The sequence below is a fragment of the Kurthia sp. Dielmo genome (assembly GCF_000307285.2).
Taxonomy (GTDB): Bacteria; Bacillota; Bacilli; order Bacillales_A; family Planococcaceae; genus Kurthia; species Kurthia populi.
In genome coordinates this window covers 201,561-259,231 of sequence record NZ_HE578956.1, presented here as the reverse complement: position 1 = coordinate 259,231, position 57,671 = coordinate 201,561, and the positions used below count along the sequence as shown (strand labels likewise).

The 57,671-nt window shown below is 39.5% G+C and carries 46 protein-coding genes (2 of these 46 cut by a window edge); 12 read left to right on the top strand and 34 right to left on the bottom strand.

Features of this window, described 5'->3' with window-relative positions:
- Window positions 1–354 carry the 5' portion of a response regulator gene (locus KTHG_RS01650; RefSeq protein WP_020189178.1) on the bottom strand. 321 nt of this gene lie to the left of the window's left edge, so 354 of the gene's 675 nt are visible here — the first part of the coding sequence; its start codon is at window positions 352–354; its stop codon lies off the left edge, out of view.
- Window positions 355–388: 34 nt separating this feature from the next.
- Window positions 389–1,540 carry a sensor histidine kinase gene (locus KTHG_RS01645; RefSeq protein ID WP_020189177.1) on the bottom strand — a complete coding sequence of 384 codons (1,152 nt, stop codon included), beginning with the start codon at window positions 1,538–1,540 and terminating at the stop codon, window positions 389–391.
- Between the two features lie 179 nt (window positions 1,541–1,719).
- On the opposite strand from KTHG_RS01645, the gene KTHG_RS01640 reads away from it, so the two are divergent.
- Both KTHG_RS01640 and KTHG_RS01635 read left to right on the top strand, forming a co-directional pair.
- Window positions 1,720–2,355, top strand: coding sequence for a YigZ family protein (locus KTHG_RS01640; RefSeq protein ID WP_020189176.1), 636 nt, complete (start codon window positions 1,720–1,722; stop codon window positions 2,353–2,355).
- 106 nt (window positions 2,356–2,461) lie between these two features.
- The gene (locus KTHG_RS01635; RefSeq protein ID WP_020189175.1) at window positions 2,462–3,631 is read left to right on the top strand and encodes an LCP family protein; all 1,170 of its coding nucleotides are present in this window, start codon (window positions 2,462–2,464) and stop codon (window positions 3,629–3,631) included.
- 1,065 nt (window positions 3,632–4,696) lie between these two features.
- Here the strand turns inward: KTHG_RS01635 and KTHG_RS01630 are convergent.
- The gene (locus tag KTHG_RS01630) at window positions 4,697–5,734 is read right to left on the bottom strand and encodes a glycosyltransferase family 4 protein (protein WP_020189174.1); all 1,038 of its coding nucleotides are present in this window, start codon (window positions 5,732–5,734) and stop codon (window positions 4,697–4,699) included.
- A 601-nt stretch (window positions 5,735–6,335) separates the two neighbouring features.
- Between KTHG_RS01630 and brnQ the strand changes: the two genes are divergently transcribed.
- The gene (gene brnQ / locus KTHG_RS01625; RefSeq protein WP_020189173.1) at window positions 6,336–7,661 is read left to right on the top strand and encodes a branched-chain amino acid transport system II carrier protein; all 1,326 of its coding nucleotides are present in this window, start codon (window positions 6,336–6,338) and stop codon (window positions 7,659–7,661) included.
- A 232-nt stretch (window positions 7,662–7,893) separates the two neighbouring features.
- Window positions 7,894–9,468 (top strand): FMN-binding glutamate synthase family protein, encoded by a 1,575-nt coding sequence (locus KTHG_RS01620; protein WP_020189172.1) that lies wholly within the window; start codon window positions 7,894–7,896, stop codon window positions 9,466–9,468.
- A gap of 151 nt (window positions 9,469–9,619) precedes the next feature.
- Here KTHG_RS01620 and KTHG_RS01615 read toward each other — a convergent pair whose 3' ends face one another.
- Window positions 9,620–10,948 (bottom strand): NAD-dependent malic enzyme, encoded by a 1,329-nt coding sequence (locus KTHG_RS01615; RefSeq protein WP_020189170.1) that lies wholly within the window; start codon window positions 10,946–10,948, stop codon window positions 9,620–9,622.
- 661 nt (window positions 10,949–11,609) lie between these two features.
- Here KTHG_RS01615 and KTHG_RS01610 point away from each other — a divergent pair.
- Together KTHG_RS01610 and KTHG_RS01605 are read left to right on the top strand one after the other, a co-directional pair.
- Window positions 11,610–12,692, top strand: a complete 1,083-nt coding sequence (locus KTHG_RS01610; protein ID WP_020189169.1) for a C40 family peptidase — start codon at window positions 11,610–11,612, stop codon at window positions 12,690–12,692.
- A 293-nt stretch (window positions 12,693–12,985) separates the two neighbouring features.
- Window positions 12,986–13,693, top strand: a complete 708-nt coding sequence (locus tag KTHG_RS01605) for a C40 family peptidase (RefSeq protein WP_020189168.1) — start codon at window positions 12,986–12,988, stop codon at window positions 13,691–13,693.
- Window positions 13,694–13,820: 127 nt separating this feature from the next.
- On the opposite strand, the gene KTHG_RS01600 is transcribed toward KTHG_RS01605, so the two are convergent.
- Window positions 13,821–15,497: a S1C family serine protease gene (locus tag KTHG_RS01600; protein ID WP_044527192.1), complete on the bottom strand. Its 1,677-nt coding sequence runs from the start codon at window positions 15,495–15,497 to the stop codon at window positions 13,821–13,823.
- A 198-nt stretch (window positions 15,498–15,695) separates the two neighbouring features.
- Here KTHG_RS01600 and KTHG_RS01595 point away from each other — a divergent pair, with 198 nt between their 5' ends.
- Together KTHG_RS01595 and KTHG_RS01590 are read left to right on the top strand one after the other, a co-directional pair.
- Complete coding sequence (locus tag KTHG_RS01595; protein WP_020189167.1) at window positions 15,696–16,805, top strand: CapA family protein; 1,110 nt, start codon at window positions 15,696–15,698, stop codon at window positions 16,803–16,805.
- A 54-nt stretch (window positions 16,806–16,859) separates the two neighbouring features.
- Window positions 16,860–17,591, top strand: coding sequence for a WecB/TagA/CpsF family glycosyltransferase (locus tag KTHG_RS01590; protein ID WP_020189166.1), 732 nt, complete (start codon window positions 16,860–16,862; stop codon window positions 17,589–17,591).
- A 140-nt stretch (window positions 17,592–17,731) separates the two neighbouring features.
- Here KTHG_RS01590 and KTHG_RS01585 read toward each other — a convergent pair whose 3' ends face one another.
- Together KTHG_RS01585 and KTHG_RS01580 are read right to left on the bottom strand one after the other, a co-directional pair.
- Window positions 17,732–17,971 carry a JAB domain-containing protein gene (locus KTHG_RS01585; protein WP_083851434.1) on the bottom strand — a complete coding sequence of 80 codons (240 nt, stop codon included), beginning with the start codon at window positions 17,969–17,971 and terminating at the stop codon, window positions 17,732–17,734.
- A gap of 89 nt (window positions 17,972–18,060) precedes the next feature.
- Window positions 18,061–18,273 carry a hypothetical protein gene (locus tag KTHG_RS01580; protein WP_020189165.1) on the bottom strand — a complete coding sequence of 71 codons (213 nt, stop codon included), beginning with the start codon at window positions 18,271–18,273 and terminating at the stop codon, window positions 18,061–18,063.
- Between the two features lie 172 nt (window positions 18,274–18,445).
- Here KTHG_RS01580 and KTHG_RS01575 point away from each other — a divergent pair, with 172 nt between their 5' ends.
- A complete protein-coding gene (locus KTHG_RS01575) occupies window positions 18,446–18,694 on the top strand; it encodes a hypothetical protein (protein WP_020189164.1) in 249 nt (82 codons plus the stop codon).
- A gap of 136 nt (window positions 18,695–18,830) precedes the next feature.
- Here KTHG_RS01575 and KTHG_RS01570 read toward each other — a convergent pair whose 3' ends face one another.
- From KTHG_RS01570 to KTHG_RS01555, 4 genes are all read right to left on the bottom strand, one after another.
- Entirely contained in the window at window positions 18,831–21,686 is a 2,856-nt protein-coding gene (locus KTHG_RS01570; RefSeq protein ID WP_020189163.1) for an immunoglobulin-like domain-containing protein, read from the bottom strand.
- A gap of 626 nt (window positions 21,687–22,312) precedes the next feature.
- Window positions 22,313–22,618: a DUF2653 family protein gene (locus tag KTHG_RS01565; protein WP_020189162.1), complete on the bottom strand. Its 306-nt coding sequence runs from the start codon at window positions 22,616–22,618 to the stop codon at window positions 22,313–22,315.
- Complete coding sequence (locus KTHG_RS01560; RefSeq protein ID WP_020189161.1) at window positions 22,606–23,073, bottom strand: hypothetical protein; 468 nt, start codon at window positions 23,071–23,073, stop codon at window positions 22,606–22,608. The genes KTHG_RS01565 and KTHG_RS01560 overlap by 13 nt, the downstream gene beginning before the upstream one ends.
- A gap of 284 nt (window positions 23,074–23,357) precedes the next feature.
- Window positions 23,358–24,722: a S41 family peptidase gene (locus tag KTHG_RS01555; RefSeq protein WP_020189160.1), complete on the bottom strand. Its 1,365-nt coding sequence runs from the start codon at window positions 24,720–24,722 to the stop codon at window positions 23,358–23,360.
- A gap of 157 nt (window positions 24,723–24,879) precedes the next feature.
- On the opposite strand from KTHG_RS01555, the gene KTHG_RS01550 reads away from it, so the two are divergent.
- The gene (locus tag KTHG_RS01550) at window positions 24,880–25,704 is read left to right on the top strand and encodes an SH3 domain-containing protein (RefSeq protein WP_020189159.1); all 825 of its coding nucleotides are present in this window, start codon (window positions 24,880–24,882) and stop codon (window positions 25,702–25,704) included.
- Window positions 25,705–25,858: 154 nt separating this feature from the next.
- Here the strand turns inward: KTHG_RS01550 and KTHG_RS01545 are convergent, their stop codons facing one another.
- The 11 genes from KTHG_RS01545 to KTHG_RS01495 all read right to left on the bottom strand — a co-directional run bounded on the left by KTHG_RS01545 (window position 25,859) and on the right by KTHG_RS01495 (window position 37,183).
- Window positions 25,859–26,986, bottom strand: a complete 1,128-nt coding sequence (locus tag KTHG_RS01545; RefSeq protein WP_020189158.1) for an Ig-like domain-containing protein — start codon at window positions 26,984–26,986, stop codon at window positions 25,859–25,861.
- An 11-nt stretch (window positions 26,987–26,997) separates the two neighbouring features.
- A complete protein-coding gene (locus KTHG_RS01540; RefSeq protein WP_020189157.1) occupies window positions 26,998–27,978 on the bottom strand; it encodes a CZB domain-containing protein in 981 nt (326 codons plus the stop codon).
- Window positions 27,979–28,066: 88 nt separating this feature from the next.
- A complete protein-coding gene (locus KTHG_RS01535; protein ID WP_020189156.1) occupies window positions 28,067–29,038 on the bottom strand; it encodes a hypothetical protein in 972 nt (323 codons plus the stop codon).
- A gap of 128 nt (window positions 29,039–29,166) precedes the next feature.
- On the bottom strand, window positions 29,167–29,793 hold the full coding sequence (locus tag KTHG_RS01530; protein ID WP_020189155.1) for a hypothetical protein: 627 nt from the start codon (window positions 29,791–29,793) through the stop codon (window positions 29,167–29,169).
- 105 nt (window positions 29,794–29,898) lie between these two features.
- A complete protein-coding gene (locus KTHG_RS01525) occupies window positions 29,899–30,330 on the bottom strand; it encodes a universal stress protein (RefSeq protein ID WP_020189154.1) in 432 nt (143 codons plus the stop codon).
- A gap of 62 nt (window positions 30,331–30,392) precedes the next feature.
- Complete coding sequence (locus tag KTHG_RS01520) at window positions 30,393–31,010, bottom strand: LysE family translocator (protein ID WP_020189153.1); 618 nt, start codon at window positions 31,008–31,010, stop codon at window positions 30,393–30,395.
- Between the two features lie 169 nt (window positions 31,011–31,179).
- Window positions 31,180–32,694, bottom strand: coding sequence for a glycosyltransferase (locus KTHG_RS01515; protein ID WP_020189152.1), 1,515 nt, complete (start codon window positions 32,692–32,694; stop codon window positions 31,180–31,182).
- Between the two features lie 137 nt (window positions 32,695–32,831).
- Window positions 32,832–34,820, bottom strand: a complete 1,989-nt coding sequence (locus KTHG_RS01510) for a hypothetical protein (RefSeq protein ID WP_020189151.1) — start codon at window positions 34,818–34,820, stop codon at window positions 32,832–32,834.
- A 99-nt stretch (window positions 34,821–34,919) separates the two neighbouring features.
- A complete protein-coding gene (locus tag KTHG_RS01505; protein ID WP_020189150.1) occupies window positions 34,920–36,083 on the bottom strand; it encodes a hypothetical protein in 1,164 nt (387 codons plus the stop codon).
- A 58-nt stretch (window positions 36,084–36,141) separates the two neighbouring features.
- Entirely contained in the window at window positions 36,142–36,519 is a 378-nt protein-coding gene (locus KTHG_RS01500; RefSeq protein WP_020189149.1) for a hypothetical protein, read from the bottom strand.
- A 277-nt stretch (window positions 36,520–36,796) separates the two neighbouring features.
- Window positions 36,797–37,183 (bottom strand): hypothetical protein, encoded by a 387-nt coding sequence (locus KTHG_RS01495; protein ID WP_020189148.1) that lies wholly within the window; start codon window positions 37,181–37,183, stop codon window positions 36,797–36,799.
- A 622-nt stretch (window positions 37,184–37,805) separates the two neighbouring features.
- Here KTHG_RS01495 and KTHG_RS01490 point away from each other — a divergent pair.
- Entirely contained in the window at window positions 37,806–38,561 is a 756-nt protein-coding gene (locus KTHG_RS01490; protein ID WP_020189147.1) for a hypothetical protein, read from the top strand.
- 245 nt (window positions 38,562–38,806) lie between these two features.
- Here the strand turns inward: KTHG_RS01490 and KTHG_RS22095 are convergent, their stop codons facing one another.
- From KTHG_RS22095 to KTHG_RS01445, 10 genes are all read right to left on the bottom strand, one after another.
- Window positions 38,807–39,007 (bottom strand): flagellin, encoded by a 201-nt coding sequence (locus KTHG_RS22095; RefSeq protein ID WP_049894810.1) that lies wholly within the window; start codon window positions 39,005–39,007, stop codon window positions 38,807–38,809.
- On the bottom strand, window positions 39,008–39,457 hold the full coding sequence (locus KTHG_RS01480) for a flagellin N-terminal helical domain-containing protein (protein ID WP_049894808.1): 450 nt from the start codon (window positions 39,455–39,457) through the stop codon (window positions 39,008–39,010).
- A gap of 74 nt (window positions 39,458–39,531) precedes the next feature.
- Window positions 39,532–39,753 carry a flagellin N-terminal helical domain-containing protein gene (locus KTHG_RS01475; RefSeq protein WP_049894807.1) on the bottom strand — a complete coding sequence of 74 codons (222 nt, stop codon included), beginning with the start codon at window positions 39,751–39,753 and terminating at the stop codon, window positions 39,532–39,534.
- A gap of 168 nt (window positions 39,754–39,921) precedes the next feature.
- Window positions 39,922–41,688, bottom strand: a complete 1,767-nt coding sequence (locus KTHG_RS01470; protein ID WP_186439482.1) for an immunoglobulin-like domain-containing protein — start codon at window positions 41,686–41,688, stop codon at window positions 39,922–39,924.
- Window positions 41,689–42,135: 447 nt separating this feature from the next.
- Window positions 42,136–42,309, bottom strand: coding sequence for a hypothetical protein (locus KTHG_RS21030; RefSeq protein ID WP_020189145.1), 174 nt, complete (start codon window positions 42,307–42,309; stop codon window positions 42,136–42,138).
- Between the two features lie 337 nt (window positions 42,310–42,646).
- A complete protein-coding gene (locus KTHG_RS01465) occupies window positions 42,647–42,889 on the bottom strand; it encodes a hypothetical protein (protein ID WP_020189144.1) in 243 nt (80 codons plus the stop codon).
- Between the two features lie 173 nt (window positions 42,890–43,062).
- Window positions 43,063–46,740, bottom strand: coding sequence for a hypothetical protein (locus KTHG_RS01460; protein WP_020189143.1), 3,678 nt, complete (start codon window positions 46,738–46,740; stop codon window positions 43,063–43,065).
- Between the two features lie 625 nt (window positions 46,741–47,365).
- Window positions 47,366–48,913 carry a GW dipeptide domain-containing protein gene (locus KTHG_RS01455; protein WP_020189142.1) on the bottom strand — a complete coding sequence of 516 codons (1,548 nt, stop codon included), beginning with the start codon at window positions 48,911–48,913 and terminating at the stop codon, window positions 47,366–47,368.
- A gap of 361 nt (window positions 48,914–49,274) precedes the next feature.
- Window positions 49,275–52,313, bottom strand: coding sequence for a glucosaminidase domain-containing protein (locus tag KTHG_RS01450; protein ID WP_020189141.1), 3,039 nt, complete (start codon window positions 52,311–52,313; stop codon window positions 49,275–49,277).
- Window positions 52,314–52,656: 343 nt separating this feature from the next.
- Window positions 52,657–54,183, bottom strand: a complete 1,527-nt coding sequence (locus KTHG_RS01445; RefSeq protein WP_020189140.1) for a glucosaminidase domain-containing protein — start codon at window positions 54,181–54,183, stop codon at window positions 52,657–52,659.
- A 116-nt stretch (window positions 54,184–54,299) separates the two neighbouring features.
- Between KTHG_RS01445 and KTHG_RS01440 the strand changes: the two genes are divergently transcribed.
- Window positions 54,300–54,854, top strand: a complete 555-nt coding sequence (locus tag KTHG_RS01440; protein ID WP_020189139.1) for a thioredoxin family protein — start codon at window positions 54,300–54,302, stop codon at window positions 54,852–54,854.
- 494 nt (window positions 54,855–55,348) lie between these two features.
- Here the strand turns inward: KTHG_RS01440 and KTHG_RS01435 are convergent, their stop codons facing one another.
- Both KTHG_RS01435 and tagH read right to left on the bottom strand, forming a co-directional pair.
- A complete protein-coding gene (locus KTHG_RS01435; protein WP_020189137.1) occupies window positions 55,349–56,893 on the bottom strand; it encodes a glycosyltransferase in 1,545 nt (514 codons plus the stop codon).
- A gap of 53 nt (window positions 56,894–56,946) precedes the next feature.
- A protein-coding gene (gene tagH / locus KTHG_RS01430; protein WP_020189136.1) for a teichoic acids export ABC transporter ATP-binding subunit TagH crosses the window boundary here: on the bottom strand, window positions 56,947–57,671 show its 3' portion. Its footprint extends 73 nt past the window's final position; only the last 725 of its 798 coding nucleotides appear in the window; its start codon lies beyond the right edge, outside the window; the stop codon is at window positions 56,947–56,949.

Below are 57,671 nucleotides of genomic sequence, written 5' to 3'. Positions count from 1 at the left end.
AACAATTTTAATTGCGTCTACGATTTCATCCGCATCCATTTCTTTTAGCATATAACCTAGTGCACCAGATTTTAATGCGTGAGATACGTATGATTCATCATCATGAATTGAAAGAATGATTACTTTCGCATCAGGATATTTTTCGATTAACTCTGAAGTTGCTTCCACACCATTTTTTTGCGGCATGTTAATGTCCATTAACACAACGTCTGGTTGGAATTCTTCATATAGAGGTAATGTATCGATACCATCATCACCTTCTGCTACTACTTCAAATGTATCTTCAAAATCTAAAATACGTTTTACGCCTTCACGGAATAATTGGTGATCGTCAATAATAATAATTTTTGTCATAATAAATTTCCTCCTCAAGTACCTCTACAAAAGGTTATGTTCCCTTTTTTATGGGGATTATAAACATAATTCTCGTACCTTGTCCGATTTCGGACTGTATATCCATAGTACCATCTAATAAATCTATGCGCTCTTTCATTCCAACGATACCGAATGAATTTTGTTTCGTTAGCCCCATATCAAATCCTGTACCATTATCCTTTATAGAAATATTAACATTTTCCTTAAGCCATTCAAAGTTCACACGAATTTCTTTTGCAGAGCCATGTTTAATGGCGTTATTCACGCTTTCTTGTACAAGTCTAAAAATGGCTGTTTCATAATTCATTGGCATACGGCGATCTTCACCACGTGAGCTAAATTCAATATACGTTCCTTCATTATAATCTTGCACGGAATTTAAATATTTCTTCAGCGTCGGCACAATCCCTAAATCGTCTAGTGCCATTGGGCGTAAGTCATAAATAATGCGACGAACCTCATGTAGCGTATCGCGCACCATCCCTTTTAAATCACGTAGTTCTTGAATCGCACGTTCTACGCCTTTTTCATCATATGAACGTGTGATTAAATCTGTGCGAAGTAACACATTCGCAAGCATTTGCGCCGGTCCATCATGCACCTCACGCGAAATACGCTTGCGCTCTTCCTCTTGCGCCTCGATTACTCGAATCGCAAAATCCTCTTTCATTTTTGCATTCTTAAGAGCAGGACCAACATCTTTTAAATCCTCGCTTAAGTAGTTTAGTACTACATTGACTTGGTTTACAAGCTGGTCGGCTTTTACAATTGTATCAAGTAAGCCTCGCATATTTCTTTCTAAGTCATCTCGGCGTCCGCGTAACAATTTTTCTTCTGATTGAACAACAGACTGACGAATTTGAAATGTATTTGCTGCATTATACGCTTGGTGCACCTGTTCCTCAGAATAAATACGGAAGTTTTGAGAAACCTCCGCAAGTCTAGCTCTAGCTTGCTTTACCTGAACTTCTAGCATATCATTTTCTTGTATAATATCCTGCAATTTGGTACGTACAATACCGAGCTCTAATTTCATTTCTTCAAAAGATTGACGTGATTGCTCGCTGATCGTGAAAATATCGTTCTTTGACGAATCAATCGTTTCGACCATACTATTGAAAATCTTATCTAATACTTGAATGTCAATCTTATTTCCTTTAACCATACTAAATACTCCTCACAATGCATACTTTATAGAATAGCATGTATTTTGTAGTACTGACATCAAAAATCTAAAATTCTTTACAATAATTATACCATTATTGTGATATAAGCACATAAAAATCCTGCGTTAAAAAGATGACAATTGTATCATTTACATTAAATTTCTACTAGGAGAATCAAATGAGAGAAAATTACCTAACATTAAAATCCTCTGCAAGCGACGAAATCATCATTTCAAAATCACGTTTCATTGCCCACTGTGCTCGTGTGGAAACAGAAGAACAAGCGCAAGCATTTATTGAGCGTATTAAAAAAGAGCATCGTAGCGCCAATCACAACTGCTCTGCCTACCTAATCGGCGAGCATGACCAAATCCAAAAAGCAAGCGACGACGGTGAGCCAAGTGGTACAGCTGGTGTCCCAATGCTTGAAGTTTTAAAGAAACAGCACTTAAAAGATACTGTAGTAGTTGTTACCCGTTACTTTGGGGGTATTAAACTTGGCGCAGGTGGACTAGTGCGCGCATACGGAAAAGCAACAACTGTAGGTATTGATGCCTCCGGTGTTGTAGAACGTAAATTACACCATGAGCTAAAAGTAATTGCTGATTACACATTGCTCGGAAAGTTAGAAAATGAACTTCGCAATTCTACCTATATACTAGACCACATTGATTATGCTGAAAACGTCGAACTAACGGTACTTGTTCCTAAAGAACAGGACGAGCTATTCCAGTCTTGGATGACCGACCTTTCGAATGGACAAACGCAAATTGACTATGTAAAGTCCATATTTTTAGAGTTTGACCGTACTTAAAATTTGTTTTACGGATTTCTTATTGCATAGTATAATAATATCCGTTGTATAATACGAATATTTTTAGAATTTTCAACCATTTCCCCTTACAAAGGAGCTTGACTATATGCCAGAGAAGAAGAAAGGCACTAGACAACAAGCCCGGAGCAGCTCATCTACTTCTACACCAAAGGCAAAATCGCATGCGAAATCTCGCACATCGAAAAGCCAAGAACGTAAGAAGAAAGAGAAAGAATCAGGTGGCTGTCTTTGGAAAATCTTGCTTGTTGTCTTAATTTTACTGTTGGCATTTGGCGGCGGCTATATTTACTACCTATTTCATTCAGGTAAAAAAGCTGCTGAGAATGCGTACGTCGAGAATTCTCGTACAAAATCGGAGTTACGTGATGAAAGCGTTCAGCCACTAACAGACAATATTTCCATCATGATCGTCGGCATTGACGATAGTGAAAAACGCAGCCAAGGCGAGGGCAACTCACGCTCAGATGCTCTCCTTGTCGCAACACTGAATAATAAAGATAAATCTATCAAACTAGTAAGTATTCCGCGTGATTCTTACGTGTACATTCCAACTGTTGGTTACAAAGATAAAATCACACATGCCCATGCATACGGTGGCATTGATGCAACACGTGAAACGGTTGAAGGCCTACTGAATGTGCCGATTGACTACTATTTCCGTGTAAACTTTGAAGCCTTCATTGAAATCGTTGATGCACTTGGTGGCGTGACAGTCGATGTCCCTTATGAAATTAATGAGCTCGACGAAAACGATAAGCGCACGGTTCACTTAATGCCAGGTACACAAGAAGTGAATGGCCGCGAAGCTCTAGCACTTGCACGTACCCGTCACCAAGATAGCGATGTCGAGCGCGGCAAGCGTCAGCAAATGATTTTAGAAGCTATTGCGTCAAAAGCAACATCTGTCACATCATTTACAAAATACGATAAAGTATTAGCAGCTGTCGGCAATAATATGCAAACAGATATGACATTTGATGAAATGAAATCATTATTCGCATACCTACAAAACGGCATGCCAGACATCGATTCCCTATCACTCAAAGGCAGTGATGATATGTCGAGCGGCATTTATTACTATCTACTACAAGATGATAGCTTGCTCGAAACACGTCAAACATTACAAAAGCATTTAGGCTTAACGATAGATACGAAGCTTAATCTTTCAGAAGATGAAGAAGTAATAGAAGAGCCTACAACTAAACAAAATACTGGATTCCAAAGCAACTATAATAGCTCTGGCTCTGGTAATTAACGCCAAACAAAAAGATACTATCTTTCATCTGAATTGGACGGACGCTTTCCTAGGAATCACCGTCAAATTCTTATTAAACCACCTTTTTCCGATATTCACCTGGAAAAAGGTGGTTTAATTTTGCCAAAATCCACGTATGATCATCGTAGTTGATGTATGCTTGAACGGTTTAAACGACAACGTTATTTGTCGTTTAAACCGTTCAAGATAAAACGTTTCGCACTTTAGACTGACATCGAACGTTTCCTCTCTCAGTCTTGATACCATTTCATCCATGGATAAATTTGCGTATTATTTTTAACCCCACATGTCTTCATCATTTGATTCACTAGTACACTAGCTAACTTCATCTCAAATGACTTTCATTTTTATTTCGTATGAATACGTTTTTTTCAACACGGCTTCGCAATTTCGTGATTTCCTCAGAAAGCGTCTTTTACATACGACATATTTTTCAATAAGCGTCATCTGTAAGTGAATAGGGCTAGAAAAAGGCTAACTATTTGCGCAAAGCTTCCATTCCATCAAATAATTACGCATCGAGTGGCGATAGTTATGATAACTTTGCACAATCTTTTTGAAAATATCGGCAAAAATCACCCCGTAGCGCTCGATTTTCGCCCTGTTTCAGTTGTTTTCGGGGCCCGTTTTAGGTAATTTCAGGCTTTATTCGAAGGCTGCAGCTTGCAATAGATCTGTGAAATGGCGCATTTTCTAATGATGAAAATAAATGACAGCTTTTTCTCATTCCACTAATCATTCACTGCTAAAATTACCCCGCAGTGCGTCAAAATAGACCTGTTTTTGTCGTTTTCGGGCAAAAACAGGCCCCCTTTCTTTCTCAATCATGCTAGGAATCTGCTAAAAAATCGTAAATAAAAATTTTCGTTGACAGCTTTATGCAAGATGCGTGATAAACAATGATTTTATCCTATATAAATACGCCTGCTTTGGCACATATTTTAAAATATGTTGTAGCCAAAAGACACTCCTTGAGGTTATGGGCGATTTCAAATGAACGAAAAAAAGAAGGATGAAGAATTTATTCTTCGTCATCCTTCTTATCTACTTTTTTCTTACAAGTTTTAATAATGGCTTGTAGCGATTGCCAGCTAAGCCAATGACCTCAACAAAAATCTCCAGTGCAATGAGTAGCACGAGGATAAGTAAAATAGCGCCCCACAGCTTTGCCATCGAGAAGATGACTGCTGCTAAACCAAACATCGCCGCAATCCCATAAATAATAATAACGGTTTGACGATGCGTAAAGCCGATACTTAGTAAACGGTGATGCAAATGCGATTTGTCTGGTTGGAAGGGTGGCTGCTTATTAAGTAAGCGACGTACGATAGCGAAAAACGTATCCGAAATCGGTACTCCTAGCATCACAATGGGAATAACAAGCGACACAAATGTCACGTTTTTAAAGCCCAGTAATGCGAGCACCGAAATCATGAAGCCAAGGAACAATGCGCCTGTATCCCCCATGAAAATCTTTGCAGGATTGAAATTGTAAAATAAAAAGCCAATACAGCTTACCGCCAGTACAAGTGCCATAACGAGTACGAACGTATTGCCCATAACAAAGGCCATTGCTGCTAGTGTCACAAGTGCAATCGTTGATACCCCTGCTGCTAAACCGTCTAAGCCATCAATTAAATTAATAGCGTTTGTAATGCCGACGATCCAAATCAATGTCAGTGGCACACTCAGGTAACCAAAGTCTAAAATACCGCCGAATGGTAAGTTAATAAAATCAATCTGAATGCCGCCAAAGTAAATAACGATTGCTGCCGCTACTGTTTGTCCTAAAAATTTCGCCTTTGCAGATAGCTCCAGCATATCATCGACAACACCCGTAATAATAATGATAAACGCACCGATTAAAATGGGAATCATCGCTGGATTTGTCGGTTTTAAAATAAGTACAGCTACGAGGAAGGCTAAGAAGATAGCTAAACCACCTATACGCGGCATTATTTTCGCATGCACTTTTCGATGATTAGGCTTGTCAACTGCACCTATTCGGAAGGCCAGTTTTTTCACAAGAGGTGTGAAAATGATGGATGCGATGAAAGCCGCCGCCAATGACAGGTAAAACATGCCTTATCTCCTTTCCTTCTATATAAATTTATATTGTTATCTATGTTAAATAGTAGGTTATGCAAATTTTTTCATAAATCATCTTGTATTATAGCACGATTCACGTCCGTAGAACACTTCTCAAAATGTTGTCAACATAGGTGAGAACGTTTTTGACGTCTTTTGGTTGCTGTCTACAGGTTATTTTCCGTCTACTTATCAATAGTCCTTATTTTTTTTACAGCTTGTACGAATCACCCATTTTTTTTGGAACGAATGACTTATGGAAAGCCCCTTTTCAACAATTTAAAATTAAAAATGCAATATATAGGTGGCTTTTGAGATAGTAAAAATCACAAGACAGTAAAATCGCCTTACTCAATTATGTCTAAATATGCTATATAAAGAAATAAAACTTAGTCATTAACACCTTTTTTCGATTTATCACACAATTTAACGTTTCATTATTCATTTATTCATGTTAGTATATTGAAGTGATTTTATTTACAATTTAATCTAAATTTTCAGACAAAACAAATTTTTTAAGTTTTTCAATCTTCCTGATTTTCGGACTTATTTATCAGAACATTTCGAAGATTGCATCACAAGAGGAGTTGTACATATGACAAAACTTTCATTTGGAGAAAAAATCTCCGTAGGGTTCATGTTGTTCGCCTTGTTCCTTGGTGCCGGTAATATTATTTTCCCACCACAACTTGGCCAACAAGCAGGTGAACATTTCTGGGTAGCAATCTTTGCCTTTTTAATTACAGGTGTAGGGCTTCCATTACTAGGCGTTATTACCGTCGCAAAATCAGGCGGCGAACTTGAAGATATGGCGGGTAAAATTAGCCCGGCATTCGGTATTTTTTTCACAGCCGTTGTTTACTTAACAATCGGGCCGCTATTCGCCCTACCTCGTACAGGTACGGTATCGTACGAATTAGGTGTGAAGCCATTCCTTTCAGAGACAGCAGCAGCCGCTTCTTGGCCACTTGCTATCTTTACGGTAATTTTCTTCTTATTAACTACATTCTTTGCACTGAACCCAAGCAAGCTAATCGACCGCGTTGGTAAAATTTTAACGCCAATTCTTCTATTAGTCATTGCAGCGCTTGCAATCAAAGCAATCGTGACACCAATGGATGGTCCTGGCACAGCGACAGGTTCTTATATCGACAATGCATTCGGTGAAGGCTTCAAACAAGGTTACTTAACAATGGACTTTCTTGCCGCATTAATTTTCGGTATCGTGATTATCCAAGCATTAAAAGGTAAAAACGTAACCGAAAAAGCAACAGTCATCAAAACAACGGTATTTGCAGCGTTCGTCGCAGCAATTGGCTTAGCACTTGTGTACTTATCACTTGGCTACATCGGTTCTTCAAGTTTCCAAACAATCGGTGCATTTGAGCAAGGCTCAGACATCATTACAAACTCTGCAAATGCATTATACGGTCAATTCGGGAATATCCTATTAACAGCAGTAATCGTTCTAGCATGTTTAACAACATCAATCGGTTTATTAACAGCGGCTTCTGAGTATTTCAACAAAATCATTCCTGCACTATCTTATAAAAAATGGGTTTGGATTTTCGCGATCTTCACTACATTTATCGCAAACATCGGTTTAGCTCAATTAATTACGTTCTCATTACCAGTATTATTCTTCATCTATCCACCAGCAATCATCCTAATGCTTCTAACATTAGCATCTAAATGGTTCGGTGATAGCAAGTACGTTTACTTATTCGGTATGCTATTTACAGCAATCTGGTCATTATACGATGGCTTAGCTGCTGCAGGCATTGCTCCAGCATGGTATGAAAATATCGTTAGTGTTATGCCATTATTTGAAATGGGTCTTGGCTGGTTAATCCCAGGTATCATCGGCGCAATTATCGGCTATGTCATTTCACTATTCGTAAACGAAAAAAAACACGCTTAAAACTTTTTTAAGACGAGGAAAATTCCTCGTCTTTTTTTATTGAGCAAAAAGTCAAAATAGCTTAGAAAATTACAGCTTTAATTAGATTCTCTTGCAAACGCTTTCAAAAGAAGCTCAGTCCGAACATTCTGTCTATTCTAAAATGCTTGAATTAATCTCTTATTGTGATATATTTGATTCCGTTATGATATGAATTCACATTTTCGACAATAAATTAAAGGACGTGACATATATGAGTTGGACATCGATTTTAGCAATCGTACTGCTTGTTATTATCGCATTGGTCATCTTAGTGCCGGTCATTTTACTTGGAATCTTCTTCCTTACTGACCGCAAACAAAACCAACATGCAATCTTACGTAACTTCCCCGTTTTAGGACGCATTCGTTATTTAACTGAAAAAATTGGCCCCGAGCTTCGTCAGTACTTATTCGACGATGATAATAAAGGGAAGCCATTTTCTCGTGAAGATTTCCTTCACATCGTATTACCAGGTAAGTATTTAGGCAGCGTTATTTCATTCGGCTCAAAACGCGATTTCGAAGACAAGGGCTTCTACATTCGCAATGCGATGTTTACAAAGCAAGTCGATGAAATGCGCGTAGACAATAGTAAAGTTATTGAATCTCAAAAATACATTATGGACCAAGATACATTATTTGGTCGTAAAGAACATGCAGAAACAGTCAAAGTAAAACCATGGCTATTACCTGAAGAAGATGCAGTCGTATTAGGCCCTAATTGCCGCGAGCCATTCCGCGTACGCTCAATGGTCGGTCAATCTGCCATGAGTTATGGTGCGCTTGGTAAAAACGCGATTACAGCCCTATCTAAAGGGATTCGTATGGCAGAAGGCTCTTGGATGAACACAGGTGAAGGTGGCGTGTCTCCTCACCATTTAGCAGGTGGCACAGACTTAATCGCACAAATCGGTTCTGGCTTGTTCGGCTATCGTGATGCACAGGGCGAATTTAGCTTTGAAAAATTAAAAGAAAAAGCAGCAATCCCACAAGTAAAAGCATTTGAATTAAAACTAGCACAAGGTGCGAAAACACGTGGTGGTCACGTTGAAGGTGATAAAGTAACACCTGAAATCGCTGAAATCCGTGGTGTAGAAGTTGGTAAAACGATCAACTCACCAAACCGCTTCCACCAGTTCCATGACCTTGAATCTTTATTTAACTTCATTGAAAAAATGCGCGCTGAAGCTGGCCTACCAGTCGGCATCAAAATCGTTTTAGGGGCTCCTGAGGATGCAGACGATTTAGCACGCTATATGAAAGAAACTGGTAAGGGTCCAGACTTTATTACAATCGATGGTGGTGAAGGTGGTACAGGTGCGACCTTCCAAGACCTTGCAGACTCTGTTGGTCTACCACTTCACTCAGCAATCGTTTTATTAAATGATGCACTCAATAAATACGGTGTGCGTGACCGTGTGAAAATCATCGCCTCTGGTAAATTAATTACGGCCGATAAAGCAGCCGTTGTGCTTGCGCTTGGTGCTGACTTAATTAATATCGCACGTGGCTTTATGATTTCTGTAGGCTGTATTATGGCACAAAAATGTAGTTCAAATGAATGTCCTGCAGGTGTCGCAACGACAGATCCAAAACTTCAAAATGGTCTTGTCATCGAAGAGAAAAAATTCCGTGTTACAAACTATATTATCAACTTACGTGAAGGGTTATTCCGTGTAGCTGCGGCTGCTGGTATTGACTCGCCAACGAAATTTACAGATGACCATATCGTCTTTAAAGATGGCGAAGGTCGCGTATATTCTGTTGAAAACTTAAAAGCAAAATAATGCCTACTAAAAGAGACGAAGACAAAATATGTCCTGTTCCTTTTTTAGCGTTCGCAACAAAAAACCGGAACCGCGCCACAGCGCGATTCCGGTTTTTCTTATATTCATAAGAGCGGTTGTTTTTACACGTCTATCAAAGCCTTTTTTTATGTTATCCTTCATGTACCATTTCTTTTAATGCAATGCGCTCTACCGCCTTAGCAACGATTTTATGCACGTTATGATCAAGTGGTGGTGGTACAAGATCCCCATGACGTGTACACTCCACTAGCGCCTCCGCTGCCGCAACGAGCATCGGATACGTAATATCCTTTGCATTCGCATTTAGTGCCCCTCTAAAAATACCTGGGAACCCTAAAATATTATTCACTAAACGACCATCTGCCGCATAGGCTGCCCCTGCCGCAATCGCATCCTCTGGAGAAATTTCAGGATAAGGATTTGATAGCGCTAAAATGATTTGTCCCTCGCGTACAAGTGATGGGTCAATTAAGCCCTTCACACCTGTCGTAGCAATGACGATATCACAATGCGCCATTACTTCTTCTATAGAATTTAGCACATTTCCACCATATTGGCGAAGACGCATGACCGCACTCTCCTGTGGATCTGTACCGTATACTTCACTCACCCCATAGGCCATCAGCATTCGACAAATCGCTAGTCCCGCTGCACCTAAGCCAATTTGACCGACAACCGCATCCTTAATATCAACGCCCGCATAGCGACAAGCAGATAGCGTCGCCGCAAGTGTCACAACCGCTGTCCCATGCTGGTCATCATGCATCACTGGAATCGATAAATCTTCTTTTAAGCGCTCCTCAATTTCAAAGCAGTGTGGTGAGCCAATATCTTCTAATAAAATACCGCCGTAGCCCTGTGAAATATGCTTCACCGTTTCAACGACTTCATCTGGGTCACTCGTATCTAATAAAATCGGTACGCCGCTAATACCAGCAAGCTGATCAAATAACACAGCCTTCCCTTCCATTACAGGCATCCCGGCAACCGGCCCGATATTTCCTAAGCCTAAAATCGCCGTACCATCTGTCACGATAGCTACCGTATTCCCAATACTTGTATAATAAGATGCCTTCTCAGGTGAACGCTGGATTTCCTCACATACACTCGCTACCCCCGGTGTATAAACGCGGCGTAAATCTTCAATCGAATGTAAATCCATGCGGCTTGTCATATGAATTTTACCGCCTTCATGCGCTTTTAATACATCATCTGAAATGGCACGTACTTCGATGCCATTGCCAAGCGCATTAATGCTTTTGACAATCGTATCAAGTACCGTCGCATCCTCGACCGTACACGTAATGTCACGAATCGTCGTCAGCGTCCCTACCTTTAATGTTTTAATATCACCAATATCGCCACCATGCGCCCCAATTACCGTTGTCACTTTCCCGAGATTCCCCGGCTTTGACGGTGTATGAACGATTAGATTACGCATAATATTCTGTCCCACCATATGTTGTCCCTCCAAAAATTCAACTTCCATAAGCATTCTCAGCTTAGTTTTTCATTCTATTACTACTGCACTTAAAAGTAAACGGCTTTTGCATCATTTAGCCATTATTATTCATAATAATCTATATTTTCTGACATATTTAATTTTTAGCATGTATAAACGTTATATCAAAAAATTACTATAGAAAAATACGCATTGTTACAAATGTATGTCGTATTTACTATATAGCTAATGTTAACTTAAAATGGCAGCTTAATCATTATTAAAATAAGGTATATTAAATCATTTATTTTTTGAATCACACTTCAAGATTCTTTTATTTTTTTAGGCATTTTTTAAGGTTAAACGTTTATTTATATTAAAAAATGACAAAAATATAGTCATTTAAATTTAAAAACAGAGCTTTTATACCTAATTCAAAAAATAAACAATGTATAAATAAATATATCAGTATTTTGTTCTTTTTTACCTAGTTATAATATAGGTAAAAAGACTGTTAATGCCCTCGTTAATTATAGGACTAAAATCAAAGTACGTTCATTCCTCCTCTTTTAACTTAAACCTCTTGTCGAAAAATGTTTTTTTCACTAGAATAAATTTAATTAAGCAATACGATATATTTAAAACCATTAATTTCCATTTACTAAGGAGGACAGTCCCTATGAAAAGAGGCTTATATTCAGCTTTCGCAATTGGTGCCGCAACGATGACGTTCGGACAAACTGCCCAAGCAGCAACAACAACTTATACGGTACAGCAAGGAGATTCGCTTGGTCTTATTGCACTAAAGCATGACACATCTACCACAAAACTACAGAAGCTTAATAATTTAACGAGCGATCGCATCTATGTAAGCCAAAAATTAAAAGTACCTGCAACTAAAAAAGCCGCTAGTAAAATGACGACGACTAAAAAAACGACAACCACGTCAACTTATACCGTAAAAAGCGGCGATTCGCTTGGTCTTATTGCAGTGAAATATAATATGAGCGTTGCGAAGTTGAAAAAGCTAAACAAGCTGTCCTCTGACTTTATATACGTTAGCCAAAAATTAAAAGTAACAGGTAAAGATGTCACACAAGATAAAAAAACAACAACTTCAAAAAAACCTACAACACCTAAGAAGAAACCAGCTTCTAAAAAACCTGTTTCTTCTACTAAAACAAAAACGTATAGTGTCGCAAGCGGTGACTCACTCGGTGTCATCGCATCAAAGTATAATATGTCTGTTTCTTCATTAAAGGAGTTAAATAATTTAAAATCAGATTTAATTTTCGTTGGGCAAAAGTTAAAAGTTAAAGGCTCAACAACAACGACAACTGCTTCAAAAACACCCGGAAAAACAACGACAACAAACCAATCCGTTGAAAAAGTTTCGTATTCTACACAACGCATTTTAAATATTGCTAAAAAATATACAGGCGTGCCATATGTTTTTGGTGGTTCTACACCGAATGGATTTGACTGCTCGGGTTATATCTATTATGTCTATAAAGAAGCTGGTCTGAATTTAGGTGGACGTAAAACAGCAGCTGGTTATGCGAGTATGGCATCTTCTGTATCTTCTCCTAAAATAGGCGATCTTGTGTTCTTTCAAGGAACCTACTCCGGTATGCAAGGTCGCATTAGTCACGTCGGAATTTATTTAGGAAATGGTAAATTTATTTCTGCTTTAAGCAAGGGGATCGGTATTTCGGACCTGAAATATTGGCAGGATTCATTCGTTCGTTACGGCCGTTTATAAAAAAAATCGGGATAAATGATGTTTTCTGTCATTTATCCCTTTCTTTTTACAAAAAACGAAATGATATATTTATGCTGTTATTCATTTGTAATAAAAAATAAATACTATTTTAATGTTATTTTTTCAATAAGCTAACCTTTGTTACATAATTGTAATACAACTGTAACTAAAATGCGGTTGCGAGTGATTCTCAAATTCTATAAAGTTAGTGTCAGGAATTTTAATTACAGAACGTAAACGCAACGCATTATATACATAAAAAAACATTGTTAACTATTTGGAGGAATTATTACATGAATTTTAAAGGACTAACGACAGCATTCACTGCAAGCGCACTTGCTTTATCACTAGCATTCACATCAGTAAATCCAGTAAATGAACCAATCGAGGCACACGCTTCTGAACAACAAGAAGCCTATTCTGCTACAAAATTCGTTTATTCTTATGACGGTTCACTGAACGTACGTAAAGCAGCAAACGTAAAATCAGCAAAAGTTCAAACATTAAAAAACGGTAAAAAAGTTCGCCTTACAGCCAAAAAAGTAATCGGCAACACGACTTGGGTGTACGGTACGGCAAATGGTAAAAGTGGCTGGATGAATGCTTCTTACTTAACAGAAACGAAAAAAGTATCTGCTGATACATCTAACGTTATCTCATACGGCGAACGCTTCTTAGGCACGCCATACGTATGGGGCGGTACACGACCAGGCGGCTTTGACTGCTCAGGTTTCACTGGCTACGTTTACAAAAACACTTTAGGTAAATCTTTACCTCGTACTTCTGGTGCTCAGTATTCAGCTTCTAAAAAGATTTCTAAAGACGCTGCACAACCTGGCGATTTAGTATTCTTCTCAGGTAATGGCCGTTCAATTACACACGTAGCAATCTACGCTGGTAACAACCGTCTATTACACGCAGCTGGCAAACAAGTGAAATACTCTAACCTTTACGATGGTTACTGGAATAAACGTATCGTAGGCTTCGGTACTTTCCGTTAATTTTCATCTATAAATTTCTAAAAAAACACTAACAATGTATATAAGAGAAAAGCGCTTATCCCTCAATTTTTTGAAGGACAAGCGCTTTTCTTATACAAAAAAGAGGCTACAATGAGCCCCTTCGTTGTTATTGTGCCGTATCAGATGTTTCTGCGTCTGTTTCTGCATCATCTGTTGCTGGTTGTTGTTCTGTATCTTGCTCACCATTAGAAGCTTCAGAATCGCCTTCTTCAGTGTCTGTTGATTCATCCTCTACGCCACTTGGTGTAATCGGCTCTTCTTCTTCAGTTGGTTCATCTGTTGAAGGTGTTTGCGGTTGGTCCTCTTCTGGTTCAGCCGTATTTGGATCCTCTGTTGATTCACCGCTCGGCTCAATGACTTCATCCGCTGTATCTGTAGAGCTATTAACGATAATATCTGATACGTAGTACTGGTCATATTCAAATACCCATTCGTACGTAATATTTTGTGTTAAGGTTTGTTTTTTACCGTCTTTTGTATAGTTGAGGACAGATTCGACGGTTACATATACTTTGTCGCCATCTGATTTCGGTTTACCAATCATTTTATACGTTAATTTTTGGTTTGATTTATCCTCTGTTGAATATTCACCAAACGTATCGATGGCTTTTTGGTCGCCAGCGCTATCGATTTGCATGATGCTTAAATAGGTGCGTTGTCCTGGATAAGCAATCTCTTGATTAATGTACAAGTACAGTGAATCGACATAGCTTTCAAGTACGCTAAAGCCATTTTCTTCATCTAATGCAATCGAGCCTTCTGGTGTGACTTCATCTTCAGGATCATGTTGACCAAAGACGATTTCATCGCTATATGCTGTCCATTTATTCACTAAATCCATCACATTCGCCATCGGAATTGAATAGCCAATTTCTGGATGGTCTGTTAAAATGATAGAGTTGATGCCAATTACATTCCCTGTTGCTTTATTAATTAATGGGCCACCACTTGAACCCGCTTCTAATTTAGCTGTGATTTCATACAAATTGCGATAAGCGTAGCCATCTGTAAAGTTGGCGCCTACACTTGTAATTTTACCTGTTGTTGTTGTGTTGCTATGCATATTGGGACTACCAATTGCAACAACTTCAGTTCCTACAACCGCTTGTGCTGTATCGATAACCATTGGGTTTTTACCCGCTAAATCTGGTACACGAATTACCGAAACATCCGTTGTGTCATCAATACCGATTACACGACCATTAAATTCTTGTCCTTGTGAATTTTCTACAACGACATCCGCTGTGTTGCCGGTACCTGTTAATTCTGTAACATGCGCATTTGTGACGATATCACCTTTCGTATTAATTAAGAATCCAGAGCCTTGCTCCCCTGTCGCATAAATTGTATACGTTTTTGTGATTGCGTTTGCTACAATTGTTTCTTTATCTTCTTTCGGCATAACAACATTTGTTTCCGCTTCATTTGTTGTCTCCGGAGAAGATTCGGTTGTCGTAGGTCCGATTTCATCACTATCAGTCGTTACTGTACTGCTAGCGCCCTCTTCACTATTCCCTTTATCCGTAATGTCATCAGCAGATACTGTCCCAGATGTTGATTGCTCTGTCTGGTCCTTGTTTTCGTCTTTTGTTTTATCTTTGTCACTTGTGTTATCCTTTTCCGCTTTTTGTACATCGTGAATACTTTGATTATCATCGTTGGCTGTTTTATCGTTTGTAACTAATGCATAAATGCCGACGAATACTGCAAAAATCAAAATAAGAGAAATGACAATTCGCTTAATGGATGCTTTTTTGGGTTTATACCGTTTATTATTTGTCACGACATCCACGCTCCCTATTTACTTCTAAAATTCATACTAAGTTCTAATGACGCATTGATTAATGCGCAAGTTTCATGAATAATAGTTAATGAGTAAAATTTCCTAAATTATGCGGAAAAAATCTTTTATTTACTGGAAATTTACACGTACTATCATAGCATATTTTATTAACAATATTTGACGAAAGGTTGAGATTTTTTGAAAAAATTTTTATCGATTCTATTGGCTTCTTCCCTTCTTGCCGCATGTTCAAACGGGGCAGATGAATCTGCAAAAACTGCAACGGAAGAAAAGAAAGTAACTGCTCCTGCTGAGGACAAAAAAACAGAGCCAAAGGAAGAAAAGAAAACAACGGTCCGCTTAGCAATGATCGGAGATGTATTACTGCATACTCAAATTCTATACTACAAAGATTACAGCCCGGCACTACAACCTATGGAAAAAACATTACAAAACTATGACTATTTAATTGCAAACCAAGAATCACTCGCAATTGGCAATGATTTCGCGCTATCTGGCTATCCTAAGTTCTCAAGTCCCGAATTTATTTTACGCGATATTAAAGAAGCCGGTACAGATATGGTCAATCTTGCCAACAACCATGTCATGGATTATGGCGAACCTGGTATGCGTACACAGTTTAAAAATATCGAAAAATACGACCTTCCTTATGTCGGTGCTTACCAATCTGAAAAGGATGCCAACAAGCCACGCGTCGTTGATATCGACGGCATTAAAGTCGGTGTACTTGGCTACACATACGGCACAAATCCTGGCTACAATGTGCCACAGGACAAAGAATACTTAGTAAATTATATTGATGAGGCGAAGATCAAACGCGAAATTCGTGACATCAAAAAATTATCAGATGTCGTCGTTGTCAATATGCACTGGGGTAGTGAATATGTGACACAGGAAAATGACGAGCAACGCCGTTTAGCGAAGGTGATCAATAAAGCCGGTGGGGATATTATTTTCGGTGGACACCCACATGTTATCCAACCTTATGATGAAATTGTCGGTAAAGACGGTCATAAAACAAGCGTCTTTTATTCAATTGGTAACTTCTACGCAACGATTACAAGTGGCGTAGAGACAATGGTCGGCGGTGCTGCGAGCTTCCGTATTACGAAGCAAGGCGATGATGTAACGGTTGATAAGCCAATCTTTAAAGCATCCGCTGTACTTCAAGATGGTGGCATGTATAAAGTATTCCCTCTTGCGAAAGTAGAGGGCAAAACACCAGCACCTTATACAAATCTTCACTGGGTACAAGAGATAATGGGCGATAAAGTAATCGTAAAATAACTGACACATTTCTCATGTATAATAGAAGAAACATGAGATAAGTGAGGTTATGTAATGAACACTGTACCAATTCTCGGCATCCCCGTGGCGCAAACGACGAAAAGTGAGTTTGTGCCGCATGTGCTGAATGAACTTCTTCATACGGAGCATGCGATTACAATCGTAACCGCAAATCCAGAAATTATTATGCTAGCGAAAGAAAACCATAACTACGAACGTTTACTAAAGGCATCAAGCTATGTGGTGGCGGATGGTATTGGTGTTGTAATCGGCGCAAAAATGCTCGGCACACCAATCGCTGAACGCATTCCTGGTTATGAGCTTGTACATGAATTTATGAACACAGCTGCACCTGGCCATAATCGCTTCTTCTTTTATGGTGCAAAACCAGGCGTAGCACAGGAAGCCGCAACGAAAGCAAAAGAACTGTATCCACAAATCGACGTTGTCGGTGTATGCGACGGCTATGGCAATGATGGAGACGGTGATGAAGTTGCCGCAAAAGCTGCGGTATCAGAGCCCGATTTTATCTTTGTCGCAACCGGCGCCCCAAAACAAGAGGAATGGATTGCCCTTCATAAAAAGAAATTTCCGCATACCGTTATGATGGGTGTTGGAGGCAGCTTTGACGTGCTATCAGGCACTGTCGACCGCGCCCCAGACATCTTTATCAAGCTAAACCTTGAATGGTTCCACCGCTTAATTACACAGCCCACACGCGCAAAGCGTATGCTGAAAATCCCGCAGTTTTTACTTGCAGTGAATAAAGCGAAAAAGCATTTATAATGACGAAAAATTGAGCTTGGTCTTAGCCAAGCTCAGTTTTTTTATTCTATTAGTAAATAATGGAGTTAATTTTTCTTATAAGAAATAAAGTTAAAATCTGTATTTTATATTTATTTCTCCTATTTTAACTAATCGCTTTTTCACTCGTTCTGGGGGGTCCTGATAGATGTTTGTACGCCACAACGACACTTGCATGAAAATAATGCTACCTTAAACACACCGTTTAACGAGCCTGTGTATACTACTTGCATGGCTGTGCATTCATTCTTTACATTCAGACAAAGCACGACAAATTTCTCACGATCTGAATCCTCTATGAAATCTCTAATGATATTAGCCGCATCATTTGGAATCTTCACCTTACTTCCTTCAAACAACATTGAACCTTTGCGTTCTAGCACGACATCCACCAATGTAATTGTCTTCTTTTATTCACTCACACGACCTCCTCCAATATAAAATGAATCGTCTACACTTCACCACTTTCATTTTTTAACTGACAATGATAAGCATGTGTACAATTCGCTAATGTAGCGATAGATGATAAAAGATACTTATAGCGTGCTACATCTGGATAATGAACAGGTAATATATTTACCGTTACTTCTACAATAGGTGTGGACATGTAAAAGCTTTGATGAATACGTTTTAAAATAAATGCATAAATAATTGGTCGAACCATTTTATAATCCCCTAGAACGAGCAGATTGGTGGTTAATCCTTTATCATTTGGAAGGAAGGTATAAAGTAGAGGCTTTTTTAAATATCCTTAAATAATTGCCTAATACCGCGTTTACAGCCATTTCTTCCATAGAAAAACACCTACTCGTTTAAAAGTAGGTGTTTCGTACAATATGAGAATAAATAAACAACCAAATGGACTCATCAATTTAGATGTACAGCTTGTTCAAAAAGAAGAGCTGAAACATCAAAGAAATAATATCTATTTAAAAAAGGAAGTAGATACGGTTCTTAAATGGCAGAAAGGAAAGAAGGAACACACACAAGCAGCAGATTCCCCTAAAATGCAGGATGTAAGAAACGAAACGATGAAAGAACAGACTAATGAAAAATCACTGTTTAAATGGCAAATACAAGCGTAGAGAGCAGCTGTTCGAATTCTAAAAATCTCATTAAAGTATATGATTGAAATACAAAAAAACTCCCATCTTCCGAAGAAGATAGGAGTCTTTGAATCCGTTTGTCCAATAAGGTAAGGGTTGGATTAATGCTAATAAATTATTGTGCAGCTTTGATAGATGTAAAGTCTAATGCATTGTTGTTACCATCTTTAATAACTTTACCAGAAGCTAGTTTAACAGTGATGCCTTTTGCAAGGTCAGCTGTTGTTAAACCGTTTGTAATTGCAATTTTTGCTTCTTTAGCGGCTGTTGTTACTGCTTCTGTTGTTGTTGTCACTGGAGTTGTAGCATCCCCAACATAAACTTCGAAAGCAGCAGCTTCTACAGTTACTGCTTCTGAGAATGTCACAGTGATTTCTGATACATTACCATCAGTAGTATTAGTGAATTGTGCTTTTGTAACTGTTGGAGCAACGTTTTCAGGCATATTTACTACAGTTTTTGAAACTGTATCCATTACTTCACCATTTTTAGCTTTAACATTTGAAATTGTAAGAACACGGTCACCATCTAAAGTGTTTGTACCTTTTTTCAATGTTAGAGTTACTGTTTGAGTAGAACTAGAAACTGGATTCAATACTGCTTTATCAATTGTTAAGCCAGGAATTGAGTAGTTAGCTACATTAGTTGCACTTACACCATCAACAGCTTTATCGAATGTTACAGTAACAGTATTGCTATCTGTAGCAGTTACTCCTGTTACTACAGGTTTATCAGTAGATACAGCTGTTCCATCTTCACCACGTTTGAATTTAACTTCAAATGCTTTTGAAGTGTTAGCAACAGTGTTTGTATCATTAACTGCACCATCAGCAAAGTTTAATGTGTAAGTTGCATCTTTTGTTAATGCTTCTTCAGTACCAGAATTAGGAGTGAATTTAACAGTATCTAAATCTACTACTAATTGTTTTTTATTTTTAGGATTTACAGCTAATGTTCCAGCTGTTAATTCACCTTTTGTTGTCACAAGGTCTTTATCCAATTTTGTTGCTACTACATTAGTTAAATTAGTATCTGTTACTTCTTTATCGAAGTTTAATACTAATTGTTCTTTTTTAGTATCAGCATTTACTACTACTGATGAAGAAACGAATGCAGGTTTAACAGTATCTGCTTTAAAATCAACTAATTGAGTGAATGCAGTTAATGGTTCACCAGATAAGTCAGCTACTTCTGTACCTGCAGCAGATTTTACTTCTACTTTGTGTAAACCAGGAGTTAATGCTGTCGTTACTTTAATTGTATATTTTGTATTATCTTCAGCATCTGGAGTAACTGTTCCTGCTAATGTAACTCCATCAATAAAGATGTTATCAACAGCTAGTGATTGTACTGCTTCACTAAGTTTTACTTCAAATGTATCTAAACCTTTTGCAGTTACAGAAGATACAACTGGAGCAACACCATCTTTGTCACCTTTTACAAATTTAACAGTAGAAGGGTTTGGATTAATTACGTTGTCAGCTTTATCTTTAGCACCTAAAATTGTTGCAGTTACTTCTGAACCAGCTTTTAAGTTTGCATCAGTAATATTTACTTCAACTGATAGTCCATCTGAAGATAAAGTTTTAGTTGCTTCTACAGCTTTACCGTTTGCATCTGTAAAAGTCCATTTACCTTCAGAAGATAATGGTTCAGAGAAGTTTACTTTTACTTTAGTTGAGTTTACTTTTTCAGTACCTACTAATGCAGGAGCTGTTGTATCTTTACCGAAGTCTAAGTTTTTAGCTTCGTATTTTGGTAAATCTTTACCATCAACATCTTTAACTTTGTCGATAGTTACATCGTAACGACCTTCAAATGTTTCATTTGCTTTAGCTGTAATTGTAAGCTTTTTACCATCTTTTGATAATTCACCTGTCGCATCTGAAGAAGTGATAACTTTACTATCTAATGATTTGAATGCAACATTTTTAACTTTTTTGTCTGTAGCATTAATTACTGAATCTTTATCTACAGCTTTGCTGAATTTAACTTCAACTTGAGTAGCGTTAATCGCAGTTACAGACTCAACTTCAGCTTTAGCAGCTTCTGCTACTGTTACTTTAACTTCTTTCGCTTCAGCTTCGTTACCGTTTTTATCTTTAGCTGTGAAAGTTACAGTGTAAATACCAGGAGTTTTAGTATCGATTTTTTCTACTGCTTTGCCGTCGAATGAAATTTTAGCTTCTGCTTTGATTTCTTCGCCAGAGTTATCTTTAACAGTTGCTAAAGTTGCAACGTCTACAGCTTCTGAACCGTATTCTACAGTTTTATCTTCTGCAGTGATTTCTGGTTTTTCAGTGTCTTTAACACCATCAATGTATACTACGTCTTCAAATGTTACAGTACCTTCAGCTTTTTTACCGCCAACGTATAATACGTCTTCAAATACTTGATCTTTTTCATCAACAGTACCGTCAGTGAATAAAGTATCTTGGAATGCTTTAGTACCTTCTGCTAATTTACCGTTTTCGAAGTAGTTAAGAACGCCATCACGTGTAGCTGTTTTTGGTTCTTTGAATAATTTACCTGATTTGTAGATGTATTTTGTTTCATCTGCCGCTACAACATCCCAACCAGTTGCTAATTTACCGTTTTCATAGTAACGAGTACGATCTGCCGTTTGTTTGTTACCTTTTAATAATTTACCGTCTTTGAATAATAATGATTTGCTGTTCGCCGTTTTGTAGCCTTTTTTAAGTGTTGGGCCGAAGTAAAGTTTCATTGAAGCGCCAGTGCCCATGATTTTATATTTTTTAGCAGGAGCTGGTTTGCCGTTTTTGTAAAGTTTACCGCCAAACTCTACCCAACCCTTTACTAATGAACCTGTTGATTTTAATACTAAGTTACCTTTTGAGTTTACTTTGTATTTAGTCGCTGCTGAAGCTGCACCTGGAGCTACCGCTGTTGTTACTACTGAAGCACCTAGTGCTACTGCTGCTGCTGTTTTAACGAATTTTGCATTTGCCATGTGAAATTCAATCTCCTTTTGAGTTACATATTATAATTTTGTAATGAATCACCGAGGAACGGGGATATCATCATACTAAACAATATCTCACCTTATTACCCTCTCTGTAATCCTTATCGACTATATTACCACAAAACTAATCGTATTTTTAACATTTTTAATATTTTTTTAATAAATATTGTAATAATAATATATTGAGACTAACATTTTTCTATTATTTGGAATTAAAATCAACCATAAAATAGTCTTTTAATCACATAAAAATCTTATTTCTTCCAAAAAACAAGGATTTAAATTACTACCCTATGAAAAATATATTTTTTTGAGTATTTTTATCCCTGTCTGTTAGCCTAAATAATATACCATATTTAAACTTAAAAAGGTTAATTTTAACATTTAATAGGTATTGTCGAACTCTGTCGTAAAGTGACCTTTAGTCTATCACTTTTCAGTCATTTAAATTGATTTTTGATGTAAAATTCAAAATAAAATCATAAATTTACCATTTTTACTGTAAAGTATTATAAAAAAAGCGGCTTTAGTTGCATTCATTCCACTTAAATAACTTCAAATAATAAAAAAACAGCAACCATATTTTCATATGATTGCTGCTTTTACCTACTCTATTATTCAACGATCGCGTAAATACCTTGTTCTTCATTGAACGCTAGTTTTACGATAGCTGAAAACTGATCAATATTATATTCAAAGTTCACCCAATTACGAATTGCTTGAATCATATCACCTTTTTGGTATGTGACAACTTCATTGTCTACCTCCGCCTCAGCACCAAATTCCTCTGGTTCACGACCATCATGATCATCGTACATAAGCTCGATCATCACATCTTCTGGAATTAAGTTTTTTTGGCGTGCATGATACGTGCAAAGCGCATTGATTACTTCTTGTTCGTCTAAAATTAGTTGTTCCATTGTTTGTCGTCCTTGTCGTCACGTTTGTTGCGGTTTTTATTGTTACGAATCATGTTGATTAGGCTAACGACTAACATGATAACAACTAAAATACCGATAACGTTAATAAGTAAACCAAGAATTTCACCCATAGCGCCCATATTACCAAGCATACCACCTAGTAATAGACCTGCTAAACCACCAAGCATTAAACCTTTCATTAAGCCGCCTTTATTTGATTTTTGAGCTGCTGATGAGTTTGTTGCTTTTGAGTTATTTGTTTGGTTTTGATTTTGGTTCGTTTTGTTGTTTGTTACACCATTTTGATTGTTGGTATTTGATTTAGAATTACTAAATCCACTTTTACCTGATTTGTATGACTTTGCTGATGCTGTCGTTGGATTATCAATTACTGCTGGAGCAACTGTTGCAAACGATAACGTTGCAGCAAATGCTGCCGCTACTAATTTTTTCAATTAAAACCCTCCTGAAAATATGTGCTTGTCTTCATTCTACCATCTCTAATTGACCGTGAAAAATAATATACATCCAGAATACTTACTGAATACGTCAAATGTTGCAAAATTGTTTCAAAGAATATGGAGTTTCTTCTATTATATATGTATCTTTTCATTGACAGAAAAAAAGCCATTTTATGTCTTTTTGTTACATTAACGACATATAAGATTCCAATAAAAGGGAAATAGCAGCCATTTCATTAAAAAAAGCCCCAGCATTTTTGCTGACGCTTTCACTTTCTCTATTTCATCATGACATAACGGTACGTACCATCTGTCGAATTTTTGGCGTTTTTAACACGTAAATAATAATTTGTTCCAGCTTTCAACTTCGTTTTTGGTGTCACAACAAGTGATTTCCCTTTTAGCTTAACGGTTACATCCTTCTCTTTCCCGCCAATTTGTAATAACGAGACTTTCGCTGTTTTTAACGTTTTCCAGTCCATATCCTTCGTCGGTTTTACAGTCATTTTTGGATTTGTCGCTGTCCGTTTGATTGTTGCCTCTTTATCAAATTTCTTTAATTGCTTTTTCAAAAAGGCTTGGTGACTCGTATACAGCTCTTTATTTTTAGGTGTTACGACATTCGGTGTGACGCCTTTATTTTGAATAACTGCATTTTTCGGTCCTCTAAATTCTGCAATCGTTAGCTTCAAGTATCCTTTATTCTTCACTTGTACAATCGACTGCATAACCCCTTTACCGTACGTTTTTTGACCGTAAATCGTTGCGGCCTTTTGGTCCTTATAAGATGCTGCCGTCATTTCAGAAGCACTAGCTGAGTTACCGTTTACGAGCATCGCCACTGACTTATCAAAATGTGTCGTCATTTTTGCCGGCTGTACTTTGTAATTGCCCTCGCGTGTTTTTAATAAATAGGCGATTTTATTTTTCTTCGCTAAGCCAATAATTTTCTCAGCCGCCTCTACATCACCGCCACCATTATCACGTAAATCAAAAATATAGCCCTGTGTAGACGCTGGCATATTGCGAATAGCCTTCGCTACTGCGGCACCGCTATCCTCTGAAAATGAGTTGAGTCGAATGTATGCGATATGGCCCGCAAGCACGGATGTTTCAACATTTGGCAGATTCACAAGCGCACGCGTCATTTTTTTCGTATACGATTTTCCTGTTGATGGACGATAAAATTTCACCGTTACGGAAGTTCCCTCGTCACCTTTTAAACGATTACTACTCTCCTCAATCGACAAACCCGCAATGGATTTGCCATTCACAGCGGTAATAATGTCACTCGCTTTCATGCCTGCCTTTTTCGCTGGACTGCCATCATATACTTGTAAAATTTTGATGCCTTTTTTATGCTCAACAATGCCTACACCAATGCCTACAAGCTGATTTTCAACCGCATTGTAAAACTCATTAAACTCTGCTGGTGTCATATAGCTTGAGTAGTCATCTAGCTTTTTCATCAGCTGTTTAATCGATGTAGATTTATTGACCTCTGCCTTTGAAATGCCTGGATAATAATAGTCATTGACGTATTGCTTCACATCCGCAAGCGGCTCAGCAGCGGTTGCCTGTAGTGTTCCTGATGTCAAAAATAATCCTGCTAAACAGGCTGCAGCAATTGATTTATAGTTCATAGTTGTCCCCGTTTCTACTTGTATTTGTTCTTAATTATACCGTTAATTAGGAGAAGCGACTATGCGCTAAAGTTAAGAATTTTCTAGGAAAGTTCGGCTTTCCTACTGTAAAAAATGCAGTTTTTTACGATATGACTGATGAAAGGGGGATTTTTCGATGTATAAATTATTTTTAGCAGGCGTATTCGCTATCATTTGCTGTCTAAGTGTGTCAAATCAGGCTTCTGCTGCAGAGGATTATAATTACTCTGCAACGACAAAGGTGCCGACTTTCCTTTATAAAAAGCATCCAGGTTCAGGGCGCATTATAGCTGTACCAAAGGGAGCGCATGTAACGTTTCATTACACGGCGAGCGATAGCTGGGGGCGCGTCACATACAATGGTAAAAAGGGCTATATTCTGACAGCCTATTTAGAAATTGATGACAAGGGTGCTTCTGCTGCCACCTATGCCGTTGACCAAACGAAACTTTATAAATACAAGGTTATGGCAAACTCTATGTTTGAGCGCATTCACACGCCAACTAATTCACGTCCAGCAGATGGCACAAAGTATCCATATACGAGCTATGCTTGGTACGACATGGCTACAGGTGCTTGGCAGCTCGATCCAATTAAATATCATGAGGAGCCACTCGATCAATATAAACTCGTGCAAACACAATATGAACTTATTTTATATCCATCAATGAATGGACGCTTTTTGCGTAGCTATCAATTGCTGGCTTTTGCGGCGATTCCAAACGCCCGCTTCTGGGACATTCCAAAGTCCAATGCAGAGCGCCGTGCAATAACCGCGAAAATGCAGTTGCTCGCTACAAAAAAAGTAAAGGCCGGTACATTTAAAAATGTGATGAAGGTGACATATTCAAACCGGAATATCATTTACATCGCGCCAGGTGCTGGTGTTATTCAGGAATACCGCGGAAAAATTAAAGTTCGTGAATTAATGTCTATTACGAAAAATACACAGCTGAAATAAAACGCCGAACTTCTCTCCATTTGATTAGAAGTTCATAACAAAAAACCGGAACCGCGCTACCGCACGATTCCGGTTTTTCTTATGCTTATAGGAGCAGTTGTTTTTATACGTATGTCCCGGCCTCTTTCTTCTACTTTTTTTATACGAGCCACTTTTATTTTTTACGACGGAATATCATATAAGCAGCGCCAAGTAAGCCTGCGCCAATCCAAGCTGGGTTACTTATACCTGTCTGTGGTAGCTCCGTTAATGTATTGCCGCTATCTTCATTTTGGGAATGATTTGTAATGACATCATCTGTTGTTTTAACACCATTATAAGAGGATGTATTTGATTGCTGCTCAATCGGTGCTTTTGCAGACAATGGCTCTTGCCCAGTAGATTGTGTAATGGACTGTTTTTTGTTTTCTTTCTCCGGTTCAGGTGCAATCACCTCAGCACCCTTACCTTTCACTATTGCCTTCGCTACAATATCGTCGCTATTTAACGAATGAATCGTAAAATTATTCGTATATTTTTTCTCGATATCGGTCACCGTTGTATCGTAAGAAATCGTCACTACTTGCTCTTTAATTGTTCCTAGATTTAGCTTTAACGTACGGTCTGCCAACAAACGTGAATTAAATTTCTTCTCTGATGTCGTGCCGTCCGCATTTTTATAGCTTACAATAACCGGGCTATCTAAATCATAGGAATCCCCAAAAGCATTTTCTAGTTGCGCGTTTGTTAAGGTTGCGCCTGACGCATCAATGGTCACCGTCCATGAAATCGTCGAGCCACTCACTGTGCCATCTCCCTCAACCGTTGCAGGGGTCGCTGATGCTACAACTGTATAATCAACGTTCTTCATACCGTTTTTCAGCGGTAATTCTAGTGTATGCTTCCCTGCCGTTGTATCTTGAAAAGTCACCGGAATATCGACAATTAGCTGACTATACTTGCTCGCCGCTGCGACATCATTTAGCGTCACAATCGCCTCATTTTTCTCCTTATTAAAGGCTACATTTCCGGCAACCTTGCCTTCTGTGTTTTTGACATCACTTGTCTGATTGCTATAGAGCATCACATCGGCTGGGAGCGCAATCGTAATCGTATCGCCTGCTTTTGCATCTTTCGCTAAAGACACTGTATATTGAATCGTCTCTAATGTCTTCATCTCAATGTTTTCATGTTGCTTAATTTGTACATCTGTTAGCATTCCAGTTCCTAATTCTTTCGCCTCTGCTGTCGCAAAAGGCACTAAAAGCGTTAAAGCGACTGCCGCACTTGCTACTCTCCACACATCATTTCCCCCTAACCCTCTCGTGCTTTGATTTCGATAATTAAGGCGATGGATGCTGACAGAAATGCCATTGACTCCTGTAGCATTCTACGCGAATTTTCGAATGAATCTTTTTGTAATAAATCTTGTGCTGCATCATGAAAAGCCTCGTGCTGCTCGATAAATTTACGAAATGCCTCAATGTGTAAAAATTGATCTTTATTCGCGACAATCCAGCGTCCCATAATGCATTCTGTTGACCCCGGCGCCTGATAATCCGTACCGATATGGTCAAGGAGCATCGCTAAGTAATCTGCATGATTAATAATACGCGCACTCAGTATACTAATCGATGTTTTCTCAGAGGGCATTGGGATTGTTGGGATAATCGTCTCCATTACTTCGACGGTATTGTCATAGATCTCTTTATAGCTATCCGTCGCAAGCAATTGAAGAATTTCCGCTATCAATTCTTCAATCGGTGGCATCGGTGTAGCTGGATTATGCTCTAGCTCCGCGAGAAAAACCTTCTCCAGAACTTGTAGCTGATTCATTGTCATTAACAAACGCTCTCGAATGGCTTCCTGTTCCTGCAATAATAAGTCAATTAATTTCTGTGAATGCGCATTTAAATTTTTCTCGGTAAACAACGCCCCACTTAATTCAGAAAATCGTGAATCTGTGTTACGCAAAATTTCCTCGACTTCAATTTCGATATCTACACCATGGAAGTGATATATGCTTCGATAAAAAGAAAAGAACGCTCGATATGATGACATCATGAGTTGCTCAAATTCGGTACAAAACTCGATTAATTTTGAAATTGTATCGGCATAGGATAATGTGGAATAATCAAAACCTTTGAGACCCTGTTCTAATATTTGAACGCCATATAATAAGCGATGACCTACAAACTCCGTATGCGTCAACGTATAATAATGTAAAGCATTTTGAAAATCTTTGTAATCTTCATACGATAAATTTTGTGTAAACCAATCTTGCTGTGCCGCCATAGGTCATACCCCCTTATTCCTTACTTTTTTCATACCCTTTTATTGGTGAAATATGTTTGAAATCAGGCTATTGTGTCACAGTTTTTCACTATATCCAATCATCTGGCCCCCAACTAGAAGGAGGCTCCATATCATTCTCCCAGTCATTCGTTGTTGGTGGCTCTAAGTCATTTGGTGATGATTCAGGAAAATCAGGAGGCTCCATATCATTCTCCCAGCCATTCATTGTTGGTGGCTCTAAATCGTTTTGCGGTGGCAATGTAGTAGATGGTGGCTCTAAGTCATTTTCTGGTGGTACAGTTGATGTTGAAGGAAAATCAGGGGGCTCCATATCATTCTCCCAGCCATTCACTGCTGGAGGCTCCATATCATTGCCTTCATTTCCTCCTGGGTTTTCGATGTTTGATTCAGACCCGGTTTCTAAATTTGGCGGTGGTACGGCATCCTTAATTTGAAAGCCAAAGTCATCAATTTTAATCCAGCCCAGCTGCTTTGTTCGAATCCACCCCGGCTGAGTGGTCGCGCCCGTATACCATGCACCCTCTACATTCACGACGGTTGTATTTTTACGGCCATCTTTATAGAGCACCCCTTCATATACATAATAACCCGCATATAATGAATCATCCAAATATAATTTTTTGTTATATAAAGCAATTCCTACATTCAGTTTTTCTTTATGATAGAGCTGGTCGTTGTAGACGTAATATTCCTTATTTAAAACACCTGAGCGATACAGCTTCCCTTCATATAAACCAGACGCAAGCTGGCCACTACGGTAAAATTTCTTCTTATAAATACCGGTGCCAAGCTTCCCTTTTTTAAAGTAGACACCATTTACCGTTCCCGTTAAGCGAACACCATTCTTATACATAAAGCCCTTGTATTGTGCATATTTTTTCAGCGGACGCTTCGTCATACGGTCATGCAGCTTACTACCCTTTAAATAAACTTGATAAGATTCTGGATATTTAATGGTCGCCGCTTCGGCCTCGATCGTTTGCACCGTCGAAAAGCCGAGTGTCGTCACCATTGTTAGCATCAGTAATTGCTTCTTCATGTTGATCACCTCTTTCTCTATATCGGACTTTTACGTTTCGCCTTAACCAAAAAAGCTATCCTAGTAGCGAAGAAGCTATCATCTCCATAAAAAAACACATTCAAAGATTATCTTCGAATGTGCTTCTTCTATTTTTCGTACACAAGTACACTAGTTGTATTGTCTGCCTTTGAATACGTTACGCTCATTAAATGCCCTTCATCTGTAAAGAATAGCTTTTGCGTCGATTTTTGTGAGGCATTGTTTTTGTTGTACCATTCCGTCACATTGTACGCATCATACGTTGCTGTCGAATTGGTAAGCGTTGCGCCGTTATCTTGTAGCTGCTTTAGACCATCATAATTCATCATGAGTGAGCCATCTTCATTTTTATAGGCTTTGAGCTCATACGTGTTATCATCCGTTGTTGTCGTTAAATGAACGTTTTTCCCGTCATTTGTATAGCCATCATACTGAATGATTTCCTGGTACATTTTTTCCTGAGACTGATCATCATAAAACTGGATTATATTGACGTAGTCACCGTTTTTTTTCAGCTCAATTTTTTCTGCGTACGCTAAATCCTCACTCAGCGGCACCGTACGATAGTTCTTTAGTTGATTGCCATCTGCTTGGCCCATACTCATAAGTGTATAGCTTCCCACATACTGCGTATCAACATTCTTCGCCGCCTTGTCCGACTTTTTCTCTTCACTACAGGCGCCGAGGATAAGCATTAGTAGCACTGAGGCTATTACGAAACTGATTTTCTTCATTTTAAAAACTCCTTACATTCACCCTATTATACGCTACTTCACTGACGATGAAAAAGAAGAGTTGTTCCATTAAAAAAAGAGCCGCCTCTAGCAGCTCTCTATTCTTTATCGTACAACAAGCGTATCACAAGGTGCTGTGCGCACGATGGCTTCTGATACACTGCCTAAGAAAATGCGTTCTGTTGCGGTTACACCGGTCGCACCGCAAATGATTAGATCAGCGCCAATACGAGGCGCTACCTCCTGCGTAATAACGGTACGCGGTGAGCCAGCCTCTGTAATGATTTCAATTTGCTCAATGCCCGCTTTCTCCGCATCATCATAGCTATCTACAAGACTTGTAGCAAATTGCTGCGCATCGGCCTCTAATTTATCGCGATTACGTGCTTCTAGGCTCGCCCATACACGCGTATCAATCACATTGACGATATTTAACACCGCTTTGTTACGCTGTGCCACTTGAATCGCGCGCTGCAGGGCTGCCTTTGATGATTCAGAGCCATCTACTGCCACGATAATATTTTTGTAGTCTTCCATAATCACTTCATCCTCTCTTTTGTCTTATTATACCAATTTCTAAACAAACGAGGAACGAATAGCTATGGCTGACGTTCAAGTGCTAGGCGCACACCAAATGTGACTAATACCGCACCCGTTGTACCTTGCAATGCCTTTTGAACAATTGGTTTTTTCAGCCAACGTGAGAACGCTTCGATTAGTAATACATACAACGTAAAGACCATAATCGTCATGACGCCATATGCTAGCCCCATTAATGAAAACTGCAGCATATGATTTAGATTATCCGTCACGAACTGTGGTAAAAATGTGAGGAAAAACACTGCTACTTTTGGATTCGATGCACAGGTGATGAACCCCTGTAAGTAGAATGATTTTTGTTTTTTTGCCTTCGTCATCGCAGCTGGCTCTTCTTTACGAAGCACTGTGCGTAGGGATGAAATGCCGATATAAATTAAATACGCGGCACCGACCCATTTTAATATGGTGAAGAGCCATGCTGATTTGACAATCAGTGCAGACAACCCAAGCACTGCTGCTGCAGTATGAATGAATAGCCCTGACACCGAGCCAATCACCGTTTTCATGCCCGCCTTTTTGCCATGAACAATCGAGTTTTGAATGACAAGTCCAGAATCTGGTCCCGGTACTAAAATAAGTAGTAGGGACATTAATAAAAATACGCCGATATTTTCCATCTTGCGCCGTCCTTTCGATTAAAATACTGACGCCATCATATCATACTCATTTTGGCTTGTGTGCTATTTCAAAAAAACAATCAGCGTAGTAGTTTGCTAAAGCAATAGACTGCTAAAACACTGTTATACCAACAAAAAAGAGACCCTTCAGCTGAAGAGTCTCGTCGTCTTAATATTTTTTCCAAATATTTTCTCGTAGTCGTTGAATCAATTGAACCCAATAAATTTTCGTATTGTTCGCATTGAAGCGCAGTGCCTCACCGTACGCATGATTACTCATCGCTTCGGTTTCCTTTTGATCTGATAATCGCTCAACAATTAACGCCGCAAGCTCTTCCTCATTATTACGACTCGCAAGCAACCCGCTAATCTTATGTAAAATCAAATCACCAGGACCGTATAAATAATTGTAGCTCGCAGTTGGCACGCCGTACGCTAGATTGTATAAAATCGGCAATGGCACCTCACTATCGATGCTCGTCGAAATCGCCATTTGCACATGATTGTACACATTCGCGTCAAGCTCTGGAATAATGCCAATCTTATCGTCGAGCCCAAGCTCCTGAATCAACGCTTCAACCGCTTCTCGCTCCGAGCCCTCGCCACACATATACAGCGTCGCCTCTGGTAGCTGCTGTACGATGCGGTTGAAAACACGTACTGCCGCCTGTGGATTATAGCGCGGCTCAAATGGTGCCACAAATAATAATGCATATGGCTGACGGTCTTTGAAATTCACACGCTGTGGCACTTCGACAAGCCCCGTCGGAATCGCAAATTGATTTTTCACATCACCAAAGCGCTCCTGCACATGGTCATACTGCTCGTTTGAGTCATAGACGACAGCCGCCGACTTATCAAACTGCTGGAACACATGACGGTATTCCTCATTTAATGAGCCATCAATCGGATTATTCGGGAAGTCAATATGCGGCTCATGGATCATTGTCACGATTTTTGCTCGTGGACCTAAATCCTCTAAAATCGTCGCATACGGTTTTTGCGAATCAACGAAGCAGTAATTCGTCTCCGTCTCCTCTAGCACCATTTTCAACCAAAAGCCCGCAAGCTCCGTTTCCGTCTCACATTGATATAAAATCGAGCCATCTTCATCCACTAATTGAATTAATGCTAACTCATCCTGTTCAAAGAAATGATACATACAAACGCGGCCATCTGTGCGGTAAAAAATCTCACATGTTACTTCATCACGTTGAATGACCTGTACTTTACTTAAAAAGCCATTCGAATCATAAATATCACTACGAATAATGCGACCATGCGTATCATAATGTACGACCATTTCTAAGCGGCCTTCCTCACTATAATTTCGATATTGAACGGGCTTGCCTTCACTATCTAGCACGCCAACATCATTTGAATCTGGTACCTTTTCATAGGACCATAGCGGATTGAGCGGCCATTCTTTCGGCTGTCCCATCTCCATATTCGTCTCTTGAAGGTCGGCATATAAATTTAAAAACTGTGTGTCACTGTCCAACACACCGCGCTCAATTAAGGTGCGGCGTGCCTTCGCTAATTGTGGCTCATATTCAACCGTCACAATTGTTGGTGAGACATGTAGTTTACGCTCAAATAGTTGTGAGCGTAATAAAATAACTTGTTCCAAATTCGTACGGCCATCAGCTAAGTGTTCTGTAAAAAAATAAAATCGTTCCTTCACTCGTTAGCCCCCTATATTCCCTCGAAATTTCATTACTTTTATTATAACGGATGTGTACTAAAAAAAGCCCGTTCCCTCGCTAAAATGAGCGGAACGGACTGCATTTCAATCAGCTGACCACAAGCAGAATACCCATATTATGGTTGTTCTATCCCGTCTACATAGTTCTTCCCGTTGTGAGGTCCTTGCGCAAGAACACCATCTATAAAGTAGCGCTTCTGATAAAAACCTGTTAATTTTATGCCATTGTCAAAGCAATACGTCACATTATTTATCGTATAAACACCATGTGCCGGCTTTGTGCGTGCATACCAAATTCCTTCATACTCGACTATATGATTGTGTGGGCGACCATTAAAGTACAATTCGCCGCTTCGTAATACATACCCTTCTTCTAGCTTCCCATTCACATAATAGGCCAATTGATAAAAACCTGTAACACCTTTTCCATTTTCTACCGCATATTCCTCCCCAGCAGCCGTAAAAATAATGCCCGTTGCCGGATACTCATTGTAATACCAGTTGTCCTCAAAGCGCTTTACACCAGTATTTGGCACACCATCATAGTAGAGCTTGCCACCAATGAGCATAAGCCCACGCATTCGCTCGCCGTCCTTGTAATAAATCCCCTGCACAAGCCCATTTGCGAGCACACCCTTTACTAAATAACGCACACCAAGCCCCGGTACATCATAGCGTCCATTCGCAAGTGCCCCGTTGACGTAATAAATGCCGTTATCTAGGAAAATTCCCTCGACCTGCAGCCCATCGACGAAAAAGAGTCCACCATGCCACTTACGTCCGGTCTCACGTACCCCATTTGTATACAGAATCTTTTGTGCCACACCAGTAAAGCGCACACCGTCCTTATAGTAAATGTCACCTACGAGACCCGTCACATTGACACCTTGCGATAGCATTCGCTCTACCCCATGAATGACTGTCAGCCCATTCGCTAGAGTTGCGCCGTTAAACCATTTATCTCGAAATAACACGACACCGACATTGGGCTGCCCTTTAAAATAAAGCGTACCATTCGTGTAATAAAAATCACTCACCGCTTCACCGTTCACATACTCCACATAGTCCTTCACACCACTCGCCAGGCGTCCCTGTGACACGAGTAGCTGCTGATTGCCGACTGTGATTAAGCCATTTGCGAGCATACCATTTTCATAATAGCGATCATGATACGACGCAATCCCTACTGAAAGGACTCCGTTACTATACAGGTTTTCATTATAAAGCTGTGTCCCCGTCGCAATCACGCCATTATAATAAAGCTTCCCTGAAATCAGCTCATAACCACGTGGTTGCGGTTGTTCCGGAGCCTGTGCTTCAGAAACTTCATCATCAGTCTCTGAGTCAGGCGCCGTTGTGTCATCGGGTGTCTCCGGCTCAGAATCTGACACCTCAAGCCCATCCACCACATGGAACTGCTCACCCGCTTCCGTCGTAATCGAGCCATTCGCAAGCTTGCCGCCCGCATACCAAACATCATTGACTTGCACCGTCGCCGTTTCGATATCCCCGTCACAATAAAGGGTCCCCTCATACAGCTTATAGCCCGCTGGTTTTTTACCATCCACATACAGTGACTGGTCAACCACACCTGAAAACACCTTGCCTTCCTCTAAATAAAGGCCATCCTGCTCACCAGAATACGGCGCGCCTTCCTCGTAATAAACGCCCCCTACTAAGCCACTTACCTTCTCACCGTCCGCATATAAGACCTCATCTTTTAGCCCAGAATAAAGAGCGCCATTCGCATACACTTTCCCTTTATATGTACCGCTACTCGCTACACCTTTTTTGTAGTACACATCCCGAATCACCCCGGTATAAGGAGCGCCTTTTCGGTAGATTTTTGCCTTATATGTACCGCTCGCTGTACTACCTTTTTTGTAATAGGTGAGATCCTTTACACCCGTAAAAAGCTTGCCATTGTAATAGACCTTTGCTTTGTAGCGCACATGCCCCTTGACGACCTTGCCTGTTTTTTTCGATACGAGCTTTCCTGATTTTAATTCGACACTCGCCCCAACCTTTTTAATCGCCGCCTCTGCTTCAATCGCCATCGATACAAACAAGGCCGTCACGGTTATTCCTGCTACAAACTTTTTCATCGCCATCCTCCATCCACTATCTTTTCATCTTATATCGACATAGGCCCTTCAAATTAAAATTAAAAACCCCAACCATTGGAAGTGGCTGGGGCTTTTCCTTCATCGATAAAACACAATATTCGTCACAGCCATACCTTTTGGCACATTTTCAAACTCAAAAAAGATCGCACTATCATCCGCAACAACCGCTTCTTTTTCAATTGGCTCATTTAATGGTTCAATAGTCGTTGTCTCACGCAACTGCTTATCTCCGCGAAGTGTCATCGTCACAGGCGCCTCTAACAAACTATCATTCATCGCCTGGCTACGCGACAATGTATAGCGCATTTTTTTGAAGACTACATGTTTGTTGAATACATTATTATCCGGCAAATGCAAGCTCACCATGACTGCTGCGCGCTTTGCATCTTGCTGTAGCACAAAGCCATTCGTATGCTTTTTATTATTCGAATCAATATACGGCGATGCTGTTGTGATCGACTCAAACTGAAAATCGCTCATCCAATGCACATGGCCTTCCGCTAATAGGTCATTAAATGTTGAAGAAGTAAAACGTTTTTTAATCACTGCCGCACGCTTATCAATTTTTTTCTGAAATTTTTTTGGAAGCGCCGGATAGTTCATTTTTTTACGCAATGCCTTGCCAGCTTTTAGCTCCGCCTGCGCCCTCTTATATGTAGCCTCTGCTTCGTCATACTCTAAAGCACGCACTTGCGCCTCTGCTGTTTCAAGCATCTGCCACGCCGTCAGCTCATGCTGCACGCGCTTCATTGCACGCTTTCCTGGATTGACATATGCTGTCGTCAGCCGCTTCGTTGCGGCCTTACCCGGATTGACCGTCTTAATTTGTCCTTCAAATTGAGCAAGCGCAAGGCGATATTTCAAATCTTCTTGACCAATCAAGCGTGAAATATCCCCCTTTTCGACTACGCGATTGTAGACAGCCGTTTGTTTTTTCAACGCCTCACCTTGCTTCGCTAACTTTTGTTCTTTTTCCTTATTCGTCTGTGGGAAAGTTAAATCCTTCGTTGCCACATAGCCAAATTTATTGCGATATTCAATTTTCGTCCATACTTTACCGCGCTTTCGAATCAGTACAATTTCTCCTGCCTCGATCGTGCGCAGCTCCACTTTTCCTGCATGCTTGTACATGATTGTCACCTTTTTCGTCGTCGAACGAACAATTTCACGTGCCTCTACTTGTACTGGTAATGACGCCATCAATATCGTAGCCGCTAAACTACTAGTGATTAGTCGCTTCATCTAGTCGTCCCCCTTTCCTCGTATATCGGTCAATTAAAAAAAGGCTGCAGCCGCAACCTTAAATCGATACTTTCATCTCATCATATACAAGCTGTGCTTTCGCCTGACGTAGTGCATTTTTCACCTTCAGCAGCTCGACTAATTTCGTCTTGCGCCCACTTTGCACCTTTTTCGCCTGCGCCAATGCCCCCATATAATGTTGCCACGATGTTTCCGTATAAAAATTAGCCGTACGTTCCGCTTCGTCGATAAATGAGGCAAGCGCATACGCAACTTCACGCTGTACATGACTAGCCGTTGACTCCAGCCCATCTATCGCAGTAGCAAGCATTTTCGTTATTTTCGTATAATCCTCTACTGCATCGTGCATACTCTCAGCTACCTGCTTCGTATGCGTTAATATATCAACATATGAATCGAGTGTGTGCTTTTCCATCGTCCTCATCCTCTCATATATTTTTTCTATTATATACCTTATTACCTACAAATTAAACTTTTAAAACTATTTAATTTGTAAAAGTTTTTAATAAAACGTTTACACAAGGTTCATAAGACCTTTTAAAATAGGTTTTTTGACTCAAAAAAAAAACAAGCCATGCATTATCAGACGATAACACATGACCTATTATTACTGTGCTTTCATGGTTTTTTGAGCTGTTACCTTATCACCGTTTAATACACGCACGTCCACTAAATGGTCGTCATATTTTGCGTTAAATTGCTTCGCATATTTCGTCACCCATTTTTGAGCAACACTTTTTTTTACTACTAGATTGAATATCTACTAAGACATTTTTAGCAGCTGGATCAATCAGCACATATACAGAATCTACACCTTTTTCCTGTTCAATGGCTTTTTGTAGCTGTTTGTCGGACTTGAATGTAGCCACTTTTGTCGTAGAACCCTCATTTTTCTTTTCTAATTTAGCCTCTGTTTTTTCCTGCTGTTCCTTCGATACTTCTACAGATTGCGCCCCTGTTTTTGTATCAGTAGCTTGCTCTGTTTTAGGTGTCTCAGCTTTTTCCTTCTCATCCTCATTACCACAAGCACCTAACAATAAAGCAGCCGCCACGCACGAACCATATATAATTTTTTTCAAAATAAACCCTCCAAAATAGTATATTTACATTATATAGGAACGTTTTTAGTAATTCTTTAGTTTCTTACAATTGTAATAAAAAAGTAAAATTACTATTTTTAGATATTTCTATCTAGTTAATTCTATAAAAACGAAAAAAATCATTTTTACATTAAAAAAAGTATATAAACAACAAAAAAGAAACCATTATAACAACTGGTCCCTTTTTCACCTTTATAACTTAATGTGCTATCAAAGTAAGCTTCGTAATTTCACCCTTATTAACAAGGTTAACAAGCGCATTTCCTTTATTCAAGCGATCATCTTTGTACAACTTTCCTAGAATACTTGATAGCTAGCAATAGATTTCCCTTTATTAGTCGTTAACACACCATCTTGATTAAGCTGTTTATCTGATGCTTCTATCATCATACCTACGCTTGAACCTATAATTAAAGTCGCACTTATTTTCTTTTTAATCCGAAATCTTCGAACTATATAGACTTTCGCATCATAGTACTAAAAAGGGGACTACCTAAAAAATTATTTACTAATATTGCATTTCCTCACGTATTCATTAATGATATAATATATAAAAAATAGTATATTTTAACTTTTTTATAAACATTAGGATATGATTAAAATGAAAACAATTATCTATTTAGATTACAATGTATTCATAAATTGTATGAAAACTAATAGTATCTTCGAAAAAATAACTTCGTTAAACAAAGATTTTGATTTTTATTACGCCCCTCCTTATTTAGAAGAGGTTGCTAATATCCCTACTGGAAAAAAAGAAGAAATCAATAATCATTTAAATGCTATCGATCAAATTTTCCAAAAAAGAATTTTCAGACCAGTTGAAGATGGTGATATTGTTCCATATAACGAAAGCGCTAGAACAGTATATAATAGAGTAATAAAACTTTTCGATTTAACTATATGGGCCGAGCATCTAGAAAAGGGAAACTTATCGTATATTAGCTCATTTCGTAGCAATCATAATATCCAAACTAAAATTGTAAGTAATGTTCCATATAACGAAATATTATCCTCACTTAATGTAAAACAATACATCGATGCCCGCTTCGACAAAGAGTTTTTTATGGATCCCTTGAAAAATAAACAATATTTAAATAATCATCGAGATACAGAAAGTTTAGTTAATTTACTTTTCAACACTTTAGAAAGAATAGGTTATAAACCTGAAAAATCTGGCACTAATAAAAGTCGTTCTAGAATGCATGATGTCTCTCATGCTATTTATGCTACAAAAGCTGACTATTTTATTGTAGATGATAAAAAATTCCGCGAAAAATGTAAAGCAGTATACCATGCTTTAGGTGTACCAACTAAAGTTTATTCATATAATGATTGGATAGCTAGCCTACAATAAAAACAACATAAATTTAGTAAATCTAATAAAAAGTTATTAACTACTGATACATCTAAACAACAAATTTTATGAAAGAAGTGCAGACTCATTGTAATTTATATATATTGAGTCTGCACTTTTTATATAGACTATGTGTTAATTGAACATTTTTGCATTGATAACCTTATAAATAAAGTTCATATAATATACACCATTATCATTGCGTATATTAAAATTTTGTATTAAAAATAAGCCTACTTATCCTTTCACTTCAACAACTCCAATATCCCCTGGCTCATTTGATTGGCCTGGCTCGTCACTGACTGAGCTGCCTGCAAAATAAGTTGATTTCTACTCAATGTAATCGACATTTTTGCAATATCCGTATCTCTCACACGCGATTCTGCGGCTGTCAAAGACTCCTTATATGCCTCTGTATTGTTTTGAACATGCTCCAAGACATTCATCTACGCACCAAATTTTGAGCGCTCGCTCGATAACGACTCAATTTTACTCTTATAGCCGCTATATGTACCCGAACTCGCTGATGGTAAATTTTGAACGGTTTGCGAACCTACATTTTTAAGATACGACCCTAAATAGCCATAAATTTCGCCATTTGGACCAACAATATTCATGTCCGGATAATTGAAATTGCCAATCGCGCTAAAATCACAAAATATTTCTAGTGGCGACGTATCACCGGGCTTTACCTCGATGTACCCAACCGTCTTTTTTTCATTTGGCGAAACCGTTATATCTAAAATGGTAGTCGGTGGTGGCGTTACCGCGCCGATATTTAACAATTTGATCGTATTAAATTCGGTATTATTCGCAATGTCATTAATCCCTTGCTTTAATTGCTGCACTTCTTGCACAATGAGCGCACGGTCCGCATCTGTTAGCGTGTCATTCACCGCCCCTGCACAGCCAATTCACGCATCCGAATCAAATTAGGATTATTAATTTGCGCAAGCCCAGAATCCGCCACTTATACGAGCGAGAGGCCATTTTGAATGTTTTTTTCAGCCATTGCAAGACCATTAATTTGCCCGCGCATCTTCTCAGAAATTGAAATGCCAGCCGCATCATCCGCCGCTCCGTTAATTTTATAACCGCTCGATAATTTCTCATACGTTTTTTGCATCTTATTTGCTGTTTTCATGATGTTATTATGACTATTCAATACCGCAGCATTATGTTGAATCCTCATCATATCCCTCGATCAATACAGTTAATATTCACTATATCGATAGAAGGTTAAAATTGAGTTAAATTTTTAGAAAGTTAAAATTAGTCTTTTCACTCGCTCGAAAATGTTTAACAAAATATTTATGTAACAATAGAAAAAAAGGGAATCGCCGATGCGATTCCCTTTTTGTTATTGCGCTTTTTTATAATCATACATCAAGACACCATCTAATAATCCTTGAGCTTGTTTAGATGTTAATGTTTTATTAATTGTTTTCTTTTTCGTTATTACTGATACAGTAGCTTTCTTATTCGCATGAATATTATTTTTTATCCATTTACGATCTGCCGCCGTTAATTTTTTAATAACATATTCATTTTTAGAGCCGCTATAGTATGCAGAACCTGTAAGCGATTTTGTTAATGTTTTACCATTCGATTTGATTACTAATTTTTTGAACGTAAGCTTTTGTGTTGTCTTTACTTCTACACCTAACTCAGAAGATAGCTCTCCATAAGAAGTCCGCACAAGACTTGCGATAGTTGGTGTACTTCGAATTGTTCCATCTTTATTGAATAAATATTTAGAGCTATAGTTACCATTACTGAATAAATACACATTTTTAGATGGATTATATTTCACCGTAATTGTACGCTTTGCAGTCGCTTTATTTCCTGAACGATCTTTTACAGTGTACGTTAATTTATAGACACCAGGCACATTCGCATTAAATTTCCCTGACACCTTAATAACTTTCGTTAAATCCCCTTCACCAATATCTATAGCTTTCATCCCTTGTAAAGCCTTTGCGCCAGTATTTGCATACACAGAAATATTTTTAACTCCTCTTAATAGAGGTTTTTCCGTATCGACTACTTTAAAATCTCTTTTCACTTCAAAACCTAAATACTTTGCGATTACCGTAACATTCCCCAACTGATTAGCTACTAAATAATTATTCTCTGGATTGACATAAGCAACGTCTATATTATTTGGATGAAAACTGACACCTTTCGTTACATCTTCAACTTTTCCATTTGCTCGTTGCACTCGTACCCAAGGCTCATAGTAATAGCCAAGTTCTAATGTTTTCCACTCGTTAGGCAACATAATATTTTCTACATATGTTTCGATATTTTTCCCGCTATATACCGTTTTATTGATTAAAAGATATTGTGCTTTATTCGATAACGCTAGTTGATTTTTCGCGACTTCTTTGTCATCTTTTTCCGTATAAATACGGTCGCCCGTCTTAAAATTATACAATCTGAACTGTAAATCTTTATTGCGCAAAGCAATATAGCTGTTCGAGCGATCTACAACTAAATTTGAAGCATTTTCTGTACCGATAAATTGTACATCTTTCTTTTGATAATTAGACGTGCCCCATACAGTCACACCTTCTTTTGTAGAAACAATAAGCATCGTATTATCTGGTGTGAAAACAGCATTTTTAATACCACTATCAAATTCTAATAGCGTTTTAAATTCGCCTTGCGCGTTCAAGATTGTAATTGAGTCATCACGTACAATAGCGATGTCTTGACCTACGAGTATTTGATTCGATTCCCCAATCGAATTTTTAAAAATAATTTCATTACTTTCTAAATTATAAGCCGAAATTTCATCATATCTGGACTTTGTAATAAGGATATTTGAATTTTGAATAAATCCTACTGGTAAATCATGACTATCGATCGCATTCACATTTCCAAAAGCATCCTCATGAAAAATTTGAGAACTATATCTATAAGTATAAACATATGCATTTCCAAAGTCATTGACTATAATCGATGAACCTATATCTTCAAATTTTTTAAGTACTCTCCCCGTTTCCATATTCACTAAGAATCCTTCATTGTTATAACCCTTTAGCAAAACGTTGACACCATCTGGATTCGACTTTAGTGAACCTTTTACCTCGTCATAAGAATATCCACCATTAATCTCGGACATTTTAATTCCTTCTGTAGCTTTAACTGAATGAAAAGATACAAACATAGCACACAGTAAAACGCTAAACATCATAATTTTTTTCATATAATTCCCTCTCTTTCTAAATCATCATACCTATAAAAAAATAAATATACAATAAGAATTAAAAAATTGGATATTTTATTCCTTTTTTAAGTCTCTATGAAGTCTTTCTGCCCGTTGACTCACAAATAGGTACGGACTTGTTGAAAAATTGCTCGTTCTTTTGCTCTGTATGCTTGCACGATTTTGAGTACATCTGAGCGCAACAGCACTTCCCTGACCTTACCTCCTTTCCACACACTCGAAGCTGTGCGCTTATGTAGTCGATGTCGTGCTGTTCAATATTAACTACTTCTGACACCCTCAAACCACATTGGCGCTCGCCTCCTTTCAAAATCTGTAAGCCAGTTTAACTAACACCCCATTTTACATCCCTGCAGCCATTTTCAAGTATGCAATGTAGTTGGAAATGAGCTGCTGATCGTCTACATCGTATATGCGGCTAATTACATCATCATCTTCATCTTCATCTTCATCAATTGATGTTTCTGTCGGCACTAACTCCGCCAACCCTAAATCAAAGAAATCTTCCTTACACATTAACTACCCTGTCAGTTCACCAAACTCAATCTTTCTGTAGTATGGCTCACCGTCTACGATTACTCTGTGAAACTTTTCGTTCATGCAAATCTTCCTCTCTCTGCTTTATTTAAATATTGTCGCTAGTTCAGGTTAGCTTAAATAGTTGCTATGACTACCTTTTGCTTCCTTTCAACTTTCACCAAATACTTTTGTCACCAGTTTCTGATTACTTTTGTAGCGAGTTTTCATCCACTACTTCATCGTCAATCACCAAAATTTCTAGCTGTGTTCCCTTGCCGATTTCAAGTCGAATGAATAGGTATTCAACACCATGTTCATTTCTGTAACTCGCCAGTTATGCCTGAATCGGCTCTGTCAAACCTTTCAACATTTCCGTTGGCACAAGTCTCTCATCCATCTCGTCAGCGTAGAGTTGTACACTCTCAACTGCGATTTCCTCCTGCGGAACACAGATTCCCAAACACTCACACAACACCTGTTGCAATCTTTCAACGACATTTACATCAATCTCCTGAAAAATAGGAAGTTCGGTCAAAACGGTACGTCCATGTACCTTGACCGAACTCATGACATCCATGTTACGAAAAAAGCCCATTCCCGTTAAGGAATAGGCTACGATTGTATTCAAAGAAATAATAGTTGTTTGAAGTCGTGTTTAAGACAAAAGAAAAACCCCTAACTACGAGAGTTAGGGGAAAAAGACTACGTCATTTTATTTCCGTTCCATCCATAAGAGAGGTATGGGTTGGATTATTTTGTTACTTTTACTGCTTTATCTGCAGTTGGGATAGCTACTGCAGTTGTAGTATCAGTGTAAGTGATTCCAGTTACAGATGCTACTTCAGGCGATGCTGCTAGAACTGTATTTGCTGCTGTAATTGGAGTTAAGCCTCCGTTTACATCTTCAAATACTACAGTTTTTCCTGAAGCAGTTGATGTTAGGTTAGTTGTATCTGCTGTAAATGTTGTACCACCTACAACTACTTCTGCTGTTGCTGTTGTTGCTACATTAGCATCGAATGTTAATTCTAGTTTTGCTTCTGTTGCCGTTACTGCATCTTTACCTTCTGTACCTAATTCAACTGTTTCACCATCTAGTGTTTGGATAACAGCATCTGCTGCTGTTACAGTAAATGTTGCGCCTGTTGCTGCTTGGATAGCATCTACTACAGCTTGTCCAGTTGCATCGATCACAAATCCATTAGCAAACGAATTAGTACCACCTAATACTACATTGATTTCTTTTTTAGCTGCATCTAATGTTGCAGTAGTATCAACAGTTGTATAAGTAGCTGGTGTTGCTGCATTTACAAAGTTAATTTTGAAACCATTAAATTTACTTGTAGCTGGTGATTTAATATCTTCTGCTGCTAGTTTAGTAGTTACTTTTGATAATGCTGGTGTTGCTAGTACTGCCGCTACAGCTGCAGTATATTTAGCAGATTGTAATGTAGATACTTTTGCTGCTTCAGCTAATTTACCTGTTACCTCTACAGGTGTTACAGAGCCATTATTATTAACTACTGCTGTTAATGCTTTTTCAGCTACTACTTTTTGATCAGCAGTTAATGCTTTATATGCTGCGTTCTTAGCAAGTGCTGCTTTTACTTCTGCTTGTGTACCATTAGAAGCATTGATCGCATCTGCTACTTGTTTAGCTGTTGTTTCTTCTGTTGGTGGTGTAGTTGTATCATTACCTGCTGCTTTTAAGATTTCTTTGATTTTTGTTGAAGTGACTGAACCATTTTCTTTAACAGCTTTAATGATATTAGCTACTGCCTCATCTTGTTCTACTGAAGTTAAGTTAGCGTTAGCAAACTCATCTACTGATTTAAGAGCTTCTTTTACTGCATCCTTGTCGCCAGCTTTTGCTGCTACATTTACAGCTTCAACTGTTGTTGTTGGAATTGCAATTGTAGTACCTACGAATGAGATTGATTCTGATTTGTTTGGTAATACTTTAGTTGCTGAAGCGTTTACTATTACGTCTGCTGGGCTAGTTGCTTTTACAGATAATTTAGCTTGACCGTTTACATTAAGTGCAATACCGTCGAATGCTACAGTTTGGCCTGCTTTTACAGTTTTTTCTGTTTGACCTTCAACTGTAACTTTTACATCGCTAAATTTAGCTGTTACTTCAAATGTTGCTTTAGTGTCGTTATCTAATGCGTATACGAAACCGTTTTGATCTAATGCGCTATATGTGAATACAGCAGTTTCACCAGCATTAACTTTTTTATCTAAGTCATTTACTTCTAACTTAGCATCCGCAACTTTTGAAGCTAAGAAGTAAGTTGTTTCAGCTGTTGTTTGTGTATCTTTATCATCTAATTTATTATCTACAGCGCCAGATTTATCACCATTGTTGATAAATACAGTTGGTTTTGCAAATGCGTCTTTTTCACCTGCTACGCGGAATGTTACTTGACCTTTTGCATCTACTTCAAATTCTTTAACAGTGCTGATAGCGCCGTCAGTTGTTACAGTTGAAGTTGTAGGATTTACTACTTCACCTTTTGCGTTATAACCGAATACTTTTACGTCGCCTTTAACATCGCCTTTTTTGAAGCCAACTAAGACTTTTGTACCTTTAGGAGCAATTTTACCGTCTGTACCTTTAACAGTTACAGTATAATCACGACCACCAAGATTTGCATCTTTAGCTGAAACATTGTTATCTGCTGCTGCTGCGTTTACAGTACCTTTAGCATCTACAGTGATTACTTGAGTAGCTTGAGCTGCGAATGTTACAGTTGGAGCTTGTGCTTGTAATTCTGTTTCTTGGTATTTAGCATCACCAGTATATTTTGATTGTCCATCTGTGTATTTACCGTCAGCAAATACGATTGGTGTTACTGCTGCATCATTACCAGTTAAAGTGAATGTAGTTTCACCATTTGCATTAAGTTTTACTTGAGTATATTGTACGCCGCCAGTAGTTACTTGGTAAGGGTAATCACCTTGTTGAGCACCTTGAATTGCAAGAACTTGACCAGCTGCATCTGTAACTTTTACGTCACGAACTAATTTATCTGGAGTTACGTTAATATTTTCTTTAAATGCGATGTTAATGTAGCCATTTGCATTTTCAGGAGATGAAACTTTATAAACTTTTTTAGCACCGTTCGCTAAAGTGTTACCTTCAGTTACTTCTGTAAGAGCTAAACGTGTGCTTTGACCCCAGTATACGATACCAGCTACAGATTTAACTGATGCATCACCTGTTGGGTAAGCTGTTACTGTATCTTCTGATGGAGAAGCATATTGAGTGTAAGAGTATTTAGCTACACCGTTTTCATCTGTGTAAACTTCTACTTTTTTGTCTGATGCTACGTTGTTAGAACCACCATTGTTTGTATCTTTGTTGCTGTCAACTACGATTGTTACAGGGATACCTGCTTTAGATTGACCTTCTGCAACTTTAACTTGTGCTTCTACAGTTACTTCTTTACCAATTACACCTTGTTGAGATGCTTTAGTAAGAGCAATACCTGTTGGGATTACTGCAGATACGCCAGTGAATGTTTTTGTATCAGCTTCTTTATACACTAATGTGTATTCTTTAGCAGCTTCTTGAGCTGAAGTAGTTAATACAACAACTTTGGAGTCAGTTTGTTTAACTGCTGCGTTTTTAACTTCTAAGCCTTCGATTTTGTAATCTGCAGCTTTAACATCGTCCGCTTTTTGAGCTTCTTTGAATGTTACTTCAACAGTTGTACCGTTAATCGCTTTTACTGAAGCGATATCTTTCGCTACAAGTACGCCGTCTTTGTACTCAGCGCCGTTGATTTCGCCGTTCGCTAATTTACCGTCGTTGTAGAATTTACCGTCTGTTTCTGGGTATTTTACTAAACCTTCAGCAACTTTACCGTTGTTGAATAATGTTTTAGAAGCTTCGTGTAATACGTAGCCTTTTGCAAGTTTACCGTCAACGAATAATAATGTTTCGCCGCCGCGTGTTGCTGTTTTTTGGCCTTTTTTAAGTTTACCGTTTTGGTAAAGGAATTTGTCGCCTTCAACGTTCGTGTAAACTGTGTAACCTTTATCAAGTTTACCGTTTTTGTATAGACGTTCGTTTTTACCAGCTTGTTTCCAACCATCTGCTAATTTACCATCTTTGAATAGTAAAGTTTTGCTGTTAGCTGTTTTGTAGCCTTTTTTAAGTGTTGGGCCGTAGAATAATTTTTGAGCTGCGCCAGTACCGATGATTTTGTATTTTTTAGCTGGAGCTAATTTACCGTTTTTGTAAAGTTTGCCGCCGAATACTTTCCAACCTTTCACTAGTTTACCTGTAGAAGTGTGTACTAGTTGATCCTTAGCGTTTGTTTTGTATGAAGCAGCTGATGCGCCTGGTGCTGCTGCTGTTGCTACTACAGATGCAGTAAGTGCTACTGCTGCTGCAGATTTAATGATTTTGTGTTTTCCCATGAATGAAAATCCTCCCTTAATTAGATATGATTAGTCATCTCGCTTCCTGCGAAAAGTGTATCAACTAATCATGCTTAGCCTAATTATCGTCCAATCGTAGGAGAATTTCCACCTTTTTTTCTACCAAATAATTCTACTTAACAAGGAAGATATCACTATATTAATAACAAAATCAAATTCTTACTCTTATAAACCTCGTATAGAATAGATACTTATTATTTTCATCATAAAAGTGATATTAAATACGATTGTTTAATTCCAAAGTATTGTTTTTAAGTCCTTTCATGTCACAGAATTGTCTATTTTGAGCGATTTCTATGATTTTGTAACAATCGATATCTAATTAGCCGTCATTTCATATAGAGTTTCTTCCTATTATATAGTGAATTTCTTTTGGTTAATATCAACATTCTTTTACATATTTTAACATTAGTTATGTAAGTAATATTACAATTGTTACATTCAAATTAGCTATTCTACTGAACATTTATAAGAATATTCGCATCTATCGGATTTTGTCGAATCAGGCGATTTACCTAGTAAATCACATTCAGGGACTTTCTTGCTATCTAAAATCACAAAAAAGCATCCCCCTGTATAAACTGAGAGATGCTTTTACTCGTCATTACTTTATTTTCGTTACTTGTGAGGCTTTTACCCAGCCTGTTTTTGTGCCAAGCTGTCCAACATACCATGTGTCGTTGCCAATAATGGCTGTTGATGTTGGCTTGAATGTATCACCTGCGAAGGGCTTCATCGTTGTGTACAGGATATTGCGTGATTTTCCGTTTGGTCGTGTATAGCCCTTCCCTGTCCCGTCAATTGTAAAGCTGTCCTTCGTATTGATTGTGAACTTCAGCGTTTGCTTTGTTAGGCTCTTATCTTTCACCCAGCCAATGATATCACCTGATTGGCTGCGGCGAATTTCGTAATAGGTCGTATTTTTTACAACATTCTTCTTATATATATAGAACGTTTCATTTGTATAGCTTTTACCTGCTAAAAATTTGGTACTTGATTTCCCGGCAACGCGGAAGATAGGTGTCTTCGCTGATTTTGCTTGTCCTACATAGCTAACAGCGGTTGTTTTAGTAGTCGCTGTATTGCCCGTTTGCGTGATTGAATCGGTCACACTAGCTGCAGATACCCAGACATTGCGTACGCCAACTGTACCATAGTACCAAAGCTCACCGTTTACTTCGACGGTTTCTTTCGCACGGAAGTTTGTATTTTTATAGGTGTTTAGTGAATGCCAGATGTTGCGCTCGCCACCTGCTGGGCGTGAATAGGCATTGCCTTTCCCTGTTAGTTTGAAGTTTTCCGTCACATTCGCATGTGCCTTTAATGAAGCAAGCTCAATCGCAGCAGATTTCACCCAGCCAACTGCTTCACTGCTCGCGCTTTCATTACGTGAGATGCGATAATACGTTACGCCATTGACGATTTTCTTTTGATGGACGTAGAAGTTATTTTCTGTATACAGGGTACCGGCTGTTTGTAGCTTTGCACCGCCAGCTGTTTTGTAGATCACATTTGCTGTGCTATGCAGCATCCCCATATAGCTGACATTCGTTGCTTCTGTTGTGGCACCAGCTGTATCGACCTTTTCTGATAGGCTATCCGCTGAAATCCACACATTGCGTGCGCCTACTTTTCCGTAATACCAAATCGCTGTGCCTACTTTTACCGTACGTTGCGGATAAAATTGACGGTTTTTATAGTCTTTTAATGAATGCCAAATATTCCGTTCGCCACCATCTGGACGTGAATAGGCATTGCCTTTCCCGTTCATTGGGTGTGCTTTAACGACATTTTTTTGCTCCGTCATTTTTTTTACGTTAATTGTTGAGGCCTTCACCCAGCCAATGGCACCGAATGTTGGGTTCTCATTTCGTGAAATACGGTAGTACGTCACGCCATTGACGACAGCCTTTTTATGCACATAAAAGCTGTTTTTTGAATACAATGTATCGACTGTATCGAATTTATTGCCGGCAGGCGCGTCGTAAATAGCCGTTTTTGGATTATCAATTTGTCCCATGTAGGTAATCGCTGTCGTTTTTGTCGCTGCCTGCGCCACCTGCACGTCTTTCGTTCCGTTTATTGTCATTGGTGCTGTCATGATTGTTGTAGCCATCCCCATGGCCGCTACTATCTTCCAAGATTTTTTCATCTTCTCTTTACCACCTTTATTTTTTTCTCTCTGCGTTTTAATATATCATTTTGATACTTATTTTAGTCCTACATTTCATAGATGATTAGAACCGTTTTTGATATCAATATATACTTTAGCTCTACCCTACATCACATATATCGGACAATATAAAAGGTCTTAGGAACTAATTTATTTTGCTGTTATTGCATATCTTTAGACCTTTACAGCGAGATTTACCATTTTTAGGTATTTACTAATACAGTGTATATCTATACTTAATTTTACTTTTAAGTTTATATATTCTCGTTTTTTAAGTCTTATGATATAGAAATAAAAAAAGAGATGTACGATTGCTCGTACATCTCTTTTAAGCATTTTTTTAGAAAAGGCGTAGCTCTACTTCCTTCACCCAGCCAACTTTCGTAGAATTAGGCATTTGTACACTGATATAACTCGCACCAGATGTATCCTTTGATTTAATAGCGTTGCCATTTTCATCTAAAATCACATTGATATGTGCATTTTTACTTAATATACCAATTGACAGCGCTGCTGGCGTGCCCGCTTCGCTCCAAATAACGGTATTGTCCTTCACCGCCGATGCAATGCTCGGAATCGATAGATTTGCTGACTGCACCCACGCCTGCATGCCGTTATAATCAATGCGGAACCAGCGCGATGCATTCGTATCACGCACATCCTCGTGGTACGCGACGATATTCAGCTTATCCCCTACTTTAGCGGTCGCAATTTCGCGTGTGGAATTGACATATGGCATATTATACAGCTTCGTTACTGTCGTCACAGTCGCTGTCCCATTAATCGTACGGAATGATGCGGGCTGTGGCTGATTCGCCGGAATAATATGATCATACTGTGCGGTAATGCGCGCCGGTTCATTCGTTGACGCGGCCTTTTTGTCGTAATACGTGCGGTCATAGGCCTTCATTTCATTCATTAAGCGTGCGATGCTGCCACCCCAGTTTTTATCGGTCGCGTATTTGACGTTCATGCCAGCTGGCGTTGTGCCATTATTGTAAATGGCGCCGTCTTTTAAATATTTATGATAGATTTGATCGGCATAGTATTCGACGCCGTCATTCATCGTTGGGAAGTAAATGGCGCATGTCTTCGCGCATGAGTCATAGGCTTGGTAGCCAAAGGCATTATTTTTATAATACAGAATTTCCGAGCTACCCCAGCCCGTCTCCCAAATCGCATGTGCCAGCATAAACTGCGCATTGATGCCGTATTTCTCCTGCACCGCTAAAAACGTTGGAATGGCTTTATAGAGTGCATTCGATTGAATAGCTGTCCCTTTTTTCTTTACTAAATAGGCTTCCATTTCAGCCTTTGTAATCGTGGATGTTTTCCGTAGGTTTTCGACGTAAAAGGGATTGGCTAAATGAGCAGAAGAAATCCATACCGTTTTGCCGCCCAGTGTACCGTTATAATAGATGACATTATTTATCGTGCGGGACGTTTTTGGAATAAACCCCTCTGTACGGTACGCATCAAGCGAGCTATAGATGACCGTCCCCTTATTACCCGCTTCACTATAAGCCTTACCCTGTCCTGTTAGAAAGAGCGAGGCTACCTCGGCAGTCGGCTCCTCCTCAAGTGTTAAGTACTTACTTGAAACCCAGCCGCTCACCTCGCCGTTATAGCTCAGTTCATAATATACGGCCCCGTCCGCTGTCACTGCCTTGCGTAGTGCCGCATAGCGCTGTGCCTTTTCTGCGGCTGACAAATTGCGTACGCTCGCAAGATTTTCAACATCCGCATAAATCGGTACGGTGCCACTAACGATACTCGCCTGTAAATTCACATTCGTATACGTTGGCTTTGCGGGCTCTGGCGCTTTTTTATCGGTCGTATTTGTCGCAGCTGTCCAGATGTCTACATCGTTGACGGTACTGCCGTAATACCACAGCTTGCCATCAACGAGTGCCGAACGCTCGACTTTAAAGTCTGTATTGGCAAGTGCCGCAAGCGTGGATAGCACCGCTTCACCTGCTCGGCTCGCACCTGGTACTGAATAGCCACGCCCTGTCCCCTTTAATGTACGGGTGTCGTTTAGGTTCTGCTCATTCGTATAGCTTGCGACTTTAACATCCGCTTCTGACACAAAACCAATATCCGCAAATTCATAGTACACCGCATCATCAATCATCGCCTTTTTGTCGATAAACTGCGTCACATTGATATCTTCCGCATCAATCGCGACGGTTTTCGTTGGCTGCTTTAATGAAGGGATGGCCTTTGCGGTACTTTTCGTAATGCTTGCGACTGCCTCAATGGCTTCCTCCACAATAACGACGGTATCTGGCTCCTCCGGTGTAGGTGGCACAGGCTTTTTCGTTGTGATATCACTCGACTTCAGCCAAACTGTATTGCCGCCAAGTTTTGTTGTATACCAGTTTTTCGTACCAACTTTCACCTTTGAGGTTGGCTTAAATGCTGTGTCCTTATAAGCTGCTAGTGATTTGTACAGCACATTACGCGAGGCGCCGGCTGGTCGTGTATAGCCCTTACCTGTCCCCTTTATATAGAAGGTTTTCGTACTATTTGGCATGATTTTAAGCGTTTGTAGCTTCAGGCTCTTTTCCTTCACCCAGCCAATTGCCTCGCCGTCTTTTTTACGTGTAATTTCAAAATAGGCAATATCATTGATGACCTTTTTTTGATACACGTAAAATGTTTCATTCGTATAGGCCGTACCCGCAAGCATCAAGGATTTTTTGTCGCCCGCTTCTTTATAAATCGGTGTCTTCGCTGATTTCGCATTGGCCACATAGCTCACTGCCTCTGCCTTCACAGCCGGCTTGTCCTCTGGCTTCGATGCTTCGACAGTCCCCACACTCGCTGCTTTAATCCATACTGTATATGTATCGACCTTACCTAAATACCATATTTCATTGCCCACTTTTGCGGTAGACTGTGGCGTAAAGGTTTTATTTTTATAGGCACTTAAATTTTTGAACATCATATTACGTGCCTGGCCACCTGGTCGCGTATAGGCGATGCCTGTGCCATTTAATGTCTTTGCGGTGGCATCATTTTTCATATAGCTAAATGCAGCTAGTTTCAAGCTCTTCTCTTTCACCCAGCCAATCGCTGTCGCCGCATCCGATGCACTGCGGGTAATTTGATAATACGTCGTGCCCGCTACAACCGTTTTTGTGCGCACATAAAACATTTCATTCGTATATTCCGTCCCTGCAAGCGTCTTTACCTTTTTGTCGCCAGCCTTGTCATAGATTGGTGTCTTCGCAGATTTCGCCTGCGCGATAAAGCTCACCTTCGTCGTTGTAGCCTGCTCTGTCGCTGCCTGTGCCAGTAAAGGCGATGTTAGCGGGCTTGTCATCAGTGTTGCCGCAAGACAGGTTGCCGCAGCCGGTTTTAAATAATTTCTCATCAAACTTCCACCTTCCATTTACTTATCTACTTTCACTATACCATGCTAAATGATTTATTTGTGTACCAATATTAGTTAAATCATTGGAATTGTTTACACATTTTCACGTTGCGCTACAAAATGAAAACGCCAAAAGTGGGGTTTGGACACAGCGCTTATTTGATAATATGTGCCATTTAACAACTCTATGCGAAAAACTGGCACTTATCGCCAAAATTGCAGGATATATACGATGAAACGAACTACAAGCCCTCCCAAAAAACGCAATTTCGGGTAGTTTTTCGGTCTCTGAGGGGCGATTTTGCACAAAAAAACGTGCTAATCGCACGTTTTTTGTCTCGCATTAATACGTTTTAATATAGTTTGATTTCACCCACACCGCTTTTTTCGGTGCTGAAGTTAAGTACACTTTATACCATTTCGCCTTGGCACTATCCATTTTTGTGACCTTTTTATTGTCCTTTAGCACAAATTGAATCGGTGAATAGGCGAGTGCATTCGAGACGGTCGAATAGTTTGAGCCAGCATTTGAATGCGCGGTCGTCGTTTCGGTAATAAAGCCAAGTGTTTTCGTTGTGAGATGATCACTGCGCACCCAGCCTTGTGTCCCGTCATAGTCAATACGGTACCAGCGCGCCATTTTCGTCGTGCTAATCGCTACATCGCGCACATCACTATGATAGGCTGTGAGCTTAATTTTCTTTTTCGCCGCATACGTGCCAAGTGTACGCGCGTACGTGTATGGCAGCGCATAGACAGTTGTCATTTCCTTCGTTGTCGCGGTCATATTCGGTGGCATCGCTTTAAAATGAACAGGCTGCTCCTTTTTCTCAGGTATAATATGCGCATAGTTTTTCGGCGCTGCAAGGGTCATCGCCACCGCTTTTTTCTTTTTATATTCAGTAGCATTATACGGTTTCATTTGCTCCATAAGATTGGCGATTTTTTGAGCCCAGGCGCGGTCTGAGGCATAGCGTACATTCATCGCGAGCGCAGACGGACCGTTATAATAAAGGCCATTTTCCGCTAAATAATTCGTATGGATTTTATAGGCGTAATAATCTAAGCCCTTTGTGCCGCTTGGAAAATACATCGCGCACGTCACCGGGCATGAATCATACGCCTGGTAACCAAAGAAGTTATTTTTATATTGTGCAATGACCGAGCTTCCCCAGCCCGTTTCTAAAATGGCATGCGCAAACATAAACTGCGCGTTAATGCCGGTATCCTTTTGTGCCTCAATAAAAGATGGTGCCAGCTTATATAAAATATTGTCTGGCGTCTTGCCCTTCGTCAGTAAAAAGGCGCGCATCTCCTTCACTGAAATGGAGGATGCCTTATGTAAATTCATCGCGGCATAGCCGTACATCGTCACCGAATCTTCTGGGAACCAGACGTATTTACCGCCCATTTTTCCTTTATACCAATTTTCGGTGCCAATGGTCTCGTACTGGACCATCGTGATTTTTTTGGCGACATATTGTGACAAATCGTAGACTACCTCTGTGTCACGCGCGAGTGGCATGGCGTATGCCTTCTGTAGGCCAATAATGTATTTGACGTCCTTTTTCGCCGAAATAGTTTTTCGGTTATACAGCTTTAGATTGTTTTTTTTAACCCAACCAATCGTTTTAGAACCCTGCTCGATACGATAAAATGTACCGTCCACGCGGCGCACATAATACGAGTGGTTTGCGCGACTCCCCGCCTTTGATTTTGATGCCTTCGCATCTGCTTTTTTGTAAATATACACCTTGCTGCTCGTCAGCTGTGCAATTTGATTTGTTTTTTTCTCGGTGGCATCGGCCGGCATTTCTAAAAATAAAAAGCAGCCGATCATCATACTAAGTGCGAGCAACCATGTTTTCATATTCCTATACCTTCTTTCATTCATTCACTACCCTACATATCGTCCAGTTCTTGAGGTTTTCTAGTTGTAAAAGTTCCCAGCTATCAGGCACAATAGGAGAAAAGGGAGGAATTATCATGAAAACTGAACAACAATATTTTGACGAAGCACTACCAATGCACGACTATATTGCACAAATGGACGTACCTTTTTTAAAGGAAGGCACTGAAAAAATTTATAACCAGTTCGACGTACCGAATGACGGCTTTGCGGAGCGTTTAGCAGGTCATAAAATTTTAGCAATCACTGAAAACTGGTGCGGCGATGCGATGCTAAACAACCCGATCATGCTAAAAATTGCGGAGGCCGCTGGTATCGAAATGCGCGCCGCTTTCCGTGATGCAGATACCGATTTAATCGACAACTATTTAACAAATGGTGGCCGTGCGATTCCGATTTATTTAGTATTAAATGAAGCTGGCGAGGTTGTCGCAAAATGGGGTCCTCGTGCACCAGAGCTTCAATTATTAGTCGTGAATGGTCGCGCTGAGCTTCCGCCAAAAGAAGATGAAGGCTATGCAGCAGCTGAAAAAGCACTATATGGTGGTCTTCAACAAAAATACATCGCCGAATCACAATGCTGGTCATGGGTGTATGAAGATATTAAACGCGTCGTAACCGCGGCATTATAGGCGAAAAACTTAACCATCTGGAACAATATAAGAACAAAAGGACACTTTCACGAAGAAAAATCGTTGGAAGTGTTTTTTTATGCGCGAAAAAAGCGTATTCGACGAGAGATAATTTTGTCGCACAAGACCAAGGTGCATCTAAACAGACAGTAGATGAAGAAATTGTAGATGAGTATGAGCAAGCAGACAAAGAAAAAGACGCTATCATGGGCATGTCCGGTAAAGACACGCCCGCTGATAACGCCCGTATGAACTATCACATTTGATAAAGGTAACGGCATGGTGTATACAAAAAAGATCGTAAATAAGAATTTGACGGCGACTCCTAGAGGGGGGGTCCCCCTAGCATGAGTGGAAGACCCCGCAGTGAGCTTGCGAGCGAGGCGGCTTCCGCCATGCCCCAGGAAAGCGTCCGTCAAATTCAGCTGAAAGATATTGTCTTTTTCTTTGTCTCACTTTCGTAGGTCAGTTCCCTATGCACAATTCCTTTTTTATTAAATTAACGGCGCTTTTGGTGTATATGCCTCGATATGATCAAGTAGCGCAAGCCAGTTTTTGCTGTAAAGCTCGGCTGTGTAGCGCGCTTCGGCCTGCTGTTTCGCTGCCGCGCCCATTTTCTTCGCTTTGTCCTCATCGAGCATGTCAATCATGGCCTCTGCAAGTGCCTCGACATTATGCGCGTCAACAAGCAAGCCAGTTTCACCGTCTGTAATGGCTTCGGCTGCACCAAAGGCCACATTGTAGGCAATGACTGGTGTGCCGTTAGCGAATGCTTCGCCAATGCTCGATGACTGACCATCGGATTCTGACACAATCACATTAGCAACAGCACCAGCTAGCACCTCATCAATATTTAATTGATAGCCGTGCACAGTGACGGCGTCTTTTAGCTTCAGCTTCGCGATTTGTTTATTCATCGCTTCTTTACGCTGCTTCGTTAGCTTGCCGTAAAGCGCTAATTTCGCCTCTGGGTCCTTGTCGACTACAAGCTTAAAGGCATCGATTAATTCACTCGTTGCATGTCCTGCATCATAGGATGACACGGAGACGAATTTTTTCATATCACGCACGACATCCGGCTCCGTTGACTCAAAGTAATCCGGCATGACGAACACATTCTCGCGGTCGCCAATCGTTTGCTCTAGGTGGCGGCGCTGTGCTTCTGTCGTCACGACGATTGGATAACCCTTTGGCATCACCTGCAGTAAAATGGCGGCATCCTTCTCCATTACAAGTGGCTCGAAGCTTTCGACATGACTTGTATGACGCATATAAATACGGCTGGCATTGTCATGTTCAAGATTGCTCACGCGCTCGACTGTTGAAGGTTGCTCTGCAATAATGATTGGCTTCACTGCTTCTAGGTTTACTAATTCATCGATCCACGCAGTTTGTAGCTGCTTCATCGACGGGAAGACCATCGCCTTTGAATAGCTCGGGTCAAATAGGAAAACGGACTGCTGACGGTCTGTTTCATTGTTGTACCAAATCGTTAAATAGCAAAAGCCGCTATGTGTAAAGTAGCGCTCTTGATTTCGTTTATTATTCGCCGGGTGATACAGTGTTTCGCGGGCTAAATAGCCATCCGGGTGAAACTCGCGGCGGCTTGTACGCACGCGGTTGTCATCGAACTCATCGACGATCATGAGCTGACCATTTTTGTCCCAGCGCTTATATTTCGTATAGACGCCGTTGACGAAGTAGCGCGCCGTATCGCCATCATCCTCTACCCAGTATCCCTCTTCAAACTTCGTAATGCTGTTTTCGTAATAGGCTTTTTGTGCGGCAGACATTGATTTTTCGTTAAATTTTTCAGCGTAATAATCATAGACATTCAGCACGGGCACTGCGTCTGGAATAAAGCCGAATGCCTTTAATTCACGCGTGATTTGTGGATAATCAAATGAAAAATCCATCGTTAAAATGACCGGCTGGTAGCCATGCTTTAAAAATTGCTTTGCTTGTTTAAAAACCGAGCGATTCATGCCCGATGGTTTGATTGATAAGTTCCACATCGTTAGGAAAATGGTTTTTCGCATTGTTCGTTCCCCCCAATTAAAAAGAGGCAGCCAGTAATTGGCTAGCCCCTTGTTTAGTCATGCTTTCGTCCTGCGGCAAGGCTATCACGAAAGGCCTTCTGTTCTGTTTCAGATAACTTATTATATTTACGTATGAAGGCGCGGTAGTTTTTCATGACCGTATTGGTTGGTCCAAACTCGCGTAAATGACCGCCTTCAATCCAAGCGATTTTCGTACAGAAGTTCTCGACTTGTTTTGTATTATGGCTGACGAAGAAAATCGTCTTGCCACGTTTTTTATATTCCATCATTTTAGCTAATGATTTGTCTGTAAAGGTTTGGTCCCCAACCGATAATGCCTCGTCAATGACGATAACATCTGGGTCTGCTGTGACACTAATCGCGAAGCCTAGTTTTGCCTTCATCCCGCTTGAGTATTGCTTTACAGGCTGATTAATAAAATCGCCTAGCTCTGAAAACTCAATGATTGCTGGCATAACTTCCTCGATTTTTTCTTTACTATAGCCCATCAATAAACATTTAAACTCGATATTTTCTTTACCTGTTAAATTATTTGATAGACCAGACTTAATGGCGATGACACTTACTTCCCCTTCAACGATGACTTCGCCTGAAGAGGCAGGTGTGAGGCCGCCGATAATATTTGATAGCGTCGATTTACCGGAGCCGTTAATGCCGACAAGCCCGACGATATCGCCTTCTTCTACTGAAAACGTAATGCCTTCAATCGCATCGAACTTACGCCCTTTCTTCTTTTTAAATGGAAGAAGTAGGTCGG

Bases quoted from the DNA above. Each gene is read 5' to 3' on its own strand.
- KTHG_RS01645 (WP_020189177.1), bottom strand. From the start codon at position 1,540: ATGGTTAAAGGAAATAAGATTGACATTCAAGTATTAGATAAGATTTTC.
- KTHG_RS01640 (WP_020189176.1), top strand. From the start codon at position 1,720: ATGAGAGAAAATTACCTAACATTAAAATCCTCTGCAAGCGACGAAATC.
- KTHG_RS01635 (WP_020189175.1), top strand. From the start codon at position 2,462: ATGCCAGAGAAGAAGAAAGGCACTAGACAACAAGCCCGGAGCAGCTCA.
- KTHG_RS01630 (WP_020189174.1), bottom strand. From the start codon at position 5,734: ATGTTTTACCTGTCATTGGCGGCGGCTTTCATCGCATCCATCATTTTC.
- brnQ (WP_020189173.1), top strand. From the start codon at position 6,336: ATGACAAAACTTTCATTTGGAGAAAAAATCTCCGTAGGGTTCATGTTG.
- KTHG_RS01620 (WP_020189172.1), top strand. From the start codon at position 7,894: ATGAGTTGGACATCGATTTTAGCAATCGTACTGCTTGTTATTATCGCA.
- KTHG_RS01615 (WP_020189170.1), bottom strand. From the start codon at position 10,948: ATGGTGGGACAGAATATTATGCGTAATCTAATCGTTCATACACCGTCA.
- KTHG_RS01610 (WP_020189169.1), top strand. From the start codon at position 11,610: ATGAAAAGAGGCTTATATTCAGCTTTCGCAATTGGTGCCGCAACGATG.
- KTHG_RS01605 (WP_020189168.1), top strand. From the start codon at position 12,986: ATGAATTTTAAAGGACTAACGACAGCATTCACTGCAAGCGCACTTGCT.
- KTHG_RS01590 (WP_020189166.1), top strand. From the start codon at position 16,860: ATGAACACTGTACCAATTCTCGGCATCCCCGTGGCGCAAACGACGAAA.
- KTHG_RS01585 (WP_083851434.1), bottom strand. From the start codon at position 17,971: ATGTTGTTTGAAGGAAGTAAGGTGAAGATTCCAAATGATGCGGCTAAT.
- KTHG_RS01580 (WP_020189165.1), bottom strand. From the start codon at position 18,273: ATGGTTCGACCAATTATTTATGCATTTATTTTAAAACGTATTCATCAA.
- KTHG_RS01575 (WP_020189164.1), top strand. From the start codon at position 18,446: ATGAGAATAAATAAACAACCAAATGGACTCATCAATTTAGATGTACAG.
- KTHG_RS01570 (WP_020189163.1), bottom strand. From the start codon at position 21,686: ATGGCAAATGCAAAATTCGTTAAAACAGCAGCAGCAGTAGCACTAGGT.
- KTHG_RS01565 (WP_020189162.1), bottom strand. From the start codon at position 22,618: ATGGAACAACTAATTTTAGACGAACAAGAAGTAATCAATGCGCTTTGC.
- KTHG_RS01555 (WP_020189160.1), bottom strand. From the start codon at position 24,722: ATGAACTATAAATCAATTGCTGCAGCCTGTTTAGCAGGATTATTTTTG.
- KTHG_RS01550 (WP_020189159.1), top strand. From the start codon at position 24,880: ATGTATAAATTATTTTTAGCAGGCGTATTCGCTATCATTTGCTGTCTA.
- KTHG_RS01540 (WP_020189157.1), bottom strand. From the start codon at position 27,978: ATGGCGGCACAGCAAGATTGGTTTACACAAAATTTATCGTATGAAGAT.
- KTHG_RS01535 (WP_020189156.1), bottom strand. From the start codon at position 29,038: ATGAAGAAGCAATTACTGATGCTAACAATGGTGACGACACTCGGCTTT.
- KTHG_RS01530 (WP_020189155.1), bottom strand. From the start codon at position 29,793: ATGAAGAAAATCAGTTTCGTAATAGCCTCAGTGCTACTAATGCTTATC.
- KTHG_RS01525 (WP_020189154.1), bottom strand. From the start codon at position 30,330: ATGGAAGACTACAAAAATATTATCGTGGCAGTAGATGGCTCTGAATCA.
- KTHG_RS01520 (WP_020189153.1), bottom strand. From the start codon at position 31,010: ATGGAAAATATCGGCGTATTTTTATTAATGTCCCTACTACTTATTTTA.
- KTHG_RS01510 (WP_020189151.1), bottom strand. From the start codon at position 34,820: ATGAAAAAGTTTGTAGCAGGAATAACCGTGACGGCCTTGTTTGTATCG.
- KTHG_RS01505 (WP_020189150.1), bottom strand. From the start codon at position 36,083: ATGAAGCGACTAATCACTAGTAGTTTAGCGGCTACGATATTGATGGCG.
- KTHG_RS01500 (WP_020189149.1), bottom strand. From the start codon at position 36,519: ATGGAAAAGCACACACTCGATTCATATGTTGATATATTAACGCATACG.
- KTHG_RS01490 (WP_020189147.1), top strand. From the start codon at position 37,806: ATGAAAACAATTATCTATTTAGATTACAATGTATTCATAAATTGTATG.
- KTHG_RS22095 (WP_049894810.1), bottom strand. From the start codon at position 39,007: ATGAATGTCTTGGAGCATGTTCAAAACAATACAGAGGCATATAAGGAG.
- KTHG_RS01475 (WP_049894807.1), bottom strand. From the start codon at position 39,753: ATGAGGATTCAACATAATGCTGCGGTATTGAATAGTCATAATAACATC.
- KTHG_RS01470 (WP_186439482.1), bottom strand. From the start codon at position 41,688: ATGTCCGAGATTAATGGTGGATATTCTTATGACGAGGTAAAAGGTTCA.
- KTHG_RS21030 (WP_020189145.1), bottom strand. From the start codon at position 42,309: ATGTGTAAGGAAGATTTCTTTGATTTAGGGTTGGCGGAGTTAGTGCCG.
- KTHG_RS01465 (WP_020189144.1), bottom strand. From the start codon at position 42,889: ATGGATGTCATGAGTTCGGTCAAGGTACATGGACGTACCGTTTTGACC.
- KTHG_RS01460 (WP_020189143.1), bottom strand. From the start codon at position 46,740: ATGGGAAAACACAAAATCATTAAATCTGCAGCAGCAGTAGCACTTACT.
- KTHG_RS01455 (WP_020189142.1), bottom strand. From the start codon at position 48,913: ATGAAAAAATCTTGGAAGATAGTAGCGGCCATGGGGATGGCTACAACA.
- KTHG_RS01450 (WP_020189141.1), bottom strand. From the start codon at position 52,313: ATGAGAAATTATTTAAAACCGGCTGCGGCAACCTGTCTTGCGGCAACA.
- KTHG_RS01445 (WP_020189140.1), bottom strand. From the start codon at position 54,183: ATGAAAACATGGTTGCTCGCACTTAGTATGATGATCGGCTGCTTTTTA.
- KTHG_RS01440 (WP_020189139.1), top strand. From the start codon at position 54,300: ATGAAAACTGAACAACAATATTTTGACGAAGCACTACCAATGCACGAC.
- KTHG_RS01435 (WP_020189137.1), bottom strand. From the start codon at position 56,893: ATGCGAAAAACCATTTTCCTAACGATGTGGAACTTATCAATCAAACCA.